Annotated in this window: 62 protein-coding genes (1 of these 62 running past the window's edge); 29 read left to right on the forward strand and 33 right to left on the reverse strand. The window is 45.3% G+C overall.

Annotated elements, in window-relative coordinates; genetic code table 11:
• From WB308_RS05675 to WB308_RS05695, 5 genes are all read left to right on the forward strand, one after another.
• The coding region (locus tag WB308_RS05675; RefSeq protein WP_424189862.1) for an ATP-binding protein at window positions 1–189 on the forward strand (189 nt) is incomplete at its 5' end.
• A complete protein-coding gene (locus tag WB308_RS05680; protein ID WP_424189863.1) occupies window positions 186–1,223 on the forward strand; it encodes a sensor histidine kinase in 1,038 nt (345 codons plus the stop codon). The genes WB308_RS05675 and WB308_RS05680, both read left to right, overlap by 4 nt.
• Window positions 1,224–1,225: 2 nt before the next feature.
• A complete protein-coding gene (locus WB308_RS05685; RefSeq protein WP_424189865.1) occupies window positions 1,226–1,969 on the forward strand; it encodes a response regulator in 744 nt (247 codons plus the stop codon).
• 18 nt (window positions 1,970–1,987) lie between these two features.
• Window positions 1,988–3,697, forward strand: coding sequence for a diguanylate cyclase (locus tag WB308_RS05690; RefSeq protein ID WP_424189867.1), 1,710 nt, complete (start codon window positions 1,988–1,990; stop codon window positions 3,695–3,697).
• A 94-nt stretch (window positions 3,698–3,791) separates the two neighbouring features.
• Window positions 3,792–4,532, forward strand: coding sequence for a polysaccharide deacetylase family protein (locus WB308_RS05695; RefSeq protein WP_424189869.1), 741 nt, complete (start codon window positions 3,792–3,794; stop codon window positions 4,530–4,532).
• 15 nt (window positions 4,533–4,547) lie between these two features.
• On the opposite strand, the gene WB308_RS05700 is transcribed toward WB308_RS05695, so the two are convergent.
• From WB308_RS05700 to WB308_RS05715, 4 genes are read right to left on the reverse strand one after another with little or no spacing between them, the layout of a single operon-like run.
• Complete coding sequence (locus WB308_RS05700) at window positions 4,548–4,976, reverse strand: hypothetical protein (RefSeq protein ID WP_424189871.1); 429 nt, start codon at window positions 4,974–4,976, stop codon at window positions 4,548–4,550.
• Window positions 4,976–5,455 carry a hypothetical protein gene (locus WB308_RS05705; protein WP_424189872.1) on the reverse strand — a complete coding sequence of 160 codons (480 nt, stop codon included), beginning with the start codon at window positions 5,453–5,455 and terminating at the stop codon, window positions 4,976–4,978. Before WB308_RS05705 ends, WB308_RS05700 begins: the two co-directional genes overlap by 1 nt.
• Window positions 5,452–5,964 carry an FMN-binding protein gene (locus WB308_RS05710; protein WP_424189874.1) on the reverse strand — a complete coding sequence of 171 codons (513 nt, stop codon included), beginning with the start codon at window positions 5,962–5,964 and terminating at the stop codon, window positions 5,452–5,454. Before WB308_RS05710 ends, WB308_RS05705 begins: the two co-directional genes overlap by 4 nt.
• A complete protein-coding gene (locus WB308_RS05715) occupies window positions 5,964–7,265 on the reverse strand; it encodes a porin (protein WP_424189876.1) in 1,302 nt (433 codons plus the stop codon). Before WB308_RS05715 ends, WB308_RS05710 begins: the two co-directional genes overlap by 1 nt.
• Window positions 7,266–7,390: 125 nt before the next feature.
• On the opposite strand from WB308_RS05715, the gene WB308_RS05720 reads away from it, so the two are divergent.
• A complete protein-coding gene (locus WB308_RS05720; RefSeq protein WP_424189878.1) occupies window positions 7,391–8,317 on the forward strand; it encodes an FAD:protein FMN transferase in 927 nt (308 codons plus the stop codon).
• 45 nt (window positions 8,318–8,362) lie between these two features.
• The gene (locus WB308_RS05725; protein WP_424189879.1) at window positions 8,363–8,917 is read left to right on the forward strand and encodes a manganese efflux pump MntP family protein; all 555 of its coding nucleotides are present in this window, start codon (window positions 8,363–8,365) and stop codon (window positions 8,915–8,917) included.
• A 3-nt stretch (window positions 8,918–8,920) separates the two neighbouring features.
• Here WB308_RS05725 and WB308_RS05730 read toward each other — a convergent pair whose 3' ends face one another.
• The gene (locus WB308_RS05730; RefSeq protein ID WP_424189880.1) at window positions 8,921–9,283 is read right to left on the reverse strand and encodes a hypothetical protein; all 363 of its coding nucleotides are present in this window, start codon (window positions 9,281–9,283) and stop codon (window positions 8,921–8,923) included.
• Between the two features lie 60 nt (window positions 9,284–9,343).
• Between WB308_RS05730 and WB308_RS05735 the strand changes: the two genes are divergently transcribed.
• Window positions 9,344–9,739, forward strand: coding sequence for a rhodanese-like domain-containing protein (locus WB308_RS05735; protein ID WP_424189881.1), 396 nt, complete (start codon window positions 9,344–9,346; stop codon window positions 9,737–9,739).
• A 6-nt stretch (window positions 9,740–9,745) separates the two neighbouring features.
• Here the strand turns inward: WB308_RS05735 and WB308_RS05740 are convergent, their stop codons facing one another.
• Together WB308_RS05740 and WB308_RS05745 are read right to left on the reverse strand one after the other, a co-directional pair.
• Entirely contained in the window at window positions 9,746–10,144 is a 399-nt protein-coding gene (locus WB308_RS05740) for a hypothetical protein (RefSeq protein ID WP_424189882.1), read from the reverse strand.
• A gap of 17 nt (window positions 10,145–10,161) precedes the next feature.
• Window positions 10,162–10,476, reverse strand: a complete 315-nt coding sequence (locus WB308_RS05745; RefSeq protein ID WP_424189883.1) for a hypothetical protein — start codon at window positions 10,474–10,476, stop codon at window positions 10,162–10,164.
• A gap of 94 nt (window positions 10,477–10,570) precedes the next feature.
• Between WB308_RS05745 and WB308_RS05750 the strand changes: the two genes are divergently transcribed.
• Window positions 10,571–11,779 carry a diguanylate cyclase domain-containing protein gene (locus tag WB308_RS05750; protein WP_424189884.1) on the forward strand — a complete coding sequence of 403 codons (1,209 nt, stop codon included), beginning with the start codon at window positions 10,571–10,573 and terminating at the stop codon, window positions 11,777–11,779.
• Between the two features lie 109 nt (window positions 11,780–11,888).
• Here WB308_RS05750 and WB308_RS05755 read toward each other — a convergent pair whose 3' ends face one another.
• The 4 genes from WB308_RS05755 to WB308_RS05770 form a co-directional block, all read right to left on the reverse strand.
• Window positions 11,889–12,221: a translation initiation factor gene (locus WB308_RS05755; RefSeq protein ID WP_424189885.1), complete on the reverse strand. Its 333-nt coding sequence runs from the start codon at window positions 12,219–12,221 to the stop codon at window positions 11,889–11,891.
• Entirely contained in the window at window positions 12,218–12,424 is a 207-nt protein-coding gene (locus WB308_RS05760) for a DUF1653 domain-containing protein (RefSeq protein WP_424189886.1), read from the reverse strand. The genes WB308_RS05755 and WB308_RS05760 overlap by 4 nt, the downstream gene beginning before the upstream one ends.
• Window positions 12,417–13,250, reverse strand: a complete 834-nt coding sequence (locus WB308_RS05765; RefSeq protein WP_424189887.1) for a DUF5718 family protein — start codon at window positions 13,248–13,250, stop codon at window positions 12,417–12,419. The genes WB308_RS05760 and WB308_RS05765 overlap by 8 nt, the downstream gene beginning before the upstream one ends.
• Window positions 13,251–13,341: 91 nt before the next feature.
• Window positions 13,342–14,946 (reverse strand): ABC-F family ATP-binding cassette domain-containing protein, encoded by a 1,605-nt coding sequence (locus WB308_RS05770; RefSeq protein WP_424189888.1) that lies wholly within the window; start codon window positions 14,944–14,946, stop codon window positions 13,342–13,344.
• Between the two features lie 134 nt (window positions 14,947–15,080).
• On the opposite strand from WB308_RS05770, the gene WB308_RS05775 reads away from it, so the two are divergent.
• The 11 genes from WB308_RS05775 to crcB all read left to right on the forward strand — a co-directional run bounded on the left by WB308_RS05775 (window position 15,081) and on the right by crcB (window position 25,122).
• Entirely contained in the window at window positions 15,081–17,195 is a 2,115-nt protein-coding gene (locus WB308_RS05775; protein WP_424189889.1) for an EAL domain-containing protein, read from the forward strand.
• Between the two features lie 57 nt (window positions 17,196–17,252).
• On the forward strand, window positions 17,253–19,178 hold the full coding sequence (locus WB308_RS05780) for an acetate--CoA ligase family protein (protein ID WP_424189890.1): 1,926 nt from the start codon (window positions 17,253–17,255) through the stop codon (window positions 19,176–19,178).
• Window positions 19,179–19,305: 127 nt separating this feature from the next.
• A complete protein-coding gene (locus WB308_RS05785; RefSeq protein ID WP_015652803.1) occupies window positions 19,306–19,578 on the forward strand; it encodes an RNA recognition motif domain-containing protein in 273 nt (90 codons plus the stop codon).
• 89 nt (window positions 19,579–19,667) lie between these two features.
• Window positions 19,668–19,871 carry an RNA-binding S4 domain-containing protein gene (locus tag WB308_RS05790; protein ID WP_424189891.1) on the forward strand — a complete coding sequence of 68 codons (204 nt, stop codon included), beginning with the start codon at window positions 19,668–19,670 and terminating at the stop codon, window positions 19,869–19,871.
• Between the two features lie 76 nt (window positions 19,872–19,947).
• Window positions 19,948–21,270: a S41 family peptidase gene (locus tag WB308_RS05795; RefSeq protein WP_424189892.1), complete on the forward strand. Its 1,323-nt coding sequence runs from the start codon at window positions 19,948–19,950 to the stop codon at window positions 21,268–21,270.
• A 2-nt stretch (window positions 21,271–21,272) separates the two neighbouring features.
• Window positions 21,273–21,983 carry a phosphoribosylaminoimidazolesuccinocarboxamide synthase gene (gene purC / locus WB308_RS05800; protein WP_424189893.1) on the forward strand — a complete coding sequence of 237 codons (711 nt, stop codon included), beginning with the start codon at window positions 21,273–21,275 and terminating at the stop codon, window positions 21,981–21,983.
• A 25-nt stretch (window positions 21,984–22,008) separates the two neighbouring features.
• Window positions 22,009–22,251: a phosphoribosylformylglycinamidine synthase subunit PurS gene (gene purS, locus WB308_RS05805; RefSeq protein ID WP_424189894.1), complete on the forward strand. Its 243-nt coding sequence runs from the start codon at window positions 22,009–22,011 to the stop codon at window positions 22,249–22,251.
• Complete coding sequence (purQ, locus tag WB308_RS05810) at window positions 22,248–22,934, forward strand: phosphoribosylformylglycinamidine synthase subunit PurQ (RefSeq protein ID WP_424189895.1); 687 nt, start codon at window positions 22,248–22,250, stop codon at window positions 22,932–22,934. The genes purS and purQ overlap by 4 nt, the downstream gene beginning before the upstream one ends.
• Window positions 22,931–24,091: a hypothetical protein gene (locus tag WB308_RS05815; RefSeq protein WP_424189896.1), complete on the forward strand. Its 1,161-nt coding sequence runs from the start codon at window positions 22,931–22,933 to the stop codon at window positions 24,089–24,091. The genes purQ and WB308_RS05815 overlap by 4 nt, the downstream gene beginning before the upstream one ends.
• 43 nt (window positions 24,092–24,134) lie before the next feature.
• A complete protein-coding gene (locus WB308_RS05820; RefSeq protein WP_424189897.1) occupies window positions 24,135–24,767 on the forward strand; it encodes a lysophospholipid acyltransferase family protein in 633 nt (210 codons plus the stop codon).
• Entirely contained in the window at window positions 24,736–25,122 is a 387-nt protein-coding gene (gene crcB, locus WB308_RS05825) for a fluoride efflux transporter CrcB (protein ID WP_424189898.1), read from the forward strand. Before WB308_RS05820 ends, crcB begins: the two co-directional genes overlap by 32 nt.
• Here crcB and WB308_RS05830 read toward each other — a convergent pair.
• The 5 genes from WB308_RS05830 to WB308_RS05850 all read right to left on the reverse strand — a co-directional run bounded on the left by WB308_RS05830 (window position 25,099) and on the right by WB308_RS05850 (window position 28,760).
• Window positions 25,099–25,686 (reverse strand): ATP-binding cassette domain-containing protein, encoded by a 588-nt coding sequence (locus WB308_RS05830; protein WP_424189899.1) that lies wholly within the window; start codon window positions 25,684–25,686, stop codon window positions 25,099–25,101. The genes crcB and WB308_RS05830 overlap by 24 nt on opposite strands.
• Window positions 25,683–26,915: a glutamate-5-semialdehyde dehydrogenase gene (locus tag WB308_RS05835; RefSeq protein WP_424189900.1), complete on the reverse strand. Its 1,233-nt coding sequence runs from the start codon at window positions 26,913–26,915 to the stop codon at window positions 25,683–25,685. The genes WB308_RS05830 and WB308_RS05835 overlap by 4 nt, the downstream gene beginning before the upstream one ends.
• 70 nt (window positions 26,916–26,985) lie before the next feature.
• Window positions 26,986–28,074, reverse strand: coding sequence for a response regulator (locus tag WB308_RS05840; RefSeq protein WP_424189902.1), 1,089 nt, complete (start codon window positions 28,072–28,074; stop codon window positions 26,986–26,988).
• Between the two features lie 59 nt (window positions 28,075–28,133).
• Entirely contained in the window at window positions 28,134–28,529 is a 396-nt protein-coding gene (locus WB308_RS05845) for a type II toxin-antitoxin system VapC family toxin (protein WP_424189904.1), read from the reverse strand.
• Complete coding sequence (locus WB308_RS05850; protein ID WP_294893628.1) at window positions 28,530–28,760, reverse strand: hypothetical protein; 231 nt, start codon at window positions 28,758–28,760, stop codon at window positions 28,530–28,532.
• Window positions 28,761–28,964: 204 nt separating this feature from the next.
• On the opposite strand from WB308_RS05850, the gene WB308_RS05855 reads away from it, so the two are divergent.
• Window positions 28,965–30,026, forward strand: coding sequence for a DNA cytosine methyltransferase (locus WB308_RS05855; protein WP_424189905.1), 1,062 nt, complete (start codon window positions 28,965–28,967; stop codon window positions 30,024–30,026).
• Here the strand turns inward: WB308_RS05855 and WB308_RS05860 are convergent.
• From WB308_RS05860 to WB308_RS05885, 6 genes are all read right to left on the reverse strand, one after another.
• Window positions 30,023–31,549, reverse strand: coding sequence for a response regulator receiver domain (locus WB308_RS05860; protein WP_424189907.1), 1,527 nt, complete (start codon window positions 31,547–31,549; stop codon window positions 30,023–30,025). The two genes, WB308_RS05855 and WB308_RS05860, sit on opposite strands and share 4 nt — an antisense overlap.
• Window positions 31,549–34,524, reverse strand: coding sequence for an ATP-binding protein (locus tag WB308_RS05865; RefSeq protein WP_424189909.1), 2,976 nt, complete (start codon window positions 34,522–34,524; stop codon window positions 31,549–31,551). The genes WB308_RS05860 and WB308_RS05865 overlap by 1 nt, the downstream gene beginning before the upstream one ends.
• A gap of 3 nt (window positions 34,525–34,527) precedes the next feature.
• A complete protein-coding gene (locus WB308_RS05870; protein ID WP_424189911.1) occupies window positions 34,528–34,926 on the reverse strand; it encodes a very short patch repair endonuclease in 399 nt (132 codons plus the stop codon).
• A gap of 143 nt (window positions 34,927–35,069) precedes the next feature.
• Window positions 35,070–35,228, reverse strand: a complete 159-nt coding sequence (locus WB308_RS05875) for a hypothetical protein (protein WP_424189913.1) — start codon at window positions 35,226–35,228, stop codon at window positions 35,070–35,072.
• A gap of 207 nt (window positions 35,229–35,435) precedes the next feature.
• On the reverse strand, window positions 35,436–37,313 hold the full coding sequence (gene dnaK / locus WB308_RS05880; RefSeq protein ID WP_424189915.1) for a molecular chaperone DnaK: 1,878 nt from the start codon (window positions 37,311–37,313) through the stop codon (window positions 35,436–35,438).
• Window positions 37,314–37,418: 105 nt separating this feature from the next.
• Window positions 37,419–37,958 (reverse strand): nucleotide exchange factor GrpE, encoded by a 540-nt coding sequence (locus tag WB308_RS05885; RefSeq protein ID WP_424189917.1) that lies wholly within the window; start codon window positions 37,956–37,958, stop codon window positions 37,419–37,421.
• Window positions 37,959–38,125: 167 nt separating this feature from the next.
• Here WB308_RS05885 and WB308_RS05890 point away from each other — a divergent pair, with 167 nt between their 5' ends.
• The 3 genes from WB308_RS05890 to WB308_RS05900 all read left to right on the forward strand — a co-directional run bounded on the left by WB308_RS05890 (window position 38,126) and on the right by WB308_RS05900 (window position 42,344).
• On the forward strand, window positions 38,126–39,523 hold the full coding sequence (locus tag WB308_RS05890) for a DASS family sodium-coupled anion symporter (protein WP_424189919.1): 1,398 nt from the start codon (window positions 38,126–38,128) through the stop codon (window positions 39,521–39,523).
• 119 nt (window positions 39,524–39,642) lie between these two features.
• A complete protein-coding gene (locus WB308_RS05895; protein ID WP_424189921.1) occupies window positions 39,643–40,767 on the forward strand; it encodes a hypothetical protein in 1,125 nt (374 codons plus the stop codon).
• Between the two features lie 47 nt (window positions 40,768–40,814).
• Window positions 40,815–42,344, forward strand: coding sequence for a SagB/ThcOx family dehydrogenase (locus WB308_RS05900; protein WP_424189923.1), 1,530 nt, complete (start codon window positions 40,815–40,817; stop codon window positions 42,342–42,344).
• Window positions 42,345–42,392: 48 nt separating this feature from the next.
• Here the strand turns inward: WB308_RS05900 and WB308_RS05905 are convergent, their stop codons facing one another.
• The 6 genes from WB308_RS05905 to rpmB all read right to left on the reverse strand — a co-directional run bounded on the left by WB308_RS05905 (window position 42,393) and on the right by rpmB (window position 48,487).
• Entirely contained in the window at window positions 42,393–42,968 is a 576-nt protein-coding gene (locus tag WB308_RS05905) for a ComF family protein (RefSeq protein ID WP_424189925.1), read from the reverse strand.
• Between the two features lie 2 nt (window positions 42,969–42,970).
• Window positions 42,971–44,761: a translation elongation factor 4 gene (gene lepA / locus WB308_RS05910; RefSeq protein WP_424189927.1), complete on the reverse strand. Its 1,791-nt coding sequence runs from the start codon at window positions 44,759–44,761 to the stop codon at window positions 42,971–42,973.
• A gap of 101 nt (window positions 44,762–44,862) precedes the next feature.
• A complete protein-coding gene (locus tag WB308_RS05915; protein WP_424189929.1) occupies window positions 44,863–45,792 on the reverse strand; it encodes a ribose-phosphate pyrophosphokinase in 930 nt (309 codons plus the stop codon).
• Between the two features lie 168 nt (window positions 45,793–45,960).
• Window positions 45,961–47,148, reverse strand: coding sequence for a bifunctional glutamate N-acetyltransferase/amino-acid acetyltransferase ArgJ (gene argJ, locus WB308_RS05920; RefSeq protein WP_424189931.1), 1,188 nt, complete (start codon window positions 47,146–47,148; stop codon window positions 45,961–45,963).
• On the reverse strand, window positions 47,141–48,277 hold the full coding sequence (locus WB308_RS05925; protein ID WP_424189933.1) for a potassium channel family protein: 1,137 nt from the start codon (window positions 48,275–48,277) through the stop codon (window positions 47,141–47,143). The genes argJ and WB308_RS05925 overlap by 8 nt, the downstream gene beginning before the upstream one ends.
• A 21-nt stretch (window positions 48,278–48,298) precedes the next feature.
• Window positions 48,299–48,487 (reverse strand): 50S ribosomal protein L28, encoded by a 189-nt coding sequence (gene rpmB, locus WB308_RS05930; RefSeq protein WP_013459236.1) that lies wholly within the window; start codon window positions 48,485–48,487, stop codon window positions 48,299–48,301.
• Between the two features lie 158 nt (window positions 48,488–48,645).
• Between rpmB and WB308_RS05935 the strand changes: the two genes are divergently transcribed.
• The 5 genes from WB308_RS05935 to WB308_RS05955 all read left to right on the forward strand — a co-directional run bounded on the left by WB308_RS05935 (window position 48,646) and on the right by WB308_RS05955 (window position 53,020).
• Window positions 48,646–49,455, forward strand: coding sequence for an HDOD domain-containing protein (locus WB308_RS05935; protein ID WP_424189936.1), 810 nt, complete (start codon window positions 48,646–48,648; stop codon window positions 49,453–49,455).
• Window positions 49,439–50,833, forward strand: a complete 1,395-nt coding sequence (locus WB308_RS05940; protein ID WP_424189938.1) for a chemotaxis protein CheX — start codon at window positions 49,439–49,441, stop codon at window positions 50,831–50,833. The genes WB308_RS05935 and WB308_RS05940 overlap by 17 nt, the downstream gene beginning before the upstream one ends.
• Window positions 50,834–51,007: 174 nt before the next feature.
• Window positions 51,008–51,649, forward strand: a complete 642-nt coding sequence (gene rpe, locus WB308_RS05945; protein WP_424189940.1) for a ribulose-phosphate 3-epimerase — start codon at window positions 51,008–51,010, stop codon at window positions 51,647–51,649.
• Window position 51,650: 1 nt separating this feature from the next.
• Entirely contained in the window at window positions 51,651–52,238 is a 588-nt protein-coding gene (locus WB308_RS05950) for a phosphoribosylanthranilate isomerase (protein ID WP_424189942.1), read from the forward strand.
• Window positions 52,235–53,020, forward strand: coding sequence for a 3'-5' exonuclease (locus tag WB308_RS05955; protein ID WP_424189944.1), 786 nt, complete (start codon window positions 52,235–52,237; stop codon window positions 53,018–53,020). The genes WB308_RS05950 and WB308_RS05955 overlap by 4 nt, the downstream gene beginning before the upstream one ends.
• A gap of 20 nt (window positions 53,021–53,040) precedes the next feature.
• On the opposite strand, the gene accA is transcribed toward WB308_RS05955, so the two are convergent.
• From accA to gpmI, 5 genes are all read right to left on the reverse strand, one after another.
• Entirely contained in the window at window positions 53,041–53,976 is a 936-nt protein-coding gene (accA, locus tag WB308_RS05960; RefSeq protein WP_424189946.1) for an acetyl-CoA carboxylase carboxyl transferase subunit alpha, read from the reverse strand.
• Between the two features lie 12 nt (window positions 53,977–53,988).
• Window positions 53,989–55,206 carry a beta-ketoacyl-ACP synthase II gene (locus tag WB308_RS05965; RefSeq protein ID WP_424189948.1) on the reverse strand — a complete coding sequence of 406 codons (1,218 nt, stop codon included), beginning with the start codon at window positions 55,204–55,206 and terminating at the stop codon, window positions 53,989–53,991.
• Between the two features lie 105 nt (window positions 55,207–55,311).
• Window positions 55,312–55,542, reverse strand: coding sequence for an acyl carrier protein (gene acpP, locus WB308_RS05970; protein WP_015652770.1), 231 nt, complete (start codon window positions 55,540–55,542; stop codon window positions 55,312–55,314).
• A 140-nt stretch (window positions 55,543–55,682) separates the two neighbouring features.
• Window positions 55,683–56,426, reverse strand: coding sequence for a 3-oxoacyl-ACP reductase FabG (gene fabG / locus WB308_RS05975; RefSeq protein ID WP_424189950.1), 744 nt, complete (start codon window positions 56,424–56,426; stop codon window positions 55,683–55,685).
• A gap of 86 nt (window positions 56,427–56,512) precedes the next feature.
• On the reverse strand, window positions 56,513–57,671 hold the 3' portion of the coding sequence (gene gpmI / locus WB308_RS05980; RefSeq protein ID WP_424189952.1) for a 2,3-bisphosphoglycerate-independent phosphoglycerate mutase. Its footprint extends 317 nt past the window's final position; only the last 1,159 of its 1,476 coding nucleotides appear in the window; its start codon lies beyond the right edge, outside the window — the gene reads right to left on this strand; it ends in the stop codon at window positions 56,513–56,515.

Consider the following 57,671-nt stretch of genomic DNA (forward strand, 5'->3'; position numbering starts at 1 on the left):
GAGCATATGGGCAAACTGTTCCAGCCGCTGTTCACTACCAAAGCGCGCGGTATCGGACTGGGGCTGGTGGTCGTGAAAAACCTGATCGAGGCCAATGGGGGAACGGTCAAGGTGGAGAGCGAAGTGGATCAAGGGACTCAGTTTACTGTCATCCTCCCCTCAGCGGATAAAATAAAAGGAGTATTATGAGTTTTTTGGATCAACTATTGAAACAGATCGTTCGCCGGCTTCTGAAAGTAAGCCCACTCCGATTTGCTGTACTGTTTTTGATAGCGGCGGTGATCGTCTCAGTCATGATTGTCTTGGCAATCGATTTTCTGTGGGATGGGCATTACAATACCGAGCTTGAGTTTGCCGGTGTCCTCACCCCCTTCCTGGACGGCTTGTTTCTCGTTGTTTTTATTACGGCGATGTTCAAAGAGATACGGGAAGAAGTGAAACGGCGCGAGATGGCGGAAGAGCAGATCCGCGAGCTGAACGAAGAACTCGATGCTAAGGTGAAGGAGCGGACACAACAGTTGCTCGAAGCGCAGAACGAACTCGTGCGCAAAGAGTCTCTGGCCGTGCTGGGAAAAATCGCCGACAATGTGGGACACGAATTGCGCAACCCGCTGGGGGTAATGAACAACGCCGTCTATTTCCTCCAATCTGTCCTCCCTGACGCCGATGAAAGTGTCAAGGAGTACCTGGATATTATCCACGATGAAATCGCCTCAGCCGATCACATCCTCTCTGACTTGCTGGATGCGGTGCGTACCAAGCCGCCGCGACCTGAGAGTGTGGAGATCAGGGAGTTATTCGCACAGCTTCTAGAGGCCTCTCCCATTCCCCCATCAATCACCGTGCAGCTGGATATACCCGAACCATCCCCCCTCCTTTTGGTTGATCCGTTACAGATACAGCAGGTGTTTCGCAACCTGATCACCAATGCGATGGAGGCGATGCCGGAGGGGGGTATACTGCAAATCCGAGCGAGTGCAGAGGCGGACGCAAATGCACTCACCATCAGCGTGCGCGACAGCGGTATCGGCATGACGCCGGAGATACTTCCCAAATTGTTTCAGCCGCTCTTTACCACCAAAATACGGCGCATCGGGTTAGGGCTGGCCGTGGTCAAAAAACTGACCGAGGCCAATGGCGGCAGTGTGGCAGTGCAAAGCACCCCCGGCAAAGGGAGTACGTTTTTTGTTACCTTGCCCGACAATAATTTAGTAAAGGAGTGATAATGAAAATTCTAGTAGTGGACGACGACCGGCGTATCGTTAAAACGACATGCGATATTCTAAAAATCAAAGGATACGAACCCATTGCCGCCTACACCGGCGAGGAAGGGGTGGAAAAAGTCAAATTAGACCCTCCCGATTGTGTCCTGATGGATATGAAAATGCCCGGTATCAACGGTGTCGAGGCAATGAAACAGATGCAGGAAATCATCCCGGACCTCCCTGTGGTTCTGATCAGTGCCTATGCTACCAATGAACTGCTGAATGAAGCAAAGCACTCCGGTGCGTACGCCGTCTTGAACAAACCGATGAACTTTCAAGTCATTCTCTCCTTCCTTTCCCTGCTGCGCAAGGAAGAGAGCATTTTAATCGTGGATGATGATCCCGTTTTCTCCAAAACCCTAAAGGATTTATTGACCCTTAGAGGCTACCAAGTCGAAACAGAAAGCACCCCGGAGAGCGTCATGGAAGATTTGGCAAAGGGCTATAAGCTCGTCGTCGTCCTCGATCTTAAGCTGGGAGATGTGAACGGATTGGAAGTGCTGCAGAAAATACGGGCAAAATACCCCTCCAAGCCGGTGGTACTGGTGACCGGATATCGCCATGAAATGGGAGAATCTCTTGAAAAAGGGCTCAACATTGGTGCGTATACCAGCTTGTACAAGCCGTTCGAAACCGATGATTTGCTGAACATGATCGAGGAAATCCGACTCAAGAAATTACAGAACATGCTGGTGACACCATGAAAGCGGTAAGGGTATGACATGAAACAAGCACCCACTATTTTAGTCGTCGACGATGACCAAAATCTCAGAAAAACCCTTGGTGACATTCTACGGATCAAGGGTTATCAGCCTATCCTCGCCGGCAACGGAGCCGAAGCCATTGCCGCTATGGCACAGCCGGCAACGATCAGCCTGGCATTGATCGATCTGATGCTGCCGGATATGAACGGCCTTGAGATCATGGCACGGATCAAGGAAATCTCGCCGTTGACAGAGGCGATCATTCTGACCGGTCACGCATCCATGGAGACCGCCATCAACGCTACCAAGCAGGGGGCATTTTCCTATTTGCTCAAACCCTATCAGATGGATGATTTGCTTCTGAATATCAAACATGGGATTGAGCGCCAACAGGCGCAGGAGGAAATTCTCCGCCTGGCATCCTATCCCAGACTGAATCCCAATCCGGTGATCGAGATCGGTTCCTCAGCAGAACTTACCTACATCAATCCGGCAGCTGAAAAAGCGTTTCCGGACTTGAGCACCGCCGGACAGTTGCATCCGCAATTGCAGGGGATAACGGAGATTTCCGCTACGCTGCGGCAACACGACCAACAAGAGAGCATTCGCGAAATCAGACTGGGAAATGCCGTCTACGAACAACATATTTCTTATATCAAAGAAGCGGATCTGATCCGTATCTATGTACTGGATATTACCTCGCGTAAACATGCGGAAGAGGCGCTGGTAATCAGAGAGCGAGAACAGGCTGCAGTCGCCGAACTCGGCTCTTTTGCCTTGTCCGGAAAAGAGTTAAGCGCGGTATTCGAACATGCGGTAGAGCTGGTTACCCAAACGTTGGAAGTGAAATTCTCCCTGATCCTCGAAGCACAGCCAAAGAGCGAAACACTGTTATTTCGGGCCGGCACCGGATGGGATACGGTAGCGAAGGATCAATTTCTAAACAATGCGGACTTTGCCCTCTCATCGTGCTTAACCCAGCCATCCGAACAACCGCTCATCTTGGGCGATCCATCCAACGAACCCCATCTGGCATGTCACACCTTCTTGCTAAAGCAGTTGGGTGTGGTTAGCGGAGTCACATTGCAGATTGGTTCACACACCAATTTATTTGGGGTAATTGGCGTATTTTCGGCATACCCGCGTGATTTCAGCAAGGATGACATGAACTTTTTGCAAGCGGTGGCCAATGTCCTCTCTTCAGCCGTGCAGCGCAAACGTTCCGAGGAGGAGATCAATCTGCTGGCTACGACCGATACGCTCACCGGTATCGCCAACCGGAGAGAATTCAGCATGCAGCTCGAAAAAGAGATCGAACGGGCCAAAAGATACGGTACGCCACTCTCCCTCGTCATGTACGATATCGATTATTTCAAACGGGTGAATGACACATTTGGTCATGATGCAGGCGACTCTGTTCTGCAGACTCTCACTGAAGTGGTGAAGAGCAATATTCGCTCGGTCGATATCGTTGCGCGGTGGGGCGGCGAAGAGTTCATGATTTTGATGCCCCAATCGGACGGGGCAGCCGCCGGCGGTGCGGCTGAGAAACTGCGGCAAGAGATCGTTCAGCACCCTTTTGAGCGGGTTGGCAACCTGACCGTCAGTTTCGGAGTTACCGCATTCGCACCGCAGGATGATTCGAACGCATTTTTGAAAAGAGTGGACGATGCCCTTTATCAGGCAAAGGAAAATGGGCGAAACCGCGTCGAAGTCCTGGTTGGCTAGGCGCTCTCCCCTAAGAAATAAAGGGGTAGGCTACGTCAAAGAAAAAACGGAATAATGGTACAATTTCGCATCTTAATCCTCAGGATTTTACTCCATGTTTAAATCTCTCCTTTTATCCACTCTGCTATTTGCTTCGTTGGGAGCACAAGAACCTGCGCAGTGGGGAGAGAACGTCACCGGAGTCGTTACCCGGTTTCAGACCGGAACCAAAGAGATCGCATTGACCTTGGATGCCTGCGGAGGGAGCCCTCGCAGCTCTCAATATGACGCCGAACTGATCGATTTTCTGATCCAAAACCGTATCCCCGCAACACTCTTTATCAATGCCCGCTGGATCGATACGAATCCTGAGATTTTTGCGCGTCTCGCCACCAACCCTCTTTTCGAGATCGGCAACCACGGAACGGAGCATCGTCCTCTCTCTGTCAACGGCAAAAGCGTCTACAACATCGCCGGTACCGCATCAGCTGAAGAGGTAACCAAAGAGATCGAAGGGAACAGCAAAAAAATCGAAAAGTTGACCGGCAAACGTCCCGCTTTTTTCCGATCCGGCACCGCTTATTATGATGAAATCGCAGTGGATATCGCTCACAAAACAGGTGTAGAGATCGGAGGATTTGCCATCATCGCTGATGCAGGGGCGACACTCCCGAGCGATGAAGTTTCACACCGTATCAAAAATGCCCGCAGCGGCGACATCATCATCGCCCACATGAACCACCCCGAGAGCGGAACCCGAGAGGGGATTATCGATGCCCTCACCGCATTGCGCAAAGAGGGGTTTAGTTTCGTCCGTCTCAGTGATGTAAAACAGCGTCTCAAACGCGTTGAATAATGCCTGGCTAATGCATTATGCAGATTTTAATGACGACGTAAAAATTATCATCCAAACCCACCCTAAAACGAGCTCAAATCCTAAAAATGCCCCTATTTTTAGGTAAGCAAAAATTTCCACCCCCTGCGCAATGGCGATCGGGCTTGTTTGATCCACTAAAAACAAGACAAAAAGGGTATGGCTTAAGCGCACTTTATCAACATTTTCCTTGGTCTGCACGAATGCCAAAAAATGGAGTGTGGCCATGAGGACAATGGAGATAAATAAAAGATGGGGGATGAGGGTTTCTATCAATCCATGGAAGGATTTGATGCGATAATACTCCATCACATCCTGAGCAGAAAATCCGATGAGAAGATAAAACAACAGTGCACCGATAAAAAGCTGCACAAAGATCAAAGAACCAAACGCGACTGCTGCAAATCGTACGAATCGTGCAGGCATTAAATTCTCTTTCGAATCAGTCCGACAATGAGGACCATACTGGCGATTAACATCAAAAGATGAAATGCGATAAAACCAAAAGCGCCGGCAGCCACGGATGCTTCCCCGAACCACGTAACACTGAGCCAGCCCAATGGGTAGAGGAGCAAACCTGCAAGGGCCGAGCCCAACACCAATGCTTTGAGCCGATGGGAGACCGGGCTGCGTCCCAAGACCGATGCAATCATGACAAAAATCATAATAAGAGCAAAGAGATCGGTATGAACCTGCAACACCAAATCACTCAGAGGAAGCGGATCGATGAATTCGGCTTCGTTACCCATGATGACGCTTTTCCACTCCCCCAGACTGGTTCCATAATCGATTGATTTGGCCACCAGATTCAAGACAAGAACACCTGCTACCACTATAAACATCCAAATAAGGATGATCCGCATCACCGGGGTATCGGAGAGTTTTTTAGAGACGATAAACTTCATGGCTTCACGATATCCAGAAGGGCTAATGCCGCTCGGGCACCGTCGCTAATTGCCCGAGCCGATAAGGTGGCACCGGTAGTGGTCGGAATGTCTTGATTCAGTTTAAGGGTACTTGCACTGTTTTTATTGTCAAAGACATCCAACCATTTTTTTGTTGGAAGATATTCAAGAGGTTCGTTAAAGGCGACGATTTCAATCGATTTGATTTTACCGTCCACACCGATCAGATAGAGGGCGATTGCCGTTTTTGTACGTACTTTTTTATTCACTAAAACACCATATCCCAGCGTCTGTGTACCGTTCTTCGCACTGTATATACGGTAGAGTCTCGTGTCTATTTTTTGGGTGGAAGCTTTTGAGAGCTGTGCGACTTGCAGATCATTGAGAATGATATTTTGGGTTTCTACACTTTTAGCGGCAAAAGCACGTTGAGTCAGAACCATAGGATCGCCCAATACTTGGGCGAAACTCGATGTGATGGCGAAGAGTAAAAAGAAAACGGTTTTCATCAAAATATAAATCCTAATCCAAACGAATAGATCCCTTCGCTCACATGGAAATCCACACTGTTACGGTTATGACGAAGCATATATTCCCCTTTGAGCACCACTTGCTCATGCGGAAAATAGTTCAAACCGTAGGTAAAACTCTGCGTATCTCCAAACGATGAACCATCGACTCTCTCACTCGCAAGATTGTAGTTTTCGTATTGGAAAAAGATCGGAAGGCGATCAGACGTTTGTGTAAAAAATGGTAGGACATTATACTCTAAGTTCACATAACCGCCATGGGCTTTTTCAGGCATTGAGAGGCTATACGCATCGGCATGGGTTAAATAGCTTTGCGTATAAAGGGCACGTACTTTGAACCCTTCAAGCTGATAGAGAGCATGCAGATCGGCCATAAACATATCCCCCTCTTCTTTCTCCGCAATTTTTGCGTTTCCCGCTTTTGCCGCATAAGCACTTGCCCCGATTTGAAGGCCATTGATACCGTTGTAATCGAGCCGTGCTACAACCGCCGTATTATCCATCCCTTTGTCACTTTCATTCCCGATACGTGCTTTGCGAATCCAATCTTTATCCGTTAGCGGAGTTCCGATCGCTCCATTATTCATATCCAAAGCCGTAAATACTCCCGCCTGATACTCAAAACTATCCGTTTTCCCATACACACTCAGACCAAGTTCATGCCAGGTAGAGGGAATAAGTTGTTTCTCAACATCGGGGCGCTGTACCGTATTAAACAGTGTCGGTTCGTGATAAAGATTGACATACCCCATCGGAACGAGCTGATGCCCGACACGCACGGTTGCCAGCGGATCAAGGATAAAATCGACATAAAGCTGCTCAATCGCCACTTCATTACCGTGTTCAAATTCGATTTCGGAATTAAGGATGATGGTATCGCTGAATTTGTAGCCGATATAAGGGATAAATCGGTACGTATCCCCGTAACCGTCTTTAGTATCCCCATTCCCTACACTGTCATTGTATTTCGAGTAATACAATTCACCATAACCACCGATGGAGAGGGGATTTTTCGAATAATACACTTTCGATGCCGCGGTACCGAGTCCTTGAACATCTTGAGTAGTGTCGAGAGAGGTAAATGAGGTAGCGTTTTGAACATTGATCAACTCCTCTGTCAAAGCCTGAGTTTGTTCAGTCTGCTTTTTATGACTGCTTTCAATCGTCTCCAAACGTTCCGTAATCGCTTTCAGCTGTGCTTTGAGATCGCTGATCTCATCGGCCGAAAGATTGGTAGAAAGAGCCAGTACGGCAGCAGTGCTCAGGAAAAGTGTTTTCATAGGTTATCCTTTTATGATACTGATTATTAATAACGAAAGTATAGGGGAACAATCTGAAAACAATATTAATATTGAAATTAACTATCATTTACTTAAACTCATCTCTATCATGTTACACTTCGGTTATGAAATGGATTGTCACATTAATGGTATTGGGAGTATTGGGCTGGTCGCAGGAAAGGACGCAAGTGCATATGGGAACATTGATTAGCGTCAGTGTCGCCGAGAATACACTGAGTGACCAAGTGTTCAACCTGTTCGCCGATCTCGATCATCGGCTTTCAACCTATAAAGCCGATTCAGAAATTTCGCTCCTAAACCAAACCCATCACGCAACGCTATCGCCAGTGACGCGACGCGTACTGGAACGCTCTATGGAAATGAATAGGTTAAGCGATGGGGCATTCGATATAACCATCGGTTCCCTAAGCCATGGTGCTTATGGTTTTGGAACCGACAAAGAACACCTCCCCTCCAAGAAAGAAATTACTACGATGGGCCAATATGTCGGAAACAACAAAATAACCTTAGAAGGTGATTCGGTAAAGATTCAGCCCGGCACCATCATTGATTTAGGTGGCATCGGCAAAGGATACGCCGTTGATCTTGCTCTGGAACTGTTGACACAGCATCAACAGACCCAAGCGATTGTAGCCGCATCCGGAGATATCGGATGTTTAGGGATGTGTACCATAGCGGTACAAGATCCGTTCACTCCCGAAGGAGAAATCGCCACTATGGTATCGACATTACCGCGTGTGGCCGTGAGCACAAGCGGCAATTATGAGCGTTATATCAAAACGAAAGCCCATAACCATCTCCTTAATCCAAAAACATTGAAACCCCAGCAATGGTTTGCCTCCGTCACTTTGATCGATACCGACGATAATACCCGTCTTGATGCCCTCGCGACCGCCGTATCGGTCATGGAGGAGTCGAAGGCTGTTTCTCTGTTACACTCTTTATCGATTGCCTATCTCCTCATCCGTAACGATGGTACACGCATCATGAGTCCTATGCCTACCGGGGTCACGCTTCGTACACACCCTTAAACCTCTATTCGCTATAATTCGCCACTTTTTTTATTGGATATTCTTATGGAAATGCTGCTCCTCCTCGCTGTTGCGTTAGCAATGGACTCCGTCGCCGTCTCCATCGCCATCGGTTCAAAATACAAAGAGCTGTTGTTCTCTAAAATTTTAGTTATAGCCGCGGTATTTGGGTTGTCCCAAGGGGCAATGCCGCTTGCGGGATATCTTATCGGAATCAGTTTTTCGGGGTACGTCCAAGCGTATGATCACTGGATCGCATTTGTTCTGCTCACGGGATTGGGAGGGAAAATGCTCTATGAAGCGTACCAAGACGAGTTTGACGAAGAGGTAACCGACCTCTCTACAAAAACCCTCATCACGTTAGCCGTCGCCACCAGTATCGATGCGATGGCGGTAGGGGTGACGTTTGCCTTTTTGCAAACCGATATCTATTTCGCTTCGGCTATAATCGCACTCGTAACGTTTGCCCTGTGTTTCGGTGCCGTCACTATCGGGAAAAAGCTCGGTTCTCTTCTCGAATCCAAAGCCGAAATACTCGGAGGAGTCATCCTTATCGGATTGGGATGTAAAATTCTTCTTGAACATACGGGATGGCTTTAAGGGTTACCATCCGTCTGTAGCATGATGATCGTGTTTTGACTTTTTATAGCGGCGGGCATTAATCCGTTTCTCGAGCTGATTTTGGGCGTAAAAAAGCTCCTCTTTGATTGTCTCAATATCGGTATCCGAGGCGCGAAAATCGAGAATCTTCTGTCCCAAGGCTTCGAGTTCGGTATATTCATCCTTATAGAGCTTTACCGCTTCATTTTTTTCCAAAAATCGGAAATTCATATCCACTTTTTGATCATACTGCTCTTTGGTCGGATTTTCACTTTTTGCCAAATAGGAAATGATCCCGCTGATAAACCGCCCAAGCAAACGGATATACCGAAGCCGTTTTGAATTTTCTTCTTTAGATACGTTCATATACCCTCACGTTAGCAATTCATCGATACAATGTCACCATTATACCTATTAGGAGCCAATATGCGCTTAGCCCTTTTATCTCTTTTACTCGCCATCACAACACTTACCGCCGATTATATCCGCCAACCGATCGATCAAAAGCTCATCGACTCCAAAATCAAAATCATCGATATCCGCACCCCCGGAGAGTGGAAAACAACAGGCATCGTCAAAGGTTCATACCCCATCATGTTTTTTGATGAACAGGGGAATTACAATATCGAAGCCTTTTTAGGGAAGTTAAACAAAGTGGTCAAAAAAGGGGAAAAATTCGCCCTTATCTGCAACAGTGGAAGCCGTACCCAGACAGTCGGTACTTTTCTAGGCAAACAGCAGAGCTATGACGTTATCGATTTACAGGGGGGAATTCAGTACGCAATCGGTAAAAAAATGCCCCTAGAACCCTATAAGCCTTAAAAAAATTTAAAAAGTGTGTTGAAGCGTCACGCCAATATACTTTCCTTCGCTCGACGAGTTTTGTATGACGGGTGATAACAAATATTGATCGGTTACAAACGCTCCCAATGCTGAACCTGTTACATGGTAAGCGACATCGAGTAACTGTCCGTGGACATCTCCGTTCAAAGCAACCGTTACACTTTCAAACGCGATAATTGCAGCACTACTGAGTCCAAAACCGACCCATCCTCGATCTTCCCGATACTCTGGATAATAGCGATCTACCACAGCAGTGATCCCCCCTGCCATAACCGCTCCGCCTATAAGATGGCTGATTTCACTGTTCAAACTATCATTGGCATTCACGGCAGATACGACGAAAAGCGTGCTCATCAAAAAATGTTTCATTGGTTTTATTCTCACTTTTGTCTCCTTTATTTTTATTGTAAAAATGCGAGCAGATCGATATACTCTTTTTCAATCACACCCAAATTCTCCAACATCCGCATCTCATCAATCCCCGGGTTCTCACTCAGGAACTCTCTACGCCATTGAATATTGTCTTGCAATTCCGTAAGTCCCGTCGAAAGATATTCGATCATCGACTCAATATCGCTACCCCGAATGACCCCTTCCGTATCGGCTTTGTAAAACAACAGCGCATAATCACCCGTTTCATGGGAAAAACGGAAATCTTCGGCAATGTTATGAACAATCGCTTTGATCCGTTCATCTTTAATAATTCGTTTTGCCATTATCTGCCTCCCCTTTAAAATATATCATTGTAATGGCTTTTGGTATAGGAGTTGCTTAGGTTATCTATCCAAATAGAAAAGATTAATACAAACCGTGGAATCACTCAAACTTAAATCCAAACTTCTCTATTTATTGCTGATTGTAGGGTTTGGTTTGGGTGTCGTCGGACTCATCGGTTATATTAATATCCAAAATATCAAACGGAACATGGACACCCTCTATTTTGGTTCCCTGCTCCCTCTTAGCGAGCTGAATTCGATTACCGAGACGTACCACAACACTCTGGCATCCCCCATTTACCGATGGAACAACCAACTCATCAGTGATGAGCAAGCAGTCGAAGAGATCTCCCTGGGACTGGATCGGATTGACCAACTGTGGGCTGAGTATCTCTCTCATCAAAAACAACCTGAAGAGATGGCGTATATCGATTATACCGCATCCCAAATAGAGCGTTTAGAACACTATTTTATACAAGTACGATCCTTGATAACCGATCCGGGACAAGCCCATCCCTTGTCGTTAAGTACACTGGATCATAATATCCGTTTTATACACACGATCATTCATCAACTGATTGCGTATGAAAATGCTTCAGCACGCTATGAACATGCTCTGCTGCTCGCACAGTATGAAAATGCGCTCATGCAGCTCATTCTCTTTTTGGGGACGACTTTAGCGCTCGTAATGGGATTGGCGTGGAAAATTTTTGCCCGTATCGAGCTGCAGCAGCACCAACTTATGGCATCAACCGAAACGCTTCAGCATCTCAATTTCAAACTTGAGCAAGCTTCCTATACCGATTCTCTTACCGCGATGTACAACCGGCGTTATTTTAATATCATTTACGAACGAGAGTTCAAACGCGCCCTCCGTTCCCAGAAGCCTTTCATTTTCATGATGCTCGATATCGATTTTTTCAAACAATACAATGACACCTACGGTCACTTGCAAGGAGATCTTGCCCTCCAAGCTGTCGCCAAAGTGCTTAAAAATACCCTGCAGCGCCCGGGGGACTATCCGTTTCGTTTGGGGGGAGAAGAGTTTGGGATTATACTCACCGATACCGATTGCAAAAATGGTCAACTCATGGGGGAAAAAGTACGTTCAACGATTGAAAGTTTAAAAATAGAGCATAAAGGGTCAAAGATCTTGCCGATTCTGAGCGTCTCGATAGGGGGCATTTGTATCATCCCTACCGCCCAAATGGGAGACGATGAGCTGATCCATGCTGCGGATACGAACCTCTATGCGGCGAAAGAGCGGGGAAGGAATCAAGTCGTATTCAGTAATACACTATAAATACGTCATCGTAATAAAATCCCGATTCACTACGCTAACGCTGTGTTTTACCCGCAGGGCATAATGCGCTCGGCGCGAAGCCCACGCACAGCAAGCCGTGCTTTGGTACCTATTTTTTGAATTTGAATCCCAATTTTTCGAGGTGCTCACGCACTTTAGGAGAAATATCCCCTTGAAACTCCATCCACCCCTCTTTATAAGCCCCGCCGCAGGCGAGCGACTTTTTTAAGACAGAAAGAGTTTTTTGGGCTTCTTCTTCGGTAAGGCTAAAAGGGCCGACAAGGGTGACGATTTTCCCTTTGCGTTTCTCTTTTTGGAAAACAAGGCGATGAGCGGAGGGATCAAGGAGGGTAAATGTTTTAGAACTCTTCTCCTCTTCCACACTCCACCCCTCACCCCAAGAGGCTCCCAAATCGAGAGAGAGTTTTGTCCCTCGGCTCATTTGCTTTCACCGCAAAAGGTAAAACGTTTCGTCCCATTGGGAAGGGTTTCGTCAAACATTTCCAGCGGACGTACCCATAGCCCCTGTTCGCCGTAGAGCGGACGGTAAACAACAAGGTTCTCACCGGTTTCGGAATGTTTTGCCACCCCGATTACTTCGTAATATTTCCCTTTATAATGACGATACAGTCCTTTTTCAAGCACGTTGTACCTTTTGGACCAGAGCACTGATTCCCTCCGCCTCAAAAGCGTTACGATTGGCCATCGAAAGGATCGGATTGGTACAGTACTTTGTATTGTCGTACACGACAACGATGACCTCATCCCCCTCTTGGAGAAAATTAGTCTCACCAAAATGGGTGTAGCGGGTAGCACCGATACTGATAATGGCCTGTTTCGGACACCCTGCTGCGCGGAGATACTCCCCGATCGATTCCAGCGGACCAAAATCAACTTGGGTATTCATCTGCTTTTTCATCCACTCCAGCAATTTAGCATAAAAAAAACTGTATCCCTGCAATTCGACATCTTCACCGTAGCGCATCAGCATGCCATCGCGACGTAAAAATGAGGCGATGCGATAGCTGTCCATCACCCCCCCTTCCTCAAACCTATCGATAGGGATCAAAGTAGATGACAACCCTTTGGAGGCTTCGCCCCAATTTTTTTTGTGGCTGATTTTTGCAGCTCCTTCTTTACGAAGGGAGCAATCGTTATAGGCACCAAAAAATTTGGGAATAATATGTATTACTTTTCCCTCCGAGCTGTATTCGAGATCACAGATCAACGCCACTTCCGGTTCGGGCTGAACGTTGCATTCCTCCTTCGGAAGGATGATAGTGTCTGAACTAATCGGATAGATACCGAGCTGCCCCTCACGTCCGGGGATATAGAAAGGGAATATCCCTTTCGGACCATTCGGATCTTCGGTTAGAATGTCTTTAAAATCGGCACTCTCGCCCGCTTGTTCGAGGTGGAGGGCGAAATTGCCCGCAACACCGAGTCCAACGAAGTTCTTGTAATCATTCATGTTTTTACCTCTCCGTACTTCCGTTCGTGGTGAGCCTGTCGAACCATGAACGTTACACCCTTCGACAGGCTCAGGGCGAACGAATATTTACTTACAGTGATCCGCTCGCTTTCGCTTCGGCAAACTCTTCGTATGTCCCTTTGAAATCAACATAGGTTCCATCGAGGTGCAATTCGATAATACGTCCGGCAAATGCATCGAGCAACTCACGGTCATGGCTCACGCAGATAACGTTTCCGTCAAACTCGTATAATGCTTCACCGAGTGCAACGATTGCTTCGAGGTCAAGGTGATTGGTCGGTTCATCGAGAACGAGGAAGTTCCCCCCCTCCAACATCATCTTAGAGAGCATCATACGGTGTTTTTCTCCCCCGCTGATTTTCTCCACACTTTTTTCCTGCTGTTCACCGTTGAAAAGCATACGTCCCAAACAGTTGCGGATCTCGGAAATCTCCCGTTTCGGATCAAACGCACGGAGCCAATCGTACAACGTACCGTCACCTTTGATCTTATCGGTCGTATCTTGCGGGAAATAACTCGGCTCGATCGTAGCCCCCCATTTGACACTTCCGCTGGTCGGTTTGATCTCTTCCATAAGTACTTTAAGGAGCGTTGTTTTACCGGCACCATTGGCACCGATAACGGCGATTTTTTCTCCCGGAGCGATTTTCAGATCGATATTATGCAATACGTTCAAATCACCATAACTGTGTGAGACATTCACTACTTCAAGTGCTTCATCTCCCATCTGGCGTTTCGCTTTAAAGACGATACTCGGATCACGTCGAGACGATGGTTTAATATCCTCGATGGTCAATTTATCCAATTGTTTCTGACGAGAGGTAGCCTGTTTCGCTTTAGAGGCATTTGCGGAGAAGCGGCGTACGAACGCTTCGAGCTGTTCTTTCTCTTTTACTTTTTTATCACGATCGAGCTGCGCTTGGTTCGCCATAACGGTCGATGCAAGATACCAGTCATCATACGTTCCGGTAAACTCACGGATTTTTTGGAAATCGACGTCGAGAATGTTGGTCACAACGGCGTTAATAAAGTGACGGTCATGCGAAATGATAACCAATGTCCCCTCATGGCGCTGAAGCTCACGCTCCAACCATCCGATCGTATCGATATCGAGGTTATTCGTCGGCTCATCGAGGAACAAAACGTCCGGTTTCGGATAGAGGACCTGCGCCAGCAAAACTTTGAATTTTTCCGATGAGGGGAGGCTCGACATCAAATCGTTATGATGCTCTGCCGCAATCCCGACGTTTTCCAAAATCTTTGCGATTTGAACATCGTACTCATAGGTCGGATCTTCTTCAACCGAAATCATCTCCAATTCGGCAAGGCGGTCATTGGTTTTCTCATCTTCAAAATCACCGTTGGCGTACAAATACTCTTTCTCTTTGATCGCATCGTAGAGACGTTTGTTCCCCCACAATACCGCATCAGCAATCGTGAAATCTTCAAACGCGAACTGATTTTGTCCCAAAATACCTACTTTAAGACCCGGTTCGATAGAGACATCCCCCTCGTACTCTTTGATCTCGCCGCTGAGGATTTTCAAAAATGTCGTTTTTCCCGCACCGTTCGCACCGATAAGACCGTAACGTTTATTACGATCCAGTTTGAGGTTAATCCCCTCAAATAAAATTCGGCTGCCGAAGCGCATTGTTAATTTTGTGACTTGTACCATTGCAAAACTCTTTACATAACTAAAATTTCGCGATTATATCCAAATTATGGTTACACTCTCCTAACCTTAAAAAAAGGAAGTTTTAAACAATAAAAAAATATAATATCACAAAACTATCACTTTTTTAGGATTCAATGGAAAACGAAATCCCCTTTTATGATGTCCTAAACTATCTTCCTGAGGGAATCATCATCGTCGATGAACGGGGAGTCATTCTTTTCGCCAATGATGCTTTTTCTGAAATGCTGGGATATGAAAGTGCCCTTTTGCTGGGACTTAACATTCTGAGTATTTTGGCCGACATTGACGTGTTTCACGAATGTATTTCGCATGTGATGCGTGAGGGGAAATCCCTCGATTCCACTACCGATTTTATTCATAGTAACGGAACTATTGTCCAGAGCATTAAAAGTGTACGGATGATTCAACATAATGAACACGTCCGCTTTTTTGTCAACGTCCGTAATCTCTCCGATCTTAACCGCCTTAACAGAGAACTCCGAGAATCAAAAGAGATGATCGAGCTTCAAGCCCGTGAGCTTGCTGCTCTCCTCAACTCTAAAAACCAGGAACTCGAAGAGATTTTGAGCAGCATTAATGAAATCATTTGGTATATCGATAATCACAGCCTCTCTTTACGCTATGTCAACCATGCCGTAGAAAAAGTTTTCGGATTTAGCCGAGAAAACTTTTTATCCGATCATACCCTCTGGCAACAGCAGATTCATCTCGAGGATCGTGCCTTGGTACAGATGTTTTTTGAGACCCTCCTTCCCGGACAAGCGCAAGAAATCCGTTTTCGAATTCTCCATCATAATGGAGAAACACGATGGTTAAACAGCCGTATTTACCATCACCCGAAACTGAATCTTTTTATCGGTATTACCAGCGATATCACTGCCCCCAAAGCCCAAAGTGAAGAGATTGCCTTTCTCGCCTATCACGATCCGCTTACCATGCTCCCAAACCGTGCCAAACTTAAACTGCAGCTCGAAAGCCGTTTCGAACATTCGGTTTCCACCCCATTTGCCCTCATGTTTTTGGATTTGGATAATTTTAAAAATATTAACGATACGATGGGGCATAAAATCGGTGATTCCATTCTGATTGAAGTCAGCGATCGGCTCCGGGAGAGTGTCGGTAAATACGATTTTTGTGCCCGTTTCGGCGGCGATGAGTTTGTTATTTTACTCCAAGACGCCGATAGCCAAAGCGTTAGTGCAATGGCTGAACGTTTGATCCAGACGTTCAAAGAACCTTTCAGAATCAATAAAATGGATTTTTTCCTCTCCTCATCTATCGGCATTGTCCTCTATCCTCTAGACGCGTCAAGTGCAGAAGATTTAATCAAACACGCCGATACGGCGATGTACGAGGCGAAAAATAAAGGGAAAAACCAGTTCGTCTATTATCACACCTCCATGCAGCGGGCCCTCCACGACTTTTTATATATTGAGTCATTGATACGCGACGGCCTCTCTCACAATCTTTTTGAACTCTATTTTCAACCGTTGATTGATGCCAAAACATTACGACTGGAAGGGTATGAAGCACTGCTGCGTCTTCCGCATCCTGAAGCAGGGTTCGTGGCTCCCGATATCTTTATCTCGGTTGCAGAAACCAACGGGGATATTCTCCTCATCGGGAAAGAGGTACTGATTCAAGCGTGCGATTTTATCGATACGGCACGCACTTTGCGTGATGAGCCGTTTTTTGTTGCCGTCAACATTTCGGCAAAACAGCTCCATCAGGAAGCCTTTGCCCAAGAACTGCTCAGTTATCTAGACCAACGCTCTATCCCCCCCTCTTACTTAAAAGTGGAACTTACCGAGAGTGCCGTAATGGAAAATATTGAGATTGCAGGCCGTCAGCTCCGTCAATTGAAAGCGGGGGGGATCCGAATCTCATTAGATGATTTCGGTACCGGATATTCCTCTTTTGCTTATTTAGCACAGCTGCCGATTGATACCCTTAAAATCGACAAATCCTTTATTCTTCCCCTCTTTGAGGGGAATTCCAACCGCCATATCGTCGAAGCCATCTCCAATCTCGCTCACGTACTCGGGATGAATGTCACCGCAGAAGGGGTTGAAGAGAGTTCCCATTATGATTTTCTCATCGAAAACCAAATCGATACCCTCCAGGGCTATCATCTTTGCCGCCCTCTCCCGCGCGATCAAATTCTCCAAAAATTACGCGATGAAGCCCCCTACTTTACACCTGCTTCCTCGTTAGGGTATACTATCTGACAAATTGCATTGCCCGTATACGGGCATGTTTATGTTACATCCCGTGAGGAAATACCGATGGTCGAGTCTGAGCTTTACCCACTGTTACTGGAATCAGGATTTCACGTTCCTCCGTTTCGCCGCTTTGCCCTTGATGAGCCTTTTGAGATTGACTTTTATCCGATAGCGCTCAAAGTCGAATCGCCAAAAATCGTTCATAAAAGTGATGTCGGCGGTGTTGCACTCTCCCTAACGAATGGGCACGATGCAGCCGCAGCACGGGACAAAATGATCTCCTCTATTCGCGAACACGGCATTCCCCTGAATTCCGATGACGGATTTATCGCAACCGCCATGATTCAGGGTGAAGAACTGTTCGCCGGAGTCGTCAATGATCCGATTTTCGGGCAGATCATCCTCTTTGGCAAAGGGGGCGTCTTACTGGAACTCTACCGTGACGTATGCTACATCGATACCAACGCCGATGAAGAGGAAATCCTTCGTTCCATCCGCACCACAAAAATCAGCAAACTCTTTGAGGGGTTTCGGGGCGCATTACCAATGATGGATTCCATCGTTGCTTTTATCCAAACCCTTCAACGTTTTATTCGGACACACCCGACAATTCGCGAATGCGATCTCAATCCTGTCATTTTCAACCCTCAGGGGCTGCACGTCGTAGATGCGCGTATCGACTATCATAGTACCCCCACTCTCTCGGAACACCCTCCACGCATTCGACATAATTTTTTCGACAACCATACCGTTGCACTCATCGGTGCTTCGAATGATCCCAACAAAGTCGGTTACGCCATCGCACGCAATGCCCTCGCCTTTAGCGGCAAACTCTATTTAGTCAACACCAAGGGGGGGAATTTTGAGGGAACCCCCCTCTACCGATCCCTTTGTGAAATCAACGATACGATCGACACGGCTGTTATCACTATCCCCTCCTGCCATGTTATTGAAACGATCAAAGAGCTCATTCCCAAGGGGGTGAAAAATATCATTATCGTCTCGGCCGGGTTTAAAGAGGTCGGAGATACCCAAAGCGAAGAGCGGTTGAATGCCCTGGCGCAAAAGCATAACCTTAACATCATCGGGCCCAACTGTCTGGGATACTACGAATCGACCCGAAATCTCAATCTCACCTTCGGCTCTCCCACCATTCATAAAGGCTCCCTTGCCCTCATCGCCCAATCGGGTGCCGTCCTCTCTTCTTTGATGGACAAAGCTGCTCAGGAGGGGATCGGGTTTTCCCATATCCTCTCTGCGGGAAACATGGCCGATATGAATTTCGCCGATATCATTACCATGCTCTCAGCCGCCCCCGAATGCGACGCTATCTCCCTCTATGCCGAAGGGATACAGGAAGGAAAAGCATTTTTAGAGGCACTGCGCCGCTGTTCAAAACCGGTTCGGATTTATAAAGCCGGAAAATCCCCACAAGCACGAAAAGCGGCATTTTCACATACCGGTAATCTAAGCGGGGATTATCCTATGTTTCGAGGCCTTTTAGAGAGTGTCGGAGTCAAAATCGTTGACTCCATTGAAGCACTGCTCTACACCCGAAGTTTCGATAACATTGCCATCATCACCAATGCCGGAGGTCCGGGGACCATCCTCACCGATACCATCATCGAACGCGGTGCCGGACTCTATACCCTCAATGAAAACGACATTGAAGCACTCGATGGCGTTTTGCCCTCCAACTGGTCTCGCAACAACCCCATCGATATTATCGGAGATGCACGCAGTGACCGTTTTAACGCGGCACTCCGTTGTGTCGATGCAATGGAGGGGGTTGATATGATTTATCTGCTCATAACCCCCCAACTGATGACCGATACCTTAGATATTGTCCGGTTGCTGGATAGTCAATGGAACAAACCCATTTTTCCGATCCTTTTAGGAGGAGCTATGATGAGCAAAGCGCTCCTCTATTTACGGGAACGCTCTAAGCCGTGTTTTACGACTTTACAAGACGCCGGGGGGTTTTTGTAAACTTTTCACAAGGCGATCAGAGTAATCACAAAAATACAATTATTTTTAACATTCCCATAAGATTGTAAAGGCTAAAATGTGTCAAGGATTATGCTGGTTATAGTTCGATTTTTTCACGGAGTACAATGTGACACAAATTTATGTCGGGAACATTCCCTACGGCAAAGACGAAAACGATCTTAAAGATCTTTTCGGACAATATGGTGAAGTTAGTTCAGTTAAATTCGTAAACGACAAAGAGACAGGCCGTTTCCGCGGTTTCGGTTTCGTTGAAATGGCGAACCAAGACGAAGCTAACAAAGCGATCACTGCTCTTGAAGGTAACGATTTCGGCGGACGTACACTTCGTGTAAACGAAGCTCGTCCTCGTGCTCCACGCCCTCCACGCGACCGCTGGTAATCGCATTCATGAAGCCCTGAGGGGCTTTCATGCCACTTTTGTTTTTCCCCTTTATCTGCCGCTTATAATTTTTATTTTAAAGAACCATAATGACCTATTCTCTCACAGAACCCTATATCGAACTCCATAAACTCATCAAACTTTTAGACCTCGTCGATACCGGAGGGCAAGCCAAAATACTGATTGAAAACGCTCAGGTTTTCCGTAACGGTGAAGTCGAAACCCGTAAACGGGCGAAAATCACCAAAGGGGAGAAGATTACGATCGGTGATGTGACGATCGAAGTGATCTGAGTCCATTGTTATTTAATGGAGTTTTCACTATAATTACCGATCTTATTAACGGCTCTACACGAGGTTCAAAAAACGCATGAAAAACACAAAAATGATGGTCGCCGGTTTTATCAGTGCCGTAGCGGTGAGTGTTGCCCTCTCCACGTCGCTGTTGGCAAAAAGCAACGTTGCCGAGCCTTCCGAACCCTCTGTAGAAGCTTCACGACTTCAGTCGCTCGCCAAATTTACCAAAGTTTTAAGCATTGTTGAACAGTACAACGTGGATGGCCTCACGATCGATCAGCTGATCGATAAATCGCTTCAGGGCCTTCTCTCCAATCTCGATGCCCACTCCAGCTATATGGACAAAAAAAGCTACGACAATTTAAAAACCCAAACGGAAGGCGAATTCGGTGGATTGGGCATAACGGTCGGTATGCGCGATAACGCGCTCACCGTCATTGCCCCGATCGAGGGGACCCCTGCAGACAAAGCAGGGATCAAAGCCGGGGACATTATCCTAAAAATCAATGATAAGTCAACACTCAGCATGACCATTGATGATGCCGTTGCCTTAATGCGCGGAACCCCTAAAACTCCGATAGACCTTACGATTGTCCGAAAAGGTTCTGCCGATCCGTTGAAGTTTCATATTATCCGCGAAATCATTACCGTTGAATCGGTTTATACCCGTATGATCAGTGGAAACATCCTCTATATCCGTGTTACAAGCTTCGATAAAAAAGTCGCCAGCGATGTCAAAACGGCGATCAAAAAACATGCAGGGAAAAGCAAAGGGATTATCCTAGACCTGCGCAATAATCCGGGCGGACTGCTGGATCAAGCGGTTGAACTCACCGACCTGTTCGTGAATGAAGGGGTTATCGTCTCCCAAAAAGGGCGCAATAAAGCGGATGACATCTCTTACAGTGCAACAAAAAGTGCTACGGTTACCGATTTGCCTCTGGTCGTCCTGGTCAATGAAGGTTCCGCCAGCGCTTCCGAAATCGTCAGCGGTGCCCTTCAGGATCTTAAACGTGCGGTAATCGTCGGAGAAAAAACCTTCGGCAAAGGTTCCGTCCAAGTAGTTATGCCGATCACCGAGAATGAGGCGATCAAACTCACCGTCGCCCGCTACTATCTCCCAAGCGGAAGAACCATCCAAGCCGTCGGTGTCGCTCCTGATATCGAAGTAATTGCGGGTGAGATCAAAAATCACGACAAAGCATTCAATATCAAAGAAGCCGATTTGAAAAAGCATCTCGAATCTGAACTCGAAAAAAATGACGGAATGATCGATGTCACCGAAGCCAATGCGACCAACAAAACCATCATCACCCCGGAACAGTTGAACAAAGATATTCAGCTCAAAGAGGGTGTCGATATCATTAAAGCCCTAATCATAGTCAAAGGAAAATAACCATGGAAAAACGCGATCTCATCTACGAAGGAAAGGCAAAACGCCTCTTTAACACCGACGATGCCAATTTGGTCATTGCGGAATTTAAGGATGATCTGACCGCTTTTAACGGCGCTAAAAAAGACAATGAAGCGGGAAAAGGGGCGTTGAACAACAAAATTTCAACGGAACTTTTTAAAATGCTCGCTTCTCGCGGAGTGGAGTCTCATTTCGTAGAGATGCTTGATGATAACAATATGCTTTGCAAAAAAGTGGACATTATCCTTATCGAAGTGATCGTCCGCAACATCGCAACGGGAAGCCTCAGCAAAAACCTCGGCATCCCTGATGGAACTGTCCTACCGTTCACCCTCGTCGAATTTGATTACAAAAACGATGCCCTCGGCGATCCGAAACTCAACGATCAACATTGTTTGATTCTCAACCTCGTTAAAAACGAAGCAGAACTCGACCAACTCCGTGCAATGGCACGTGAAGTGAATGATATTTTACGCCCCTATTTCCATGAAAAAGGGCTTAATCTCGTCGATTTCAAACTCGAATTCGGTCGCGACGCAAACGGAAAAATTATTCTCGCCGATGAGATCAGCCCGGATAACTGCCGTTTTTGGGATTTAGCAACAGGTGAAAAAATGGATAAAGACCGTTTTCGTCAAGGGCTCGGCGGCCTCAAAGTCGCTTACGAAGAAGTTCTAAACCGAATCTTGAACTGATAATACGACACACCAAAGGAATAAGATGAAAGCAATTATTAACATATTTTTGAAAAATGGAGTTTTGGACTCTCAAGGCAAAGCAGTACAGCACGCACTAAGCGGTCACGGTTTTGAAAGTGTTCGTGATGTCCGTGTCGGTAAACAAATCATCATTGAGATGGATGAAAGCGATAGTGTAGCGGCAAAAGAAAAAGTAGCCCATATGTGTGAAGAGCTTCTTGCCAACACCGTCATCGAAGATTACGAGATCGAGATTCAAGCATGAAAGCAAAGGTTAAAGTAGGTATCGTCCAATTTCCGGGAACAAACTGTGAGTACGATACCCAACATGCGTTCACCGCATTAGGGTGTGAAACACAAATTCTTTGGCACAAAGAAGATACGATCCCAGCAGGTACCGATCTCGTTGTCGTAGCAGGGGGATTCAGCTATGGGGATTATCTCCGCAGCGGCGCGATCGCAAAAATGTCTCCGATTATGAAAGCGCTCAAAATTTACGCGGAAAATGGAGGAAAAGTTTTAGGAATCTGTAACGGATTTCAGGTCCTCACGGAAACCGGACTCCTTCCGGGTGCCCTTAAACGCAACGAGGGACTCCATTTTATCTCTCGTCACCACCATCTCAAAGTAATAAGCAATGAGAACGATTTTCTCCGTCATTGTAAGGTAGATCAAGTCGTCAATATTCCTATCGCACACCATGATGGCAATTTCTACATCGATGATGCAGGACTAGAAGAACTTTATGCGAACAATCAAGTCTTGCTTAAATATACCGACGGTTCCGGTAATATCGATAATCCTAATGGATCCGTTGACAGCATCGCCGGAATTTGCAATATATCTAAGAATGTATTTGGTCTCATGCCCCACCCGGAGCGAGCGATGGAAACACTTTTAGGCTCCAATGACGGAAAACAGATGCTCGAAGGGTTTATAAACGCTTGAAAACACTGGCACTCTTTTTTCTCGTTTTACTACAAATTCTTTCGGCAGAACCTTCTGTTTTAACCGATCCTACCCCTGCAGTTGCAGAAGAACAGCAAGTAGAAACACCCGCAACAACAGAACCGGAAGCATCATCAGAAATCGACACCCTCTTCTCAGGGGTATCCTCTGGTTTAACCCTTCAAGTAACCGATCTTCCAACCCGTCCTTATGTCGGTGAGATCATCGCGATCAGCGTGAAACTCACACCGGTCGATTTGGCATCAGGGAATATCGAATACACCCTTCAAAATGAAGAAGGTATACGGATTTTTAGTGATACCCCTCGGCGTAACGTAAAAGAAGATGCGGTCTATGATACCTTTTATTTTCTGGTTCAATCCTCCAATATCCGTCTTCCGGACATTACAGCAACGTTAACCTCCACCGGCGGTACATCGGAAACACTCAGCGGAACCACCCTCACCGCTACGACCCTGAGTCCGCCATCGAGCTTTGCAAATGTTCTAGCCGATAAATTCGAAATCATCAATTACAAGACTACCGTTTATAACAGTGAAAGCAATGTCGTTATTTTCACGGTGAAAGCTTTACGCTGTAATATCAGTAACTTTTCTATTCCAAACGCCATTAAGCAGGGATTTGAATCGAAACTTTCCAACGTCGGCGAATCGCAAATGACCTATTATGCGATCATCCCCAACACGGAGCAAAACCTCAATTTCTCCTATTTCAATCTCAAAAAGCAACGGTATGAGTCGTTGGTAATCCCGATCATTGTGGATGATGATACCGTATCTACCCAAAGTGACCTCTCGCCGACCGATGCACGCCATACGGAGCTCAAAGTCGGTGCGGCCATCGTTGTTGTCCTTTTCCTCTTTGTTCTCTTTTATTGGAGACGTGAAAAATGGTATTTGTACGCTTCGGTGCTTCCGATGTTTTACATTGTTTACAGCTTACTCCCCAACCAGAATATTTGTGTAAAAAAAGATGCTCCGATTTATTTGCTTCCGATTAAAAATGGAACGATCTTTGAAATGACCCTTCAAGAAGAACATTTGGAAGCAGAAAAAGAGGTCGGTGAATTTGTCAAAGTACACTTGAGCAATGAGAAAGTCGGATGGGTTAACAAACGTGATCTTTGCTCGAATTAAATGGTTGTATGCCATAATCGTCATCTTTACGGGGATGACGCTTATGATTGCAATTTTTTATCTTGTCCCCAAACCTTATGCCCAAAAAATCAGTGCGTGGTTTATTCGCCTTCTCGTCCTTCTCCCCGTGCGTGTCAAAGGGACTCCCGATCCCGAAGCTCAGATGTTTTTGCTCAATCACCAAAGCGACATTGACATCGGGATCATGGAGACAATCACCTCAAAAGATTTGGCATGGGTCGCCAAAAAAGAGCTTTTTGACATCCCTTTTTTTGGTCTTGTACTCAAACTTCCCAAAGATATCGCGCTGGAACGGGAAAGCAAAACCGCCCTTGTTAAACTCATCAAAGAGTGCAAAGAGCGCATCGATCAGGGACGTGTCATCACGATTTTCCCCGAGGGCACCCGTACCGAGACAGGAAAAATGAAACCGTTTAAGCCAGGTGCGAAGATCGTAGCGGACAAATTTGCCCTTAAAGTCCAACCCGTTGTCCTCATAGCAACGGCATGGCATTTCAGCAACAAACGCAAGCACTTCCGTTCCGGATCGGTCACAGCCGTCTATCTTGATTCGTTTGTTGCCGATAAAAATGATCCCGAGTGGCTGAATAACCTTCATACCACCATGCAAAAGGTTTATGATGATGAGTTGGCAAACACTCCTCGCTATCGGTAGCGGCGCTTTTTTAGGAGCGGTACTTCGTGCTTATATGAACGGTGTTGTCAACCACCATTTTCCTCATACCCTCCCTTTTGGGACATTGTCAGTCAATCTGCTGGGTAGTTTTATCATCGGTGCACTGCTCGCCTATTTCAGCTATACTACCCTCTTTAGCGTTCATGCAAAATCATTTCTCACCACCGGATTTTTAGGGGGGCTTACCACCTATTCGACCTTTGCAATGGAGACATTCTTGCTACTCAGCGGGGGACATCTCTTGATGGCGGCAGCCAATATGGCACTCAATACTTTCGGTACTGTGCTGATGGCCGCTTCAGGATATTATCTATTTCGTAATTGGTTGAGTTAAAACAATAACTTCATCAGCGCACCATCGCGCCAAATCGCCGTCATGGGTAATCAACAATACCCCCATCCCTTCAATATTTTTAACAATAAGTTTCATAATATCCAGCTGATTAAGATTGTCGAGTGCCGAAGTCGGCTCATCAAGAAGAAGGAGTTTCGGCTTCATCAGCAATGCACGCAAAATCGAGCACCTCTGCAGCTGACCGCCGGAGAGTTTATGAGGAAGGGTATCCAAATGAGCTTCTTCAAGCCCCATCTGTTCCAGAAGAACCTGATATCCCTCCATCGTTGTCACTTCCATGATTTGCTCACGTACCCTATAGGTAGGATGAAATGAGCTGTAAGGGTCTTGAAAAACCTGTGAAAGGGATAATGAACGGATGGTTCCATTCATGGGTTTACGGTAGCCTAAAATCAGTTCAAACAGCGTCGATTTCCCTACTCCGCTGGGTCCGACAATGGCTTTTATCTCCCCTTCGGAAAGGGTCAGTGAAAAATTCTCAAATATTGATATATCTTTACTATATCCAAAAGATATATTTTCAATATCTAAAACAGACTTCAACGGATCTGCCCTTTACCGTACACTTTGTATTTATAGGTCGTCAATCCCTCCACCCCCATCGGGCCTCGGGCATGAAGTTTGTTTGTACTGATTCCCACTTCGGCACCGAATCCGAACGCCCCTCCATCGGTAAACCGGGTAGAAGCATTGACATAAACGCACGCTGCATCAATCGCATCCATAAAGCGTTCCGCAGTAGTAATACATTCGGTGATAATGGCCTCAGAGTGGCCTGATCCGAAACGGACGATGTGGCTGATTGCCCCTTCAACTCCGTCTACGACACGTATATTGAGAATATTGGCGAGATATTCGGTATTAAAATCCTCTTCGCTCGCCTCCTCTACCTCAATCCATTCCCGTGTCAAATCACACCCTTTCATCTCCGTGTGGGCTTGATCAAATACCTCTTTAAGCATCGGTAGTATCTCAGCGGCAATCGCTTCATCGACCAGCAGTGTCTCCATCGCATTGCACACCCCAGGACGCTGAACTTTGGCGTTCAGAGCGATGGCTATCGCATTCTCGATATTGGCATCTTTATCGATGTAGGTGTGGCATAGCCCCTTATCGTGTTTGACGACAGGGACACTCGCATTTTGACTCACATACCGGATCAGCCCTTCTCCACCCCGTGGTACGATCAAATCGACGTAGCGATCCATTTTGATCAATTTGGCCACCCCTTCGCGCGATGAATCAGGAAGAAGGGCGATCAATTCTTTAGGCAGATCATTACGGATCAGAACCCCTTGCAGTACTTCCGCGATAATTGCATTAGACGCTTCTGCCTCCTTTCCCCCCTTGAGAACACACCCGTTAGAACTTTTAAAACAGAGCGCCGCTGTATCGGAGGTGACATTTGGACGCGATTCGTAGATGATGCCTATAACGCCGATCGGAATACTCACTTTCTCGATTTTCAGCCCCGCTTCGGTCATCCACCCTTCGATTACACGGCCGATCGGGTCTTTGAGTGCGGCGATCTCTTCGATTGCCACCGCCATCGCCTCGATCCGTTTTTCATCAAGTAATAGACGCTCTTTCATAGACGCCGCCAGATTGCTCTCATCCGCATTTCTCATATCAATCGCATTGGCTTCGATGATGTTCATCGTGTTGGCACGAAGCGCTTGGGCCATCTCATGAAGGATTCGGTTACGCTCGCTTCCGCTCATCGTCGCCAAAACACGGCTGGCCGATTTTGCTTTTTCTAAAAAATGTTCCATAGTGATTCCCTTTTTTCTTAGAGATATTATAACAAATGCGGTTTAATGAAGACTCATACCGCTCTATTCATCACAGATACCCTCTGATCTCCTGCATCAATCTCTCCAGCTGAACTTTGTACCGGTCATATAGACTAAAATAACTCTTCTCATGGGTATCACTAAGTGAGAGCTTTAGATGCGAAGCAATATCACCAAGAGAATGTGCCCCAATATTTTCCGCTACACCGGTAATATCAAGGAGCAAAGCATCAGCGGCTTGCATATCATGCGCGCGTAAAAGATCTCCCAATCTATCCGCCGAATCACCATAGTCACTCATAAACTCTGATAAAATCTCGCGGTAAAAATTCTCATCTCCTCCGCATATTTGAACCCCTTCATCGGCATCCAAAATATTCGTCACAGCTGTTGCTGGTTGGGTTTCTTGAGTAGAATAGGCATAGAAGATTTTATAGAGTGACTCCATTCTCAGAGGTTTTTCGAGTTGTTCAGCCATCCCTGCATTCTTCATTTTTTGGATATCATCGGCTCCGACGTCTCCGCTAAGGGCTACGACCAAGATGTGATCATACTGCGGATTTGCACGAATGATACGCGTCGCCTCAAACCCATCGACCCTTGGCATATGGGCATCCATTAATATCATTAAGAAGTTTGTCTCTTTTTCAAGTATATCCAGAGCCTCCTGCCCATCGTTGGCCAAAACCACATCGATACCGCTTCCGGCTAAAAGACCCACAATAACTTTTTGGTTGATCGGGTTATCTTCTGCAACCAATATTCTCTCACCGGCAAATTCAGAAAAACTTTGTTTTGTGATTTTTCCATGTTCTGGAACAGGTCGTTTTTGGATTGTCGTGTCACTTTTTCGTCTATCCGTTAACGCTTTATCTTCAGGAGTCGGAGTTATTACAAACTCTCCTTCTTCTGTTCCAAATAAGGGAATTTCTGAGAGTGGCTCGATTTCTGGCTCTTCTTTTTTCTCTGGAACTACGTTTACCTTCTCTTGGATAGTATCTTTGGGTATATCGTTTTTTTCGGGTGCAGTGCTATGAGGTTGTGGGGCTGTACTTCTTTTGAAAATAAAGTAAACAACTATAATGGCTAGCACGATGGCTACAGTGATTACAATCACTTGTAAAAATTCATTAGACATTAGATACTCTTTTTTTCTTTAAATCATACACCAATAATACAAATTTTTACAAGAAATACTTATGAATACCAATTTTCGACTTTTAACCCTTTTACTTTTCCGAACTCTCTTTGGTTTCGGGTCACTAAAGTATAATTATGCGCCAACGCACACCCCGCAATCAATGTGTCAATCGGTCCGATCGGTTCACCGAGTGCTTCTAATGAGGCTCGAATTTTTGCCGAAACACGCGCTTCTTCATTCCCAAACGGTATCACAATCACATTCTCTAATAACATTTTGAGCTGTTGTTCACGTTTTTTCGGTGAGGAAGATTTGGCGATTCCCACTTCGAGTTCATAGACAACCAGAGACGGAATAGCGATTTGAGAGGGGGAGTGCTCGAACATCCTAGCCGCAACATTTCCCTCCCCTTTAAAAAAATAGATGAGGGTATTGGTATCGAGCAGATACATTTAAAACGATTCCCGCGCACAATCGTGCGCTTCGGAGTGTCGAAGAGTATCAGCATCAGGAAAATCATCCCATGCGCCTGCGAGCTGATGGATAGCGGGAGACCACTCTTCGTGCAACTCTTTACGGATCAATCCTGAAACAAACTGGCTCAGAGATATTCCCATCGCGGCAACGTTTTGTTTGACTTTGGATTCGAGTTCATTATCGAGATAAATGGTCATTTGTGCCATGATACACCTCCAATACATATAAGTGCAAGTATAAGTGTGGTGAGCTTAGGGGGAAATTACATTTTAATGTTAAAATAATGTTGTTTTAACGTTACAGTAATAGCATGCAGTGTAAAATTCGGACACGAAATTCTCTATTAAATAGAGAATGCAATTTGCTTATCCCAGAGCATTTTAACATCTATGATTTTAGAAAGGTACATAATGAATAATTCTATTATAGCTATTGACCTTTTTTGCGGTGTCGGCGGGGTAACACGCGGGTTACTCGATGCCGGAATCGATGTTGTCGGCGGTTTTGATATAGAGCCTGCGGCGAAAAAAGCATACGAAGAGAATAATAAGCGACCGAACGGAGAAAATGCCAAATACTTTCTCCAGAGTGTAACGGAGCTTAAAAAGAAACAGATTTTTGATCTCGTCGGTACTAAATCACAACGAAAAAAAGAAGGCAAAAAGTTCCTGCTCGCAGGATGCGCACCGTGTCAACCGTTTTCCATGAAGAACAAAAAACGCGGAGATAAAGAGGACAAACGCCGCACGCTCATCACCTACTTCGCCAACCTCATTCGAGATACCGAACCCGATTTCGTATTTATGGAAAATGTTGCCGGACTCGAAAAATTCGAACCCGATAACTTCAAATACTTCACCGATATTTTGGATGAAAAAGGTTATAGTTGGGATAAAAAGATCGTCAATGCCTTGCATTACGGCGTACCGCAAAACCGCAAGCGGTTTGTTCTTCTCGCGGCTAAAAAGGGAGAAGTAACTATCCCTGACGGTGAATATGACGGAGTGAGCAAATCGTATAAAACAGTAGGCGATGTCATCCGAAATCTCGATCCTATTGAAGCGGGAGAATCACATCCGGTGATTCCAAATCATCGCGCGTCAAATCTCTCTCCGACCAACAAAGAACGTCTCAAATACAAAAACCGGCTCGAATGGCCGGAAGAACTATGGCTTGAATGTCACAAAAAAATGGCAGACACGCAAGGGCATACCGATTCGTACGGACGGATAGAATGGGGTAATCCAGCACCTACTCTGACAACCAAGTTTTTCAGTATTTCTAACGGTCGTTATGCACATCCGGAACAATCACGGGGACTTTCTCTCAGAGAGGGAGCATTATTACAGTCATTTCCGAAAGATTATGAGTTTTTTGATGAAAGTATGCAAAAAGTGGCACGCCAAATAGGGAATGCCGTTCCGCCTAAGATGGCGGAAGCTTTTGGGAAGTATTTTTTACACTCGGTTTAAAGTTTCCCGGCTAATGTTCTAGGACTGTTTCTTCTAATATACTCTGATTCATTTAATCCGATTCTAGAAATATAAGCACTAAATTCATTTGCGATACGTTGTGCATGCGATTTTTTTAACGTTGTAATATATTTAAATTCTTTAGTTTCTTGTATATTTTTAAAATCGCTGAACATTACTTTGTTATTTTCATTTGGAGTAAAACTGAAATATTGTCTATTTTTCAATCCATATTGTAATTTAAACTTTGAGCCATCATTCAGAATAACATCAAAAATATTTTCATCTGGGGTAAGCTTTACAAATATAAATTCTGTTTTCCTTTTTAACCTAACGCTATCACATCTAGGTTGCAAACACAAATATTTATTATTTTCAAATTCAACAATTACGCCTAGCGTCAAATGACTTGGCTTGCCGTAGTTACTAATTTGACTTGAAATAACGGCATAATCCGTTTCAGATTTATTTGATAATTCTACGTTATCAAACCACTTACTTGTAAAACACTCTTTTACATCGGCAGCTAAATCAGCTTTTTTTTGTGTTGTATTTTTTCCTTTAATATACTCTTTTTCAGTACCATTTTCGATGCACTTTTTAAAATCTTTTGATCTATATGTTTTATTTTGAAGGATATTTGCATGCTGAATAATTTCAAATTTTGCATTTTCTCCTACTTTATTTGTTTTTAAAATTGAATCAATTTCATCTATAATAATTTCTTCTAGATGTTCTTCAGCTTCATCTGGTGTTTCAAGTAAACTTCGATGACTCAGATAAGCAGGGTCTAATGATTGATTTAATTTTCCTAAAAATTTATGCGTATTCTTACGTACTTCCGCAATAGCCGCCATCGCAACATTAGGTACGATTCCATGGAAGGTTTCTGTGAATTCATCAATACACTTATCTACAATTTCGGTAAAGTTCGCTTTCCTATCACTTGATATAATAGATGAATTTTTATTCCATAAACTGATTGCCGTATATCGCTTATTATGTGAAAGATAGTCTTCGAAAGTTAATCCTTCTGTTTCGAACCGTGCTTTCACGGTTTCTAAATCATTGGCAGTATAAACGACTATCGAACGTAACTCATGAAGTTGTTCGTCAGCACTCATTAAATCTTTGATAATTCCAACAATTTTTTCTCCGCCGTCACTAAATAAATCCCAATCTAAGACAATAATATCGGCTTTTTTCATAAGTTTGAGGTAATTGCTTCTTTGCGCGTCAAATGTAGATTCTTCACATTTTATTACCGAGCAAACGATGCCTTTTTGCATAAATGTATCAATGATTGTTTTTGCATTTAAATCATGTTCATTTTGTTCACTTACTTGCGGAGTAGGAATAGTAGTAATTTCACCTGTAACCGGATCTTCAATTTCTGTTGTCGACGAAAAAGCTATTCCATTCGTACCATTTTCATTAGGGAAAAAAGCTCTATCATCCAAAAATACAGCCGTCTGTAAAAAATCTTCAACAATACCTTTTGAAATCTCTAAAAATCGACTCATCATTTACCTCTTGGCTTGATAATTCTAAATGAAACGTTGAACCCTTCTTTGGGATCGATTACTTCGAGAACCATTCCCTGCTCTTTTAAAACATCATTAGAAATATGTAATCCTAATCCTCTGCCGCCCGGCTTTCTCGTAAAGCCCATTTCAAAAATAGCTTCACGATCACGTTCTGAAATAGGAGCACCGTTATTCGATATTATGAAGCCGTAATCATCTACATCCAAATCGATAATGCCGTGTTCGGAACGCCCTTTAATCCAGTAGGTAGCATTATCGATGATATTGACAAAAACGGGATAAATCGAAGACGGAATAGTATTGAGTATCGTTTGTCTAAACTCTTTTGAACTTTTTAGTTGAATATCATGCCGTTTGAAACGCTCTCCGAAAAGCTTTAAAATAAACTCTTCGATCTCATGACCGCGTATATCGGTTGCTTTGCGATACATACGACGATTTAACGGCGTAAAAAGTGTTAGATAGCTATCTAAATGGTCAAAACTATCTTTGATCCCTGAATATATACCGCTGAGCCCCTGATTCACATCCGCCCATGCTTTGAGTCGCCGCAAATTATCCCGAACCATTCTAATGCTTGCATCGAACTCATGGTTGATGACGTGAATTGCCATCCCAAGCTGTGCCAAATCTGAATCCAACTGTGCCTTTTCTACTAACTCGTTTAATTTGGAGTCACTTGCTTCCATTACATCGATATAGGAGGCAAAATTACCTTCGTCATCTTTTTCCCATTTGACGTTATCCAACAAAGCTTTGATCGTCTCAAGCTCTTTTTTCTCTGTTTCCATGACTGAAACAATCTGATTTTCAATATTCATACGCCATGCAAAAATATCGTTTTCATCCATATTTTGAAAGTCCGTTTGACCCAATGAAAAATAGGTATCACGAATTACTTTTTCGACACTTTTTAAACTCTCTTTGGTACTTTTCTCAACATTCTCTTTCACATCTAAAAGTGTTTCATCGGTATTTTTGACTTGTTGTTGTATCTGTTTTTTCGCATCTTTTGAAAGTCTGACCAAACTCTCTTCAATGCGTCGACGTCTATCAAGTTCTAATTGAGCATTACGGCTTTTTTCCCCGATCAAAGATTCGATTTCTTTATAGGTTTCTCTAAATGTACTCTCGTCAATGTCACCCATCTTGTTTTTATAAAATTGATAATCTTGTTCCACTTTTTTGCTCATCGCAACACCGCGAGGTTTAGATAGAGAAAAATTGTTTTTAATCCGATACAACTCATCGAACGCTTTTCTTTCAGCTTCAATCAATTTCAAAGCAGCCGATTCTTTATCATCTATTGTATCGACTTCTGCCAATGTGTGATTAAGCTGATCGATTATATCCTCACATGAAGTTTCATGTTTTTTAGCCTCAATAGCATCCAAAACAGCATAAAGTTCTTTTGAAAATTGATCTTTTTTTGCTTTCTTTTTCTTTTCTTCATTTTTAAGCAATGCATCGCGTGCTGCATTCTCAGATCGAACTTTTAAAAAATAATCTGCGTATTCGCCCTTATCATTGAAAAAATCTTTTGCCGTCTGAATAAAAAAATTCATCAATATTTCACGCATCTCCCAATACGCACTAGATTGTTGAAATCCTTCACGTCCGGCTTTCTCTTTTAAGGCATCATTGACACCGGATTGTAATCGTATTGCACCGATGAGTCTACGATATGACCAGTAATATAGTCCTGCATGTTTACTTCTACGATATTCAATATCTAAAAAATCGTTTTTATTGTTACCGTAAGGAAGAATCCTGATGCCGTCTTTATATACATACATTCCACCGTATTTATACAATTTATCATCCAGCAAATTATGGGTTTCTTTATCCAATAATGATTCAGCCTGATTCCCCTGAATTGTCGTTACTACCAATTCAAACGGCCCGCAACTCGTATGCTTACCCTGACTTTTCACCCACGGCAATACATATTCTTGCGTTTGCTCTATCCCAAAAATTTTTACTTTACCGATAAATTGTCCGAATTCATTAAAACGTCCTACAAAAAGATGATCTCCTTTATTAAATTCATCCTCTGTAAAAAAGTTCGTTTCTGAAATCACATCTTCAAAATATTCGGGATATTTGTAATCTCTAAAATGAGTTTTTAACGGGATTTTTTTATGTCCTGGCATAATATCATCGGTAAATCCGATAAGCATTTTTTTTAATTCCGGTGCATCTTGATCTATCCTATCACATTCCAAATCATCTATTATCAAAGGATTTGAAGGAAAGACGTAGAAACGTGTTCCGGTTGACTCGTCATCTGTATATTTACACGGTTCTTTGAGGCTTCGTTCTTTTTTTTCAATATTGAAGTCTTTGAATTTTGTAAAATCACCGATAATCTGATCAAACGCTTTCTTCTCAATTTGATCCGAAATCTTTTCAATATGCTCTTTTGTTTCTTCAACTATTTCCTGAATTTTCTGATGCGTCGGGAAAGAGTCAAATTCTTTGATCGGTATATAAATATCTTCCAGATTTAACCCGGGTTGTTCAAAAAGTTTCCAGTTGATAAAACTAACTACATACTTATGATTTACCGTGCCGCGTTTAGCTTTTGTGACTATTAAAACCTGACTACCGAGCATGGCAATCGCAAGTCTACCGATCCCTTTTTCTCCCATTATAGAACGGAGCTCTTTACCTTCAGGAATCTCAAGTTTATTCAATCCGCCGAATTGGCTTTTTACTTTGCTTTCTGTTCCAATGGTAAGCCATCGATTTTCGAATTCGTCTTTTGTCATACCGAATCCGTCATCTCGAAGAACAAGCAATCCGTCTGATCTAAAATAATCAACTATAACATTGTCGGCATAAGCATCATAAGCATTTTTAAATAACTCACTAATTGCTGTCGGTATACCAGATATTTGTTGGCGTCCCAACATATCCAATGCCCTTGCTCTCGCCTTAAAACCTGCCATTTACTACCCTAATTTCATACTAATTTGTTCAATAACTGAACTTATCTCTTTTTTTATTTCTTGACCCCAAAACCTAAGCACTATCCACCCCTCAGATTTTAGCTTTTCGTTCACTTCTTTGTCACGCTCAATATTCCGCTTGATCTTCGTTTCCCAAAAGTCAGCATTCGTCTTAAAACGCTCACCTTCGAGGTACTTTTTCCCGTGCCAAAACTCACTATCACAGAATATAGCAATTTTTTGCTTACGAAACACAATATCGGGTTTTCCGAAAATAGTTTTATCATTGACACGATAGCGAAAACCTCGTTTCCATAACTCACGACGTAATAAAAGCTCGATGGTAGTATTTTTGGATTTGATGCGTGACATATTGTAAGAGCGGGAGTTTTTATCTGCCATAACAGCATTATAACGTGAAGGAAAGGGAAATGAATTAAGTGAGAATCAAGTCGGGAATGGCGGGGGAAATTATTCGATTTTTCTCTCGCCCAAACCTCAGTTTGAAAACGAAAGGAAAAGTCTAGCTGTAAAGTGAGAATAATTTAAGTCAAAGCACCTGTTTCGTTATTTTTCATATTATCTCCTTTAGTATTGTCTTGTATTTCCTCCTCATTTCGTTGAGGGTTAGAATCGATTTTTATATTACAAATTTCAGGAGATACTCCAATCTTGATAGATTCACTTACTTTTGGCTTAGGCATTTTAGAACACCTTTTATCGCGTGTGTCTTTCCAAACAGGTAAAGATATATTTGTATCTTTGTTAAGGTAACTTTTGACTTCAACGTGTTGCGTTGACTTAAATTATTCGATAGCAATCTGCGTACTATAATACGCACTGGATCCCCGATCTAGTCGGGGATGACAGAAAGTAGTCACCCTTCGACACGCTCAGGGCGAACGGGGAGATTACTCGATTTCAGCGTCGATGACGTCGTCATCTTTTTTCGCGTTTGAAGAGGCTGCTTCGCCCCCTTCATTTTGTTTGTACATTTGCTCTGCCATTTTGTGGCTCGCGTCTGCCAATTTTTTCGTAGCAGCTTCGATCTCTTCTTTAGTAGCATCAGCGTTTTTCAACACCGCTTTAAGTTCTTCAAGAGCCGATTCGATTGCCGCTTTTTCGCTGGCGTCGATTTTGTCTTCCATCTCTTTGAGAGATTTTTCGGTTTGACTTGCCAACGCATCGGCTTGGTTGCGAAGATCTACGATCTCTTTGCGTTTCGCATCTTCGGCTTTGTGGTTTTCCGCGTCTTGAACCATTTTATTGATCTCTTCTTCTGAGAGCCCTGAGCTTCCAGAGATCGTGATGGACTGAGATTTACCGGTCCCTTTGTCGGTTGAACTTACGGTTAGGATACCGTTGGCATCGATGTCAAACGTTACTTCGATTTGAGGTACGCCGCGCGGTGCGGCAGGGATACCCGTAAGCTCGAACAATCCGAGAGATTTGTTATCACGAGCAAACTCGCGCTCACCTTGGACAACGCTGATGCTAACTGCCGGTTGGTTATCTTCCGCAGTCGAGAACACTTGCGATTTTTTAACCGGAATAGTGGTCCCTTTTTCGATAATTTTCGTCGCGATTCCGCCGAGCGTTTCGATCCCGAGTGAAAGAGGTGTAACGTCAAGAAGAAGAACGTCTTTAACATCTCCACGGAGAACCCCGCCTTGGATCGCGGCACCCGCTGCAACGACCTCATCCGGATTTACCCCTTTGTTCAACGTTTTACCGCCAAACTCGTCAGAGACCATTTTTTGTGCGATCGGAAGACGTGTTGAACCCCCGACCATGATGACTTCATTGATTTCATTGTTACTCATCCCCGCATCTTTCATCGCTGTTTTGATGTGAGAAATAGTCTCTTTAACCAACGTATCGATCATCCCCTCGAATTTAGCACGGGTCAATTTCACAACTAAGTGCTTTGGCCCTGATGCGTCTGCGGTGATAAACGGAAGATTGATCTCGGTTTCTTCCGCAGAAGAGAGCTCTTTTTTCGCATTTTCAGCCGCGTCTTTGAGACGTTGAAGCGCCATTTTGTCCGCTTTAAGATCGATACCGTGGTCTGATTTGAACTCACCAGCCAAGAAATCTACGATTTTATTATCGAAGTCATCCCCACCGAGGAACGCATTTCCGTCAGTTGAGAGAACCTCGAAAGTCCCCTCAGAGATTTCAAGAACCGTAACGTCGAACGTTCCGCCCCCTAGATCGTAAACGAGAACTTTTTCATCCCCTTTTGAATCCAAACCGTACGCCAATGCAGATGCCGTAGGCTCATTGATGATACGTAAAACGTTCAATCCTGCGATGGTTCCCGCCTCTTTGGTTGCTTTACGTTGTGCATCATTGAAGTACGCAGGAACGGTAATAACCGCATCGCTTACCGCTTGCCCGAGGTAGCTCTCTGCATCCGCTTTCAATTTTGAAAGGATTTTTGCAGAGATCTCTTGTGGCGTATAGATTTTACCCGCAACATCAACCGCAGCCATACCGTTTTTATCGACGATTTTATAGGTAACTTTGTCGTGCGCCTCTTTCGCTTTCTCTTCGTTCATCATAAGACCCATGATACGTTTAACCGAGTAGATCGTTTTATCCGGGTTGGTGATCGCTTGACGTTTCGCCGGATCACCGACGAGGATCTCCCCTTTATCGGTAAATGCTACTACGGAAGGGGTAGTGTTTTTTCCCTCTTTATTCGGGATAATTTTTGCTTCGCCCCCTTCATAGACAGCAACACATGAGTTTGTAGTACCAAGGTCAATTCCAATTACTTTAGACATATTAATTCCTTTTTATTTATTTACTTTTAATACGCCATAGGAGCAAAGCCCCTACGGCTACGTTAACACTGGGTTTTACCTCGGCGGTAAAAGCCCAAATGCACTTTAATTGGCGATAACGACCATCGCATCACGCAATGTTCGCTCTTTATATCGAAACCCTTTTTGGAAAGTGTTTACGATTTCACCGCTTTCATGATCTGGGCTGTCCACACGCTGTACAGCATTGTGAACATCCGGATTAAACGGTTCTGATTCATCCACCGGTGTAACCCCGTGTTTTTCGAGAACGCTGAGAAGCTGTTTCATTGTCAGCTCCACACCTTCTTTGAGCTTTTCAAGCAAAACGTTTGCATCTGCTTCGATAGCCGTTGCACCGATTGCCATAGAGAGCGAATCGACTACAGGGATCAAATCTTTGGCAAATTTTTCGTTTGCGTATTCGAGCGCTTGATATTTCTCACGCTCAAGACGTTTTTTGATATTGTCGAAATCGGCATGTACGCGAGCATACTTGTCTTTAAACGACGCTAATTCAGCCGTAATAGTTTCTAATTCATTCATGCTCTCCGCAACAACTTCTTCACCCTCTGTTTGGGCGATTTGTTCTTCGCTGATCACTTCTTCGTTTGTTTCATTTGACATGATTTCTAAAGACTCCTTTGTTGAAATCTAGCGTTATTATAATGCATTGAGTCAACTGTTGTCAAGAGGTATATGAATTTTTTTATGCAAAATAATTGAGCCTTTCTCTATCAACTATAAATGGAAGCCTAAAATGCTATAATAAGTCTCACTAAAAGGGGATGAGTATGAAAATCAAACGGCTTTATCCGGCACTATTATTAACACTCTTTGCACTTACCCTCTGGTTTGCCCCGCCGCCGCTTCAGATTCCGTTCCATACCTGGCATCTCTTTACTATTTTCATTACCACGATTGCCGCTATTTTGTTTAATATCCTCCCCATCATCGCTGCAGCCATTATCGCCCTTGCCGTTAGTGTCTTATCCGGCGTCATTGAACCTTCACGTGCGTATGCCGGATTTTCGGAAAGTTTTATCCTCCTGATCATTGCCGCTTTTCTGGTCTCTCATGCCGTCCACAAATCGGGGCTGGGAAAACGGCTCTCTCTTCATATCATCCGCCGATTCGGCCACTCCACCCTGGGATTAGGATACAGCGTCATCGCTACGGATATCCTGATTGCTCCGGCATTCCCCAGTAATACCGCACGAAGCGGTGTCCTCTACCCCATCGTCTACGGCCTTGCCCATGACTGCGGCTCAAAAGTAGGAGACAATACCCACCGGCGTGCGGGGAGCTACCTGATGATGACCTCAATGGCGGGACTCACCATCTCCTCAGGGCTCTGGCTCACCGCAATGGCAGTCAACCCCGTCGGTGTCGGGATCGCTGAGAAGATGGGGATCCATATCACGTTCGGTAGCTGGCTTTTGTACGCGATTGTTCCGACCCTCATCGCGTTTGCCCTTATCCCGTGGATGCTGTACCGCATCTACCCCCCCCAAATGAAAGAGACCCCCGATGCCCCTCAAAAAGCCGCAGTCGCATTGGAACATATGGGGCGTATCAGCCGAAACGAATGGATCACCGCCGGCGTCTTTGTCTCGATGTTAACCTTATGGGCTCTTTCGGGAATCTTTCCGATCGATAAAGCCGCCGTTGCATTCGGAGGGTTAGGGATACTGATGGCAACGAAAGTATTTGGTATCGAGGATTTCAGAAGCCAGGGGGAAGCGCTCAGCACACTGATCTGGTTTGCCATATTGTTCGGGCTAAGCACCCAGCTCGCCGAACAGGGATTTATGACCACCATTGCCGAACACTTTACCCACTATCTGGCGGGGCTTTCATGGGGAGCGGTCTATGTGCTGCTGATTGCAGTCTATGTACTGATCCACTACCTCTTTGTCTCCCAAAGTGCCCACCTCTTAGCGCTGTTCGGTATCTTTTTGGCGATAGGGATCGGGGCGGGAGTTCCGGGAGAATTGATGGCAATGATGTTGTTGTTTGCAACCAATTTCAATGCCACCATCACGCCCCAGGGTTCGTCGTGCAATGCGATCTATCTGAGTTCCGGTTATATTAATGCCCGTGAGATCTATATCTACGGCGGTGCGGTGACACTCCTGACCTTCCTGATTTTTATGATCATCGGAACTCCTTGGATTTTGGCCCTCTCATGAACACTTTTGCCACTCTAAGACGCACTAAACTAGCTAAAATATTCCTCTTTGTTTTCGGATCAGCCGCAGTCATTTTTATTCTCCTCTTTACTCCGCTGGGTAATCGCTTAACGGCCCCTGTGGCTGAAAAGGCCCTTAGTTCTGCATTCTCCACACCGATTAGCATAAGTGATTTTGCCCTTAGCTACAACCGATTTCACCTGAGAGCACACGATAATTTTGGTAATATTCTCTCTACCCAAGGGGGATTTTCTCTCCTCACACTGCGCCTTTATGCCCACTACCGGCTGGAGTGTTTCCATGAGAACGGAATGAACCCTATTTCCGCACCCTTTAAAACCGAAGGAGCTCTCAGCGGTGGGATTTCTGCATTGGATATTCGAGGGAACGCAGATATTTTCAAGGGAGATATCCTCTATAAAATCGAACTACGCCGTTTTCATCTCGCCACTGCCGATCTCAAACTCCACAATATCGCTTATGAACCGCTCTTGCATTTACTTAACTACCCTTCCGATACCGATACGTTGATCAACGGTACCATCGATCTAAGAGGATTCGATCGCCGTGATGTGGATGGGCATATCTATCTGAGTTCTCAAACACATCGCTTAACCCCGACCCCAATTCTGGAAGACGATAACGAATCGTTTGATCTTAGAACGTTGTTGACAGATAAGTTCGGACAGATTAAACCTTTCGATGTGAATGTCACCCTTGATGCTTCTTTAGCGCATGCCGGAATTTTGGAACAGTTTGTCGGTCTACCCCTTGCGGGAGCAGGTGATCTCAATGCCACCTTGAGTGGAGATGAAAAACTCCTCCGTCTCCATGCCCACACAAACGCCGCCCAAAGTGATACCACCCTCACGATAGATATCCCCGATTTAGAACCTTTATCGGTTCTTTTTGATCTCAAGCATGCCGATATGGAACAAACCTTTGCCTTTTTTACCCTTCCCGCTCCCATTAGCGGTCAAGGCTCCGCTTTTGGTGAATTCAATACAACCGAAGGGAAATTGACTATCGCCATCACACAAGGCAAAACCATCCCGAAAGTCTTATTCACAGAATACCAAATCACACAACCCTTGATCCGTTTCAATAGTGTTCTCTCCGCAAATATCAATGAAAACGGGGTATATTACCGAGCATCCTTCAAATCCGATTTGACCCGCATGAACATCGATAACACGACAACCCACGATCAAATGCTCAGAGAACTCTTAAACGCATTACACTAATCGTAAACCAAAGGGGAACCTAACCCCTTTTAACGGACAATCCTCTTATGAAAAACATGACTTCCGTACTCCACTACCATGACCGAACCAAACATCGTCTCTCTCGCTATGCTGCGAGTCTGGGCTATATGGACTGGGCAACCCAGCCCAACCCCTTTCGCCGATATGAACACGCCCCGATTCTCCCTCTCATCCACAGTGAGATAACGCCACCCTATCATCTTCTGTTTCAAAAAGAGCCTCTCCCCGTTGCACCTCTGTGCCTTGAATCCCTTTCGCAATTGCTGCGCTACTCTCTGGGACTCGCTGCGATCAAAAGCCATGGCGGATCAGAGTGGGCTCTGAGATGCAATGCCAGCAGCGGTAATCTCCATCCGACAGAATGCTACATTATTACCCCCGCTACCCTAGGGGTGTGTGATCACGCGACCCTCTCCCACTATGCCCCCCGTGAACATGCATTGGAAATACTCCATACGTATGATGAACCGTTAGCAGAAGGGACACTATTGCTCGCGCTAAGCTCGGTAATCTGGCGTGAAGCGTGGAAATACGGTGAGCGGTGCTGGCGCTACTGCCAGCTCGATGCGGGACATGCGTATCAGGCGATCAAAATCGCGAGTAGCATGCTGGGGTGGGAGTGTGAAATTCTAAGCGTCGATACGGCTGAGATTGCCTCTTTGTGCGGCCTCGATCAACATGAGCGTTTTGATGCTCATGAGCGTGAAAGCCCCGATATGCTTCTACGTATCGGGAAATCGAATAACGGTGTCCTTCCAATCACCCCATCTCTCTCCTATATGGCCAATACACTGAGTCCGGCTCATCATGATTGGCCTGTATTGGAGGTGATTGACCGCTCGACACACGGCCTTTACCCCTCTGTAGAGCCCTTAAACACTATCCGTGCTGTTCCTCTCCCCTCTAAAAGTACCGGAGAGATCATACTCAAACGACGGAGTGCACAAATGATGGATGGATCGGCAATCACGCAAGAGCAGTTTCGTACCTTGCTGGATAGCTCACTGTTTTGCAGCGATACACCCGATGTCCACTTTATCCTTTTCGTGCATCGTGTAGAGGGTTTAGAAAAAGGGATGTACGCCTACGTTCGAAATAAAAATGCTTTTGCTTCTTTGCGCGATGCAATGGATGGAATATTTAGATGGGAAGATTGCGGGGACTCTCTTTGTCTTTTACAAGAAGGGGATTATCGCGGTGCGGCGCAAATGATCTCGTGTAACCAAGAGATCGCCAAAGAGGGAGCGTTCAGTTTCGGGATGCTCTGTAATTTTTCCTCATCTCTTGAAAAACATGGTGCCATCGGGTACAAAAATCTTTACCACCAATGCGGAGCCATCGGACAGATGCTCTACCTCGAAGCCACCTCACTAGGCCTTAGCGCAACAGGAATCGGATGCTTTTTAGACGATGAGTTTCACGCCTTGCTGGGACTTCGTGATCAACGCTACCAATCACTCTACCATTTCACGATCGGGCGAGCCATCGTCGATACCCGTATCACGACATTAAAACCATATTCGTCTGCCTCAAAGAGGCTTTCGTCATTCCCGTGAAGACGGAAATCTAGCTGGATACCCGCCTACGCGGGTATGACGAGGGAGTTATCGATTTTCCGCATCGGTAAGGGTAAGGCAAAGGATCACTTTTTTACCGTTCGCATTAAGTACTTCGGCGGCTTCGCCCAACGTTGTCCCCGTTGTGACGATATCATCGACTAAAATAACTTCATTCTCTGCGAATGGCTTACAATCAAACTGCCGTGGATGCATCAGCCTCTCTTCGGCACTTTTCCCCGCATATTTATGGTGATTTGACGCACGAAGTTTTCCGTACAACGGGGTAATATTGGTAGACTTCAGCGCATGGTTTAATACCGCTGTATGAGAGTAGCCACTTAGTGCATGATCGTCGATGCCGAGTGAGGCGACACGGTTTTCATACTGCCACTCTTTTGCGAATGCCCCGAATGCACGCTTCGCTAAAATCGTATAAATATAATATCCGACATCGGTATGTTTGGTCAGTAACAACGGTTCGATATCGTTGTAGGGGAAAAAGGAGTAAACAGGGACAGAACCCATAATTTTGCGTTTATGGAGACTCGGGGTGAGGAGCGATTCTTGGCACGCGGAGCAGATATGTGAGAAGCTAAGCCGCTCGCACATCATACAGCGCATGACTAGTCCATTTTGAGGACGGACATAAATGCCTCTTGGGGAAGCTGAACTTTCCCGATTGCTTTCATCCGTTTTTTACCCTCTTTTTGTTTGTCGAGGAGTTTTCGTTTACGGGAGATATCCCCCCCGTAACATTTGGCGGTGACGTTTTTCCCCATCGATTTGACCGTTTCACGAGCGATAACACGGTTTCCGATAGAGGCTTGGATCGCCACTTCGAAAAGCTGTCTTGGAACAATCTCTTTCATGTTGGTCACAAGTGCTCGTCCGCGTGATTCCGCACTGCTTCGAGGGACGATAACGCTGAGGGCATCAACCACATCTCCCGCCACACGAACATCAAGTTTGACCAAATCCCCCTGACGAAATTCAATAGGATCATAATCGAAACTCGCATACCCTTTGGAGGTTGATTTGAGTTTATCGTAGAAATCGACAACGATTTCGTTCATCGGCATAACATAGATGAGCATGACTCGTGTCTCGTTGAGATACTCCATCTTCTCCTGCATTCCCCTCTTCGTGGTCAAAAGGGTAATCACATTCCCCAAATAATCGGTCGGAACGATCACCGTTGCACGGACGTAGGGCTCTTCGATCCGCTCGATGTTCTGCGGTTCGGGGAGTTCGCTCGGATTTTGAACTTCAACCATGGTTCCGTCGGTCTTATAAACTTTATAAACCACCGATGGAGCGGTAGCAATCAAATCGAGATTAAACTCTCTCTCTAACCGCTCTTTAACAACCTCCATGTGAAGCATTCCCAAAAACCCGACACGAAAACCAAATCCGAGGGCAATAGAAGTTTCCGGCTCATAACTGAGAGAGCTGTCGTTGAGTTTAAGCTTATCGAGGGCATCGCGCACCGATTCAAACTCATCGGTATCGATCGGATAGAGTCCCGCAAATACGAATGGCTTTGCCGGAGCGTATTCACCTACCGGCTCTTTGGCCGGATTGCGCGCATCGGTGATTGTATCCCCTACACGGATAGACCCCACCTCTTTAACCCCCAAGATCACAATACCGATCTCTCCGGCCTTAATGCTTTGCGTTTTTTGGCGGCGAAGGGGATGGGGATACATCAACTCCAACACTTGATGGTTCTCATCATTGTGCATCAGTTTAATCATCTGACCCATCTTGATCTCACCGTCAAAAACACGTACCAGGGCCATTGCCCCTTGGTATGAGTCGAACCATGAATCGTAAATAATCGCTTTGGTCGTAGCCGATGGGTCCCCCACAGGAGCAGGGATACGATCAACGATCGCATCAATCAGCGTTCTTATACCGACCCCCGTTTTGGCCGAAATCATCACCGCATCAGTCGCATCGATCCCGATCGTCGTTTCGATCTCTTCGGCAACCCGTTCCGGCTCTGCGGCCGGAAGGTCTATTTTATTGATAACGGGGATAAGGGTAAGGTTGTTTTCCATCGCCATATAGACATTGGCGATCGTTTGTGCTTCAACCCCTTGCGCCGCATCAACGATCAGTAATGCACCGTCAGACGATGCGAGTGATTTGGAAACTTCATAGCTAAAATCAACGTGGCCCGGAGTGTCGATCAGATTGAGAATATAGTGCTGGCCGTCTTTTACATAGTCCAAACGAACACTTTGCGCTTTGATCGTGATCCCGCGTTCTTGCTCGATGTCCATCGTATCCATCATTTGCTTGGTAAGTTCACGATCACTCACCGCACCGCACTCTTGAATGATACGGTCAGCCAACGTACTTTTCCCATGGTCGATATGGGCGATAATTGAAAAGTTACGGATATTATCCAAAATGTAAATCCTGATTATTTTCTGCCTCCTTGAGAGGCAAGCTTTAGTAGCCAAAGCGGCTAGCGTAGACCAAGGGACTTTGTCCCTTGGTCGATCCTAATTTATGAAAAAAGAGAGTTCACACTTTCATTATGATAGACACGGCGAATGACTTCTGCAAACAGCGGAGCAACGCTCAACACTTTAATTTTATCACTTTGACCGTTCAATACCAGCGTATTGGAAATAACCAATTCATCGAGTTCGCCGTTGTTAAGATTGTCATACGCTTTTCCGCTAAGGACACCATGGGTAGCACACGCCATAACCGACGTCGCTCCCCGTTTTTTGAGTGCCGCCGCTGCTTTGACCATCGTTCCGGCCGTATCGACCATATCATCGATGATAATGATGTCTTTACCGGCAACGTCACCGATAATGTTCATAACTTCACTTTCATTCGCTTTTTCACGGCGTTTATCGACGATAACCATCTCAAGACCCAGTTTTTCTGCGAAATAACGGGCGCGTGCTACCCCGCCAATATCTGGTGAAGCAATCACCGGGTTAGGGAGGTTTTTAGAGCGAATATACTCTTCAAAAATTATCGCACCGTAGAGGTTGTCAACAGGAATATCAAAGAAACCTTGGATTTGACCCGCATGCAAATCAATCGTTACGACACGGTCGATCCCTGCTGTTTCGAACATATCGGCAACGAGTTTTGCAGTAATCGGAACACGGGGAGCCGCTTTACGGTCTTGTCGTGCGTATCCGAAATAGGGGACAACCGCTGTGATCGAGTTTGCCGAAGAACGGCGAAGGGCATCCGTCATAATCAACAATTCCATCAAGTTATCATTAGAGGGAGCACCGGTAGATTGGACGATAAAGACATCACGTCCGCGAACGCTCTCAGAGATTTGAACGTTGATCTCTCCGTCACTGAAACGTTTTACTGAAGCTTTGGAGAGGGGAACATCAAGGGTTCTGCACACTTCCGCTGCAAACTCGGTACACGCTGAACCGCTGAAAATTTTATATCCGCGCATGGGTTTTCCTGTTGCCGTTAAATTAACGCGATTATAGCAAGAGGAGACTTAGTGAGAGATAATACAACATTGTCATCCTGAACTCGAGGAAACATCGCTTTGCGAGCGGTACCCTTGTTTTGATTCAGGATCTTAGATTCCGTATCAAGTACGGAATGACGAAAGAATTTAGGTGCGGTAATCCGCGTTAATTTTGACATACTCATGTCCCAAATCGCATCCATATGCGGTAAATTCGCCGTCTTGCAACCCGATATCACAGTGAATCGTGAAAGCACTTTTTTGCATGACGCTCGCGGCAAGCGGCTCGAGTTTTTCATCAAACAGCAACTCCCCTTTTTTATAGACACACACATCATCGAACCATATACTTAAAAAAGCCTCATCACACATGATCCCGCTTGCACCGACGGTCGATGCGATACGTCCCCAGTTGGGATCTTGCCCAAACAATGCTGTTTTGACCAAAAGCGAATTAGAGAGAGCCTTAGCCGCGATTTCCGCCTCTTTAGGGTTGATTGCTCCGGTCACTTTGTAGGTCACCAGCTTCGTAGCCCCCTCACCGTCACGTACCATCTCTTTGGCCAAAAAGAGCATAACCCTTTCTAGTACCTCTTTGAAAGCCGCCGCATCAAACACACCGCTCTCGCCGTTTGCCATTACCAGAACCGTATCATTCGTCGAGGTGTCTCCATCGACACTTGCAGCATTAAAGGTTGTATGAACACACTCATCAAGAATGGCTTGCATGCTCGCTTTATCCACTGCCGCATCGGTCGTGATAAAACAGAGCATCGTTGCCATCGCGGGATTAATCATTCCCGCACCCTTGGCCATTGCACCGATACGAAACGATTGACCATTTTCAAGCGCAACTTCATAGGCAATCCGCTTAGCAAAGGTATCGGTCGTCATAATCGCTTCGGAAGCATTGATTCCCTCTCGGCGGGTCAAATCAAATCCCAACGCCCCTTCGATAATCTTGGCTTTCGGCAGACGTACCCCGATGACCCCCGTCGAGCTCATCACAGGATTTTGGATTTGAGGAAATTTGATTTTGAGGGCGTTCAATACCTCATCAATATCATCAATTCCCGCACGTCCCGTCATTGCATTAGCATTTTTCGAGTTGATAAGGACAAAATTTCCCTCAAATTCACCCTGTGCGCGAAAATGGCGTATCGGGGCCGCCGTCATTTTGTTGGTCGTAAAAACCGATGCGATGACACACGGTTTTTCCGAATAGATAAACGCGAGATCTTTCGCTCCCTCTTTTTTCAATCCGATGTGGATCCCGTCGGCAAAAAAGCCCTCTGCCGCACACACACCGCCTTCAATAGCGTTTAATTTATACATATTTGAGTTCCTCCGGCTTCTCTTGCTTTTTAACAAGTTGTTTCGTAAATAATATCCCTTTTTGAGTACCTATGACAAGAAGTTTACACTCACTCATAACCAATGTATCCCCTTTGGGCATCGGGACAAGCTTCCCGTCTTTTTTTGTAATCCCGATCACCGATACATTGGCGATATCGCGCAAATGGGTCTCTTTGAGTTTTTTAAGAACCATCCAGCTTGTTTTAGGGACAAAGATCTCTTCCATGTCCAGCGGTGTATCGCTTTTGTATAAAAATTGTTCCAGCAGGTTTTCCATATCAGGACGTGCAGCCATGACGGTGATACGCTGTGCGGTAAGTTTACTCGGGGATACCACCGTATCTGCACCCAATTTTTTAAGCTTATCGATATCATTGACATCTTCGGCCGCACTGATCACGTAGTACGGTGAGGGAATATGATGCTCTTGTTCAAACAATCGTACCGATGCGATCAAGGCAATATTATCAGCGATTGAATTTGACAAGGTTACAAGCCCTTTTGCTGAACTTAGATGGGCTTTCAGCATCGCTTCTTCGGTATGCGGCTGTGCTTGAATAAAATAGGGATATTTATACTGTTGTGCTAATGCTTCAATATCCTCTCTGGGATCAATCACCACAAACGGAATTTGATTCGCACGCAACTGTTTTGTCACCTGAATCGTATACTCATTATGGTAGCAAATCACAAAATGTTTTTTAAGCCGGGCAATCCGATACAACATTTTTCGCTCCTTTAAAATTCGTTTGAGCTCACCTTTATTGATGACATCGATAATCACCCCAAGAGCAAATATGAAAACAGCGTATCCAAAGATAATTAGTGAAACCGTGAAAAGCTTTCCAAGCGGAGAGAAATCCCCTTCGCCCAAAGATCCAAAACCAACGGTAGTAATCGTATAACCGGTCTGAAATATTGCATTGATAAGCGTATGCCCTTCAATCTGCATATATCCTATGGTTCCGAAAACCATACACAACTGTATTAAAATAAGGGGGGTTCTAAAAGGGAGAAGCTGAGCATAAAGCTCGGCACTCAAAGTAATAGCAGGCTTGGGAGAAGACTCCCATTTTAAAAGACCTTGTATCTTCTTAATAAGATTCAATGTTTATCCCTCAAGGGACGTTTACGAATCTTTTTTTAGCGTACGAAGTTCAGATGCAGCGATTTTAAGTTTTTTGGTAGTACCATCTTCAAGCGTTACGCGAACAGTACGAAGGTTTGGTAAAAAACGACGCTTAGTTCTATTTTTCGCGTGGGAAACATTGTTCCCGCTCATTGGGCCTTTACCGCTAATAGCACATTTTCTTGCCATTTTGAGGCTCCTTGCGTAAATTTTGGTTGCGAATTTTATCTTATGCAACCCAAAGTTTACCTTAAGTAATGGTTTAAATTTTTCTAAAGGCTTCTTTAATCAATACGCCATTACAATTAGTCCACTTTTAAATAACTCATGATCGGATGCTATGACACGTGGTTACTCAAGAACAAATTTCGCATTACATCCAAAATATCCCGCCGGTACCTGACGTTGTCAAGCAAACGCTCGGATTTGTTCAAAGCGGAGATTTAATCAAAGCGGCCAAATGCGCCGAACAAGATCCCGCCCTCAAACTCTACCTGAAGACACTAATTAACCGTCCCATTTATGGGTTTCGAAATGAAGTGAGTGATGTATCGCAGATTTTCGGTATTTTGGGGACATCAACGGCACAGCAGATTTTGTACCATTATTTGCTCACCCTTTTAGTCCCCAAAGAATGGAAACTCTTTGCCCTTAATCACCATGCATTTTACGATTTACAAGCCTCGCTCAGTCGAAAGTGGGAAAAAATTCTTCGTCATCTGAACCTTCTCAACCGCGATACCGAAAGTGCCATTACCCTGTTGCCTGCCAGTATCATTGTGTGTGATGCTTTATTCGGAGAACATAAAAGCGAAGTGGAACAGCTCCGAAGTGTCAAAGCATTGGATTACAACACGATTCTTTATCGGCTCAGCAAACAGACGCTCTTTGATATTTGCTCCGTAATCGCTCATAAATGGGAAATGTCTCCAAGCATCAGCCGAATCGTTCATGCCGCGTCCGGTTTGGATCAAAACCTTGAACCTAAAGAACGGTTATTGGCCCAATGGATCCATTTATTACTCTTTTATGAGTTGAGCCAAAGCCCTTATGTCAGTGCCGGACTCAACGAATTTATCGATTTTCAAATCGAGTTTGTTCACGATATATACGAATCTTTTATGCAGGTGGTGGAGTACGATGAGAGCAACCGTTAAAGGAAGGGTTGCCATCTTCCATCCACAGGGATTTTTGGATGGCAACAATGCTCCCTCTTTCTTAACCCTTGATGATATTAAGGCAACCGAAGCGTTGAATGTGGATATGCTGTTAGTGTCACTCAAAAAAGTGATCTTTTTCAATAAAAACGGACTGGATGTCTTTATCAAACTTTTACTTTCGGTTCGTAATCAAAAACACATAACGGTTGGTTTGTGCGATTACGATCATACAAAGTTCAAGACCATCAACGCTTTTTATGGGAGCAATCTCAATTTCTCCCTTTTTCGCAGCGAAAAAATTGCCGAACTCTTTGCTCCGACCAACAAAAGTGAATCCAAAACCGTTCTTCTTTACAATGATGACCCTTCTCAACGCTCAGCGATGGCGATCGAACTGTTCGATTACGGGCATAACCCGGTTATCGCTCAAAGTCAAAAAGAGTTTAATGAGAAAAAGCAAAATCCTGATCTATATTACGCCGTTATTGATGATACCTATCTGGGGTTGTTTGGACAGAAAATCGCTACCCGTGTTACCGGTAATGCCATTATTTATACGATCTCTAATTTTCTCGATGCTGAAATCACAAACACGTTCAACATTGATTACCATAACAACTCACTCAATGTCGGATTCCGCCTCTTTATCTTCGATGCCTATAAAGTCGTATCGATGAACGTTCATGCCCTCAACTTTTTCACCCGACTCGCATCTTCAGCAGCCGAATACAATGCCACCATCTGCTTTGTAGGTCTCACATTCGAAAAAACCCCGCAAAGTTTTAAAAACGATCTCGAAGATGCCGGTATGCTCTTTTTCGATAACATGGATGATATCCTCAAAAACAAAGAACTCCTCCAGGAACTCGGCGGGAGCAGTGCCGCCATGTCCAAACAAGTCCGTACACTGAACAAAGCGCTCGTAAACGAGCTTCCCCACTTTATCGACGCGACCGTTTCAACGATCGCCATGATGACGAATGCAAAAGCCTCCAAAGAGTCTATGAATGTTCAAACGCTGGAGATTACAAATACAAACGACCAATACGCCAGTTCGATCGGATTTTACGGCGATGTAGACGGAATGATCATCCTCGTTTTCCCGAAAGAGATCGCGAAAAAAGCGTGCGAGCTCCTTATCGGCGAATCCACTGAAGATGAAGAAATCATTTTGGACTCTTTGGCCGAATTTGTCAACATCATCGGGGGACGGGCAAAAGCTCTTTTGGGAGAAAAAAAACAGCGTGTTGATATTACCCTTCCGCGAACCTATCATGATGTCGCATCGTTAATGGAGATGGCACAAAATAAAAAAGGGGTTCAAGTGAACCTTAGTTTTGAGGGGAGTAACTTTATCTTTTTCCTGACAAGATGATTTATACACAATGGGAATAAAATCCCCATTGCTACGTTAACACTGGGTTTACTTCGGCAGTAGGCCCGACGCGAAGACGCGTATTCCCTGCGGGGCAAAGGTATTTTTAGAGCGCAAAGCTATCTACAAATCTTTTTCGCTAAAATAACGAAAATATTATTCAAGGTGTTTCCTATGCTCGTTGCCCCAAGTGTCCTCTCTGCCGATTTCGGTAATTTAGAGCGTGATGTCCGCGCCATTTGTGACGCTGGGTGTGACTTGGTACACGTCGATGTAATGGATGGACACTTCGTTCCCAATCTCACGATTGGCCCTGTCGTTGTCAATGCTATTGCAAAGGCTGCCACGAAACCCCTTGATATTCATCTGATGGTTCAAAACAACACTTTTTTTGTTGATTTGTTTGCCCCTCTCAAACCTGAATATATCTCCTTTCACATCGAAGAGGAAAAAAACCCTCATCGTCTTATCCAGTATATCCGTTCACTCGGGATCAAACCTGCCATCGTACTCAACCCCCACACCCCTGCCGAAGCAATCGAGTATCTGCTAGGGGATTTGGATATGGTTCTTGTCATGTCGGTCAATCCGGGGTTCGGAGGACAAAAGTTCATTCCTACCGTCGTTGAAAAAATCAAACGTCTCAAAGTGCTTCGAGACCGTATTAATCCTGATTGTCTTATCGAAATCGACGGTGGAGTCGGCAGCTCAAATATCCAGATGCTCAAAGAAGCCGGTGTCGATGTTTGTGTCGCGGGAAGTTATGTGTTTGGACAAGCCGACTACAAAGCTGCAATCGAAAGTCTCAAAGTCTAACATGCGGGTCAAAATTTGCGGTATCACGAACTTGGAAGATGCCCTCGTAGCCATCAATGCCGGAGCCGATGCGCTGGGCTTTGTTTTTTATTCCGAATCCCCCCGTTACATTGCGCCCGAGAACGCCAAAACGATAATTGAAAAACTTCCCCCATTCGTTGAAAAAGTAGCCCTTTTCGTCAATGAAACTCCTGAAACCATCCACTCTGTCTGTTTAGAGACGGGGTGCACTTTGGCACAAATCCATTTCGATGTAACGGATGAATTTTTCCCGCAACTTCGTTTTCCTTCTCTGCGTGTCGTCCGTGCCCAGAAAAAGGAAGATCTCTTCGCATATTCGGATGAATATCGTCTGATTGATGCTTTTTGTGAAACCTATGGGGGTAGCGGAAAACAGATCAATCTTGAATGGTTTGAAGGGGTTGATTGTTCCAAAATCATCCTTGCAGGCGGCCTTGATCCTGAGAATGTCGAAATTCTAAAGCCATATGGCTTTTACGGTGTCGATGTCAGCAGCGGTGTCGAAGCATTCAAAGGGAAAAAAGATCCCCTTCGTGTTACTACCTTTATCCAAAAGGCCAAAGCGTGAACACACTCGATCCTAAGATACATGCACGGTTGTGCAAAAACGGTATCCCCCAAGAGGAGTTTGAAGCTTCATTAGGAGACGATTGCGATCTTACTTTGGAGCTCTTCAAAGCTCAGGGGATGAATATTGTTTTGGATAACGGTTTCTATCGGTTCAAAACCGCCCTCACTTCCGTCGATGATACCCTCTTTTGCATCGTTGACGTAGAATCCAACGGATCAAAGCCCTCGCATCATCAGATTATCGAAATCGGTGCCGTAAGGCTCCAAAACGGACACATCATCGATACGTTTGAAAGCTTGGTCTATTGCACCGATATTTCCGATCAGATACAAGAGATCACCGGTATTAAAGTGGAACAAACGCTTAAAGCCCCCGCCATGGGAAAAGTAATGCGCGAATTCCGCCTCTTTTTAGGAGATGCTGTATTTGTCGGTCATGATGCCAAATTTGATTATAATTTTGTCTCGGCAATGATGGAACGTGTTGGCCTTCAACGGCTGCTCAACCGCTCTTTGTGCACGATCGATTTAGCGGAGCGTACCATCGAGAGTGAACGTTACGGTTTAGCCTATCTCAACGAACAGCTTCAGCTCTATAAAGATGCGACGCATCATCGAGCCCTTTCCGACGCTATGACAACCACAAAGCTTCTCAAGCGAACCCTTGCACTGCTGCCAAATACTATAACTAATAGTGAAGAGTTGATTGCTTTTTCGAAAGAGGGAAAACGGTTAAAAAGACCAAAAGTAAAAAAAGAAGAGAAACAAGAAGAAAAATGATGCCGTAAGGCATCCGGAAATTATTCGCTAAATCGTCCCATTCCCACAAGGCGGTTATACCGTTTTTCGAGGCGTTCTTCATTGCTTAGGGCTTTCAGTTCAGCAACCTCACCTAAAAAGTAGTTTTTAAGAGCGTTAACGGCCCCCTCTTTATCACGGTGGGCACCGATCAAAGGCTCATCAATGATATCATCGATCAAATCGAGCTCTTTAAGGTCAGCACTGGTAATTTTAAGTGCTTTCGTTGCTGCTTCCACTTTGGTAGGGTCATTCCACAAAATAGCTGAACACCCCTCAGGAGAGATAACACTAAAAACTGAGTAACGCATCATGGCAAGGCGATCGGCTACACCGATGGCCAGTGCTCCACCGCTTCCCCCTTCACCGATTACGACCGATACGGTAATGGTATTAAGGTTGGAAAGTTCGAGCAAATTACGGGCGATTGCTTCGCTCTGGTTGCGCTCTTCCGCACCGAGCCCCGGGTAAGCACCCGGAGTGTCTATCAGCATAAGCAATGGAATATTAAACTTCTCTGCCATTTTAGCTGCACGAAGCGCTTTACGGTACCCCTCAGGATGCGGCATACCGAAGTTTCGTTTGAGCTTATTTTTGGTTCCGCGCCCTTTTTGCTCACCGATTACCATTACCCGCTCATCACCGATAGTGCCGATATAGCAGATAATGGAGAGATCGTCTCGGAAATGGCGATCACCGTGAATCTCGTATTTTTTATCCAATAGAAGGTTAATGTAATCAAGGGCATAGGGACGATCTTGATGACGCGCGAGCTGAAGCTCTTGATACGGGGAGAGATTAGCATAGGTTTTTTGAACCTCTTTGTCCAGTTCCTGCTTAAGAATCTCTACAGCATGATGATCATATCGTACTTCTGCGGCTATGATCTCCTCTTGGATCTGGCGAATGTTCTGTTCAAAATCTAAATAGGTAGCCAATGGCTTGCCCTCTTATATTTTTTTGAAAATGACGACACCGTTAGTACCGCCAAATCCAAATGAGTTGCTCATCACGATATTGAGCTCTGCTTTACGTGCCACATTCGGGACGATATCCAAATCGCAGTTTTCATCCGGAGTGACGTAGTTGATCGTCGGAGGGATGATGCCATCACGCATTGCCATGATACTGACAACCGCTTCAATCCCGCCGGCAGCTCCGAGACAGTGTCCCGTTTGCCCTTTCGTCGAACTTACCGGAGGACAATTCTCTTTTCCGCCGAATGCAATTTTCAATGCCGCCGTCTCATTTTTGTCATTCGTAGGGGTACTGGTTCCGTGTGCATTGACATAATCGACTTTCGGATTTCCCGCCATTTTAAGTGCCGCTTTCATCGCACGCAACGGTCCCTCAAGACTTGGAGTCGTGATATGGTTTGCATCACCGCTTTCACCGAATCCAATGAGCTCGGCATAAATACGCGCTCCGCGTGCTACCGCCGCATCATACTCTTCGAGTACCAATGCCGCCGCACCCTCACCCATAACAAAACCGTCACGTTCCGCATCAAACGGACGTGAAGCGTGTTTAGGATCATCATTACGGGTACTAAGTGCTTTCATCGAAGCGAATCCGCCGATACCGACCCCACTGATAGCCGATTCTGCCGCAACCACCAACATTTGATCCGCACCGCCGATCATAATCGTTTTAGCCGCTTCGCTGATAGCGTGCGTACCTGCCGCACATGCGGTTACCGCTGAAAGGTTCGGCCCTTGCAAGCCGTGATCAATCGTGATGAATCCGCCGAGCATATTTACCAATGCACCCGGGATAAAGAACGGAGAGATACGGCGAGGCCCTTTGGTCTCTAAGATAATCGAGTTACGTTCAATCGACGGAAGTCCGCCGATCCCCGATGCTGCATCGATTCCGAAGCGCTCTTTATCAAACCCTTCCGGGAAATTGGCATCAGCCATCGCCTCTTGCGCCGCTTTAATACCGAGTTGGATAAAACGGTCCGCTTTTTTAACCTCTTTAGGGTCCATAACGGTCTCAGGATCGAAGTTTTTTACTTCTCCCGCAATTTGAGCACTTTGAGCCGAAGCATCGAAAATCGTGATCATATCTATTCCGCATTCACCGTCACAAATCGCTTTAAACGAGCTCTCTTTATCGTGACCAAGTGCATTGATCATTCCCATTCCGGTTACTACTACTCTTCTCACATTCTCTCCTGATGGTGGATGGTCTGAAACTTTGGCTCCGTTAAGCCAATATCTTAGACCATAAATTAAGATTTACGCTATCGAGGCAAAACCTCGATAATGGTTTTAGTTTTTGCTTTGGATGTAGTTGATGACATCTTGAACAGTTTGGATTTTTTCCGCTTCGTCATCAGGGATTTCGATATCGAATTTCTCTTCAAGAGCCATTACCAATTCAACAACATCAAGGCTGTCAGCGCCAAGATCTTCTACGAATTTAGAATCCTCTTTAACTTCGTCCGGGTTAACGCTCAATTGCTCAACCACTACTTCTTTAATATCGTCGATAAGTGCCATAATAGCTCCTGTTCCTATGAATAAAATCGGCAAATTATACCATATTTAGCTTAAGTGCCATCAAAAGAGCGGCAAATGGAATAAAATCTCTTTTCCCAACGCTTGCCTCAAATAAGCTAGATTATTTCCACTATTGCGGATTACATAAACATTCCGCCGTTGACTTTTAACGTCTCTCCGGTAATGTAACTCGCGTGGTCGCTGAGTAAAAATGCCGTCGCTTCCGCCACCTCCGCAGCCTCTCCGAAACGGGCCATCGGAATTTTTGCGGTAAATGCCGCTTTAACTTCCTCTTTGAGCTCATCAGTCATGTCGGTTGCGATAAAGCCCGGAGTAATACAGTTGTAGCGGATGCCGCTCGTTGCCGCTTCGATCGCAAAACTTTTCGTCATTGCGATCATTCCCCCTTTGCTTGCCGCATAGTTGGTCTGACCCGCATTCCCCGTTTCGCCAACGATAGATGCCATATTCACCACCGCACCGAATTTTTGTTTGCGCATCGCTTTCATCGCTTCGCGGCATCCGATAAATGCCGACGTGAGGTTTGCATCGATGACGCTCGTAAACTCTTCCGCCTTCATACGAAGCGCCAGTTTATCGTTCGTAATGCCGGCATTGTTGACGAGATAGGAGAGTTCTCCGTCCGCATCGATAATGGTTTTTACCGCATCAACAAACGCCGCTTCATCCGCCACGTCAAAACCGATGACTGCCGCCTGACCCCCTTCTGCTTCAATCGCTTCTTTTACGGCGTCCGCTGCTGCCGCACCGCTTCGATAGTTGATCCATACTTTAAGACCGTATCCTGCCAACACTTTTGCCACTTCCGCACCGATTCCGCGGCTTGAACCTGTTACCAATACATTTTTACCTGTAAATTTCATCTATTTATTTCCTTCTATTTAGATTTTCGTCATTCCCGCGAAAGCGGGAATCTAGCTGGATCTCCCCCTTCGCGGAGATGACAAAGTCAAATCAATGCCATATCCATCTCTGAAGGCTTTTCAATACCCATGAGTTTCAAAACCGTCGGTGCTACATTGTTCAATGCGCCTGGATGAACTTCACTCACCCCTTCCGCCATAACAAAGCACCATACTTTTCCTACGGTATGGTTCGTGAGCACATTCCCCACATCATCGCGCATCTCTTCGCAGTTGCCGTGATCGGAAGTAAGTACCATCGCGTAATTGTTACGTTGGGCCGATTCGACAATCCGACCTACTTGCTCATCCACCGCTTCGACCCCGCGGATTGCCGCTTCAAAATTTCCGGTATGTCCGACCATATCACCATTCGCGAAGTTGACAACGACGAAATCATATCCCTCATCCATCGCTTTCACGACCACATCACCTACTTCAGGAGCAGACATCTGTGGTTGCATATCGTAGGTTTTGACCTGTGGACTGGGAATCAGAACCCGCGTCTCATTTTCATACGGCTCTTCGACTCCGCCGTTAAAGAAAAAGGTAACATGAGCATATTTTTCGGTCTCCGCCGTATGGAGCTGACGAAGCCCTGCATTAGAGATGACTTCTGCAAGGGTATTTTCCGGTGCGTCTTTCGGAAACAATACCGGATAAGGGAAATTTTTATCGTACTGCGTCATCGTCGCCAAATGGGTCGGTACAAAAATCCGATCAAATCCGCTGAACTCTTTATCTCCGATCGCCGTAGTCAGTTCACGCATCCGGTCGCTTCGGAAATTGAGCATCAATACCGCATCCCCTTCTTTGAATCCCTCATACCCTTCAAACGCCGTTGGGGTAATGAATTCATCGGTTTCGCCTGCAGCATAGGCGTTTTCAATGTAATCGGCAACGCTTTGTTCGCTTTTAGGTGTAGCACATACGATCGCGTCATACCCTTTTTGGACACGATCCCAGCGGTTATCCCGGTCCATAGCAAAAAATCGTCCTCCGATAGAAGCGATTTTCATATGGGAATAACCATGGGCATTCACCGTATGTAAGAAAAGTTTGGCCGAAGTGGGGGCAACATCACGCCCGTCGGTAATGAGATGGAGCCATACCTCTTTACCCGCCTCAGCCGCAATCTCGGCAACACCCATTAAATGATCGATATGCGAATGGACTCCCCCATCGCTCATTAAGGCAATCAGGTGG

It is taken from the genome of Sulfuricurvum sp. (assembly GCF_049587615.1).
Classification (GTDB): Bacteria; Campylobacterota; Campylobacteria; order Campylobacterales; family Sulfurimonadaceae; genus Sulfuricurvum.

What these genes read in the sequence shown, in the direction of transcription:
- WB308_RS05680 (WP_424189863.1), top strand. Translation starts at nt 186, where the DNA reads ATGAGTTTTTTGGATCAACTATTGAAACAGATCGTTCGCCGGCTTCTG.
- WB308_RS05685 (WP_424189865.1), top strand. Translation starts at nt 1,226, where the DNA reads ATGAAAATTCTAGTAGTGGACGACGACCGGCGTATCGTTAAAACGACA.
- WB308_RS05690 (WP_424189867.1), top strand. Translation starts at nt 1,988, where the DNA reads ATGAAACAAGCACCCACTATTTTAGTCGTCGACGATGACCAAAATCTC.
- WB308_RS05695 (WP_424189869.1), top strand. Translation starts at nt 3,792, where the DNA reads ATGTTTAAATCTCTCCTTTTATCCACTCTGCTATTTGCTTCGTTGGGA.
- WB308_RS05700 (WP_424189871.1), bottom strand. Translation starts at nt 4,976, where the DNA reads ATGCCTGCACGATTCGTACGATTTGCAGCAGTCGCGTTTGGTTCTTTG.
- WB308_RS05705 (WP_424189872.1), bottom strand. Translation starts at nt 5,455, where the DNA reads ATGAAGTTTATCGTCTCTAAAAAACTCTCCGATACCCCGGTGATGCGG.
- WB308_RS05710 (WP_424189874.1), bottom strand. Translation starts at nt 5,964, where the DNA reads ATGAAAACCGTTTTCTTTTTACTCTTCGCCATCACATCGAGTTTCGCC.
- WB308_RS05715 (WP_424189876.1), bottom strand. Translation starts at nt 7,265, where the DNA reads ATGAAAACACTTTTCCTGAGCACTGCTGCCGTACTGGCTCTTTCTACC.
- WB308_RS05720 (WP_424189878.1), top strand. Translation starts at nt 7,391, where the DNA reads ATGAAATGGATTGTCACATTAATGGTATTGGGAGTATTGGGCTGGTCG.
- WB308_RS05725 (WP_424189879.1), top strand. Translation starts at nt 8,363, where the DNA reads ATGGAAATGCTGCTCCTCCTCGCTGTTGCGTTAGCAATGGACTCCGTC.
- WB308_RS05730 (WP_424189880.1), bottom strand. Translation starts at nt 9,283, where the DNA reads ATGAACGTATCTAAAGAAGAAAATTCAAAACGGCTTCGGTATATCCGT.
- WB308_RS05735 (WP_424189881.1), top strand. Translation starts at nt 9,344, where the DNA reads ATGCGCTTAGCCCTTTTATCTCTTTTACTCGCCATCACAACACTTACC.
- WB308_RS05745 (WP_424189883.1), bottom strand. Translation starts at nt 10,476, where the DNA reads ATGGCAAAACGAATTATTAAAGATGAACGGATCAAAGCGATTGTTCAT.
- WB308_RS05755 (WP_424189885.1), bottom strand. Translation starts at nt 12,221, where the DNA reads ATGAGCCGAGGGACAAAACTCTCTCTCGATTTGGGAGCCTCTTGGGGT.
- WB308_RS05765 (WP_424189887.1), bottom strand. Translation starts at nt 13,250, where the DNA reads ATGAATGATTACAAGAACTTCGTTGGACTCGGTGTTGCGGGCAATTTC.
- WB308_RS05770 (WP_424189888.1), bottom strand. Translation starts at nt 14,946, where the DNA reads ATGGTACAAGTCACAAAATTAACAATGCGCTTCGGCAGCCGAATTTTA.
- WB308_RS05775 (WP_424189889.1), top strand. Translation starts at nt 15,081, where the DNA reads ATGGAAAACGAAATCCCCTTTTATGATGTCCTAAACTATCTTCCTGAG.
- WB308_RS05780 (WP_424189890.1), top strand. Translation starts at nt 17,253, where the DNA reads ATGGTCGAGTCTGAGCTTTACCCACTGTTACTGGAATCAGGATTTCAC.
- WB308_RS05790 (WP_424189891.1), top strand. Translation starts at nt 19,668, where the DNA reads ATGACCTATTCTCTCACAGAACCCTATATCGAACTCCATAAACTCATC.
- WB308_RS05795 (WP_424189892.1), top strand. Translation starts at nt 19,948, where the DNA reads ATGAAAAACACAAAAATGATGGTCGCCGGTTTTATCAGTGCCGTAGCG.
- purC (WP_424189893.1), top strand. Translation starts at nt 21,273, where the DNA reads ATGGAAAAACGCGATCTCATCTACGAAGGAAAGGCAAAACGCCTCTTT.
- purS (WP_424189894.1), top strand. Translation starts at nt 22,009, where the DNA reads ATGAAAGCAATTATTAACATATTTTTGAAAAATGGAGTTTTGGACTCT.
- purQ (WP_424189895.1), top strand. Translation starts at nt 22,248, where the DNA reads ATGAAAGCAAAGGTTAAAGTAGGTATCGTCCAATTTCCGGGAACAAAC.
- WB308_RS05820 (WP_424189897.1), top strand. Translation starts at nt 24,135, where the DNA reads ATGATTGCAATTTTTTATCTTGTCCCCAAACCTTATGCCCAAAAAATC.
- crcB (WP_424189898.1), top strand. Translation starts at nt 24,736, where the DNA reads ATGAGTTGGCAAACACTCCTCGCTATCGGTAGCGGCGCTTTTTTAGGA.
- WB308_RS05835 (WP_424189900.1), bottom strand. Translation starts at nt 26,915, where the DNA reads ATGGAACATTTTTTAGAAAAAGCAAAATCGGCCAGCCGTGTTTTGGCG.
- WB308_RS05840 (WP_424189902.1), bottom strand. Translation starts at nt 28,074, where the DNA reads ATGTCTAATGAATTTTTACAAGTGATTGTAATCACTGTAGCCATCGTG.
- WB308_RS05845 (WP_424189904.1), bottom strand. Translation starts at nt 28,529, where the DNA reads ATGTATCTGCTCGATACCAATACCCTCATCTATTTTTTTAAAGGGGAG.
- WB308_RS05850 (WP_294893628.1), bottom strand. Translation starts at nt 28,760, where the DNA reads ATGGCACAAATGACCATTTATCTCGATAATGAACTCGAATCCAAAGTC.
- WB308_RS05855 (WP_424189905.1), top strand. Translation starts at nt 28,965, where the DNA reads ATGAATAATTCTATTATAGCTATTGACCTTTTTTGCGGTGTCGGCGGG.
- WB308_RS05860 (WP_424189907.1), bottom strand. Translation starts at nt 31,549, where the DNA reads ATGAGTCGATTTTTAGAGATTTCAAAAGGTATTGTTGAAGATTTTTTA.
- WB308_RS05865 (WP_424189909.1), bottom strand. Translation starts at nt 34,524, where the DNA reads ATGGCAGGTTTTAAGGCGAGAGCAAGGGCATTGGATATGTTGGGACGC.
- WB308_RS05870 (WP_424189911.1), bottom strand. Translation starts at nt 34,926, where the DNA reads ATGGCAGATAAAAACTCCCGCTCTTACAATATGTCACGCATCAAATCC.
- WB308_RS05875 (WP_424189913.1), bottom strand. Translation starts at nt 35,228, where the DNA reads ATGCCTAAGCCAAAAGTAAGTGAATCTATCAAGATTGGAGTATCTCCT.
- dnaK (WP_424189915.1), bottom strand. Translation starts at nt 37,313, where the DNA reads ATGTCTAAAGTAATTGGAATTGACCTTGGTACTACAAACTCATGTGTT.
- WB308_RS05885 (WP_424189917.1), bottom strand. Translation starts at nt 37,958, where the DNA reads ATGTCAAATGAAACAAACGAAGAAGTGATCAGCGAAGAACAAATCGCC.
- WB308_RS05890 (WP_424189919.1), top strand. Translation starts at nt 38,126, where the DNA reads ATGAAAATCAAACGGCTTTATCCGGCACTATTATTAACACTCTTTGCA.
- WB308_RS05900 (WP_424189923.1), top strand. Translation starts at nt 40,815, where the DNA reads ATGAAAAACATGACTTCCGTACTCCACTACCATGACCGAACCAAACAT.
- WB308_RS05905 (WP_424189925.1), bottom strand. Translation starts at nt 42,968, where the DNA reads ATGCGCTGTATGATGTGCGAGCGGCTTAGCTTCTCACATATCTGCTCC.
- WB308_RS05915 (WP_424189929.1), bottom strand. Translation starts at nt 45,792, where the DNA reads ATGCGCGGATATAAAATTTTCAGCGGTTCAGCGTGTACCGAGTTTGCA.
- argJ (WP_424189931.1), bottom strand. Translation starts at nt 47,148, where the DNA reads ATGTATAAATTAAACGCTATTGAAGGCGGTGTGTGTGCGGCAGAGGGC.
- rpmB (WP_013459236.1), bottom strand. Translation starts at nt 48,487, where the DNA reads ATGGCAAGAAAATGTGCTATTAGCGGTAAAGGCCCAATGAGCGGGAAC.
- WB308_RS05940 (WP_424189938.1), top strand. Translation starts at nt 49,439, where the DNA reads ATGAGAGCAACCGTTAAAGGAAGGGTTGCCATCTTCCATCCACAGGGA.
- rpe (WP_424189940.1), top strand. Translation starts at nt 51,008, where the DNA reads ATGCTCGTTGCCCCAAGTGTCCTCTCTGCCGATTTCGGTAATTTAGAG.
- WB308_RS05950 (WP_424189942.1), top strand. Translation starts at nt 51,651, where the DNA reads ATGCGGGTCAAAATTTGCGGTATCACGAACTTGGAAGATGCCCTCGTA.
- acpP (WP_015652770.1), bottom strand. Translation starts at nt 55,542, where the DNA reads ATGGCACTTATCGACGATATTAAAGAAGTAGTGGTTGAGCAATTGAGC.
- fabG (WP_424189950.1), bottom strand. Translation starts at nt 56,426, where the DNA reads ATGAAATTTACAGGTAAAAATGTATTGGTAACAGGTTCAAGCCGCGGA.